The organism is Cellulomonas sp. (assembly GCF_017744555.1).
GTDB lineage: Bacteria > Actinomycetota > Actinomycetes > Actinomycetales > Cellulomonadaceae > Cellulomonas.
Genome location: NZ_JAGIBD010000016.1, coordinates 1 through 56,810, shown reverse-complemented (window position 1 = coordinate 56,810; position 56,810 = coordinate 1). Strand labels below are relative to the sequence as shown.

General features: G+C 73.5%; 55 protein-coding genes, 1 tRNA gene and 1 pseudogene (1 of these 57 running past the window's edge). 28 read left to right on the top strand and 29 right to left on the bottom strand.

The genetic code is table 11. The features are described from left to right. Positions 1–121, top strand: the 3' end of a protein-coding gene (locus tag J7523_RS12035; protein WP_291886657.1) for a CoA-binding protein. It extends 329 nt beyond the left edge of the window; the window shows 121 of its 450 coding nt (coding positions 330–450); the start codon falls outside the window, past its left edge; its stop codon occupies positions 119–121. A gap of 142 nt (positions 122–263) precedes the next feature. After that, positions 264–761 carry a hypothetical protein gene (locus J7523_RS12030; protein ID WP_291886655.1) on the top strand — a complete coding sequence of 166 codons (498 nt, stop codon included), beginning with the start codon at positions 264–266 and terminating at the stop codon, positions 759–761. A 525-nt stretch (positions 762–1,286) separates the two neighbouring features. On the opposite strand, the gene J7523_RS12025 is transcribed toward J7523_RS12030, so the two are convergent. Continuing rightward, on the bottom strand, positions 1,287–1,589 hold the full coding sequence (locus tag J7523_RS12025) for a hypothetical protein (protein WP_291886652.1): 303 nt from the start codon (positions 1,587–1,589) through the stop codon (positions 1,287–1,289). 640 nt (positions 1,590–2,229) lie between these two features. Here J7523_RS12025 and J7523_RS12020 point away from each other — a divergent pair. Continuing rightward, positions 2,230–2,607: a hypothetical protein gene (locus J7523_RS12020; protein ID WP_291886651.1), complete on the top strand. Its 378-nt coding sequence runs from the start codon at positions 2,230–2,232 to the stop codon at positions 2,605–2,607. 602 nt (positions 2,608–3,209) lie between these two features. On the opposite strand, the gene J7523_RS12015 is transcribed toward J7523_RS12020, so the two are convergent. Beyond that, a tRNA-Pro gene (locus tag J7523_RS12015) sits at positions 3,210–3,283 on the bottom strand. A 499-nt stretch (positions 3,284–3,782) separates the two neighbouring features. Between J7523_RS12015 and J7523_RS12010 the strand changes: the two genes are divergently transcribed. The 3 genes from J7523_RS12010 to J7523_RS12000 all read left to right on the top strand — a co-directional run bounded on the left by J7523_RS12010 (position 3,783) and on the right by J7523_RS12000 (position 8,716). Then, positions 3,783–7,688, top strand: a complete 3,906-nt coding sequence (locus J7523_RS12010; RefSeq protein ID WP_291886650.1) for an SGNH/GDSL hydrolase family protein — start codon at positions 3,783–3,785, stop codon at positions 7,686–7,688. Between the two features lie 7 nt (positions 7,689–7,695). Then, entirely contained in the window at positions 7,696–8,154 is a 459-nt protein-coding gene (locus J7523_RS12005) for a hypothetical protein (protein ID WP_291886648.1), read from the top strand. 85 nt (positions 8,155–8,239) lie between these two features. After that, complete coding sequence (locus J7523_RS12000) at positions 8,240–8,716, top strand: DUF2690 domain-containing protein (protein ID WP_291886647.1); 477 nt, start codon at positions 8,240–8,242, stop codon at positions 8,714–8,716. Positions 8,717–8,785: 69 nt separating this feature from the next. Here the strand turns inward: J7523_RS12000 and J7523_RS11995 are convergent, their stop codons facing one another. Together J7523_RS11995 and J7523_RS11990 are read right to left on the bottom strand one after the other, a co-directional pair. Continuing rightward, on the bottom strand, positions 8,786–9,745 hold the full coding sequence (locus tag J7523_RS11995; protein ID WP_291886646.1) for a metallophosphoesterase: 960 nt from the start codon (positions 9,743–9,745) through the stop codon (positions 8,786–8,788). Further along, a complete protein-coding gene (locus J7523_RS11990) occupies positions 9,745–12,186 on the bottom strand; it encodes a transglycosylase domain-containing protein (protein WP_291886644.1) in 2,442 nt (813 codons plus the stop codon). The genes J7523_RS11995 and J7523_RS11990 overlap by 1 nt, the downstream gene beginning before the upstream one ends. 232 nt (positions 12,187–12,418) lie before the next feature. On the opposite strand from J7523_RS11990, the gene J7523_RS11985 reads away from it, so the two are divergent. From J7523_RS11985 to J7523_RS11975, 3 genes are read left to right on the top strand one after another with little or no spacing between them, the layout of a single operon-like run. Next, a complete protein-coding gene (locus J7523_RS11985) occupies positions 12,419–12,718 on the top strand; it encodes a WhiB family transcriptional regulator (protein ID WP_291886642.1) in 300 nt (99 codons plus the stop codon). A gap of 46 nt (positions 12,719–12,764) precedes the next feature. Continuing rightward, a complete protein-coding gene (locus J7523_RS11980; RefSeq protein WP_291886640.1) occupies positions 12,765–12,923 on the top strand; it encodes a hypothetical protein in 159 nt (52 codons plus the stop codon). After that, positions 12,923–13,411: a RidA family protein gene (locus J7523_RS11975; protein ID WP_291886638.1), complete on the top strand. Its 489-nt coding sequence runs from the start codon at positions 12,923–12,925 to the stop codon at positions 13,409–13,411. Before J7523_RS11980 ends, J7523_RS11975 begins: the two co-directional genes overlap by 1 nt. Positions 13,412–13,442: 31 nt before the next feature. On the opposite strand, the gene J7523_RS11970 is transcribed toward J7523_RS11975, so the two are convergent. Next, positions 13,443–14,120, bottom strand: a complete 678-nt coding sequence (locus J7523_RS11970) for a Crp/Fnr family transcriptional regulator (RefSeq protein ID WP_291886636.1) — start codon at positions 14,118–14,120, stop codon at positions 13,443–13,445. A 139-nt stretch (positions 14,121–14,259) separates the two neighbouring features. Further along, complete coding sequence (locus J7523_RS11965) at positions 14,260–14,676, bottom strand: hypothetical protein (protein WP_291886634.1); 417 nt, start codon at positions 14,674–14,676, stop codon at positions 14,260–14,262. 159 nt (positions 14,677–14,835) lie between these two features. Here J7523_RS11965 and nth point away from each other — a divergent pair, with 159 nt between their 5' ends. After that, positions 14,836–15,537: an endonuclease III gene (gene nth / locus J7523_RS11960; RefSeq protein WP_291886632.1), complete on the top strand. Its 702-nt coding sequence runs from the start codon at positions 14,836–14,838 to the stop codon at positions 15,535–15,537. Here the strand turns inward: nth and J7523_RS11955 are convergent. Genes J7523_RS11955 through J7523_RS11945 form a run of 3 tightly spaced genes read right to left on the bottom strand, consistent with a single transcriptional unit; the run spans position 15,534 to position 18,479 of the window. Continuing rightward, entirely contained in the window at positions 15,534–16,466 is a 933-nt protein-coding gene (locus tag J7523_RS11955) for an alpha/beta hydrolase (RefSeq protein ID WP_291886631.1), read from the bottom strand. The genes nth and J7523_RS11955 overlap by 4 nt on opposite strands. A 10-nt stretch (positions 16,467–16,476) precedes the next feature. Next, entirely contained in the window at positions 16,477–17,748 is a 1,272-nt protein-coding gene (gene nhaA, locus J7523_RS11950; RefSeq protein WP_291886629.1) for a Na+/H+ antiporter NhaA, read from the bottom strand. A gap of 2 nt (positions 17,749–17,750) precedes the next feature. After that, positions 17,751–18,479, bottom strand: a complete 729-nt coding sequence (locus J7523_RS11945; protein ID WP_291886627.1) for a response regulator transcription factor — start codon at positions 18,477–18,479, stop codon at positions 17,751–17,753. 203 nt (positions 18,480–18,682) lie between these two features. Between J7523_RS11945 and J7523_RS11940 the strand changes: the two genes are divergently transcribed. The 3 genes from J7523_RS11940 to J7523_RS11930 all read left to right on the top strand — a co-directional run bounded on the left by J7523_RS11940 (position 18,683) and on the right by J7523_RS11930 (position 20,574). Further along, positions 18,683–19,417 carry a hypothetical protein gene (locus J7523_RS11940; protein ID WP_291886625.1) on the top strand — a complete coding sequence of 245 codons (735 nt, stop codon included), beginning with the start codon at positions 18,683–18,685 and terminating at the stop codon, positions 19,415–19,417. A 1-nt stretch (position 19,418) separates the two neighbouring features. Continuing rightward, positions 19,419–19,916 carry a thioredoxin family protein gene (locus J7523_RS11935; RefSeq protein WP_291886623.1) on the top strand — a complete coding sequence of 166 codons (498 nt, stop codon included), beginning with the start codon at positions 19,419–19,421 and terminating at the stop codon, positions 19,914–19,916. Positions 19,917–20,139: 223 nt separating this feature from the next. Continuing rightward, positions 20,140–20,574 carry a DUF4395 domain-containing protein gene (locus tag J7523_RS11930; protein ID WP_291886742.1) on the top strand — a complete coding sequence of 145 codons (435 nt, stop codon included), beginning with the start codon at positions 20,140–20,142 and terminating at the stop codon, positions 20,572–20,574. Positions 20,575–20,581: 7 nt separating this feature from the next. Here J7523_RS11930 and J7523_RS11925 read toward each other — a convergent pair whose 3' ends face one another. Then, positions 20,582–20,953 carry a DsrE family protein gene (locus tag J7523_RS11925; RefSeq protein ID WP_291886621.1) on the bottom strand — a complete coding sequence of 124 codons (372 nt, stop codon included), beginning with the start codon at positions 20,951–20,953 and terminating at the stop codon, positions 20,582–20,584. Between the two features lie 168 nt (positions 20,954–21,121). On the opposite strand from J7523_RS11925, the gene J7523_RS11920 reads away from it, so the two are divergent. From J7523_RS11920 to J7523_RS11875, 10 genes are all read left to right on the top strand, one after another. Next, positions 21,122–21,715: an FABP family protein gene (locus tag J7523_RS11920; RefSeq protein ID WP_291886619.1), complete on the top strand. Its 594-nt coding sequence runs from the start codon at positions 21,122–21,124 to the stop codon at positions 21,713–21,715. A gap of 7 nt (positions 21,716–21,722) precedes the next feature. Beyond that, positions 21,723–22,901 (top strand): folate-binding protein, encoded by a 1,179-nt coding sequence (locus J7523_RS11915; protein WP_291886617.1) that lies wholly within the window; start codon positions 21,723–21,725, stop codon positions 22,899–22,901. A 67-nt stretch (positions 22,902–22,968) separates the two neighbouring features. After that, positions 22,969–24,096 (top strand): FUSC family protein, encoded by a 1,128-nt coding sequence (locus J7523_RS11910; RefSeq protein WP_291886615.1) that lies wholly within the window; start codon positions 22,969–22,971, stop codon positions 24,094–24,096. A 95-nt stretch (positions 24,097–24,191) separates the two neighbouring features. Continuing rightward, the gene (locus J7523_RS11905) at positions 24,192–24,446 is read left to right on the top strand and encodes a type II toxin-antitoxin system prevent-host-death family antitoxin (RefSeq protein WP_291886613.1); all 255 of its coding nucleotides are present in this window, start codon (positions 24,192–24,194) and stop codon (positions 24,444–24,446) included. A 1-nt stretch (position 24,447) separates the two neighbouring features. Then, positions 24,448–24,867, top strand: coding sequence for a type II toxin-antitoxin system VapC family toxin (locus tag J7523_RS11900; RefSeq protein ID WP_291886611.1), 420 nt, complete (start codon positions 24,448–24,450; stop codon positions 24,865–24,867). A 39-nt stretch (positions 24,868–24,906) separates the two neighbouring features. Continuing rightward, on the top strand, positions 24,907–25,245 hold the full coding sequence (locus tag J7523_RS11895; RefSeq protein WP_291886609.1) for a DUF2516 family protein: 339 nt from the start codon (positions 24,907–24,909) through the stop codon (positions 25,243–25,245). Then, complete coding sequence (locus tag J7523_RS11890) at positions 25,242–26,216, top strand: asparaginase (protein ID WP_291886606.1); 975 nt, start codon at positions 25,242–25,244, stop codon at positions 26,214–26,216. Before J7523_RS11895 ends, J7523_RS11890 begins: the two co-directional genes overlap by 4 nt. Then, on the top strand, positions 26,213–26,650 hold the full coding sequence (dtd, locus tag J7523_RS11885; protein ID WP_291886603.1) for a D-aminoacyl-tRNA deacylase: 438 nt from the start codon (positions 26,213–26,215) through the stop codon (positions 26,648–26,650). The genes J7523_RS11890 and dtd overlap by 4 nt, the downstream gene beginning before the upstream one ends. A gap of 775 nt (positions 26,651–27,425) precedes the next feature. After that, the gene (locus J7523_RS11880; RefSeq protein WP_291886601.1) at positions 27,426–27,998 is read left to right on the top strand and encodes an O-acetyl-ADP-ribose deacetylase; all 573 of its coding nucleotides are present in this window, start codon (positions 27,426–27,428) and stop codon (positions 27,996–27,998) included. Then, complete coding sequence (locus tag J7523_RS11875) at positions 27,991–28,773, top strand: PIG-L deacetylase family protein (protein ID WP_291886599.1); 783 nt, start codon at positions 27,991–27,993, stop codon at positions 28,771–28,773. Before J7523_RS11880 ends, J7523_RS11875 begins: the two co-directional genes overlap by 8 nt. 51 nt (positions 28,774–28,824) lie before the next feature. On the opposite strand, the gene J7523_RS11870 is transcribed toward J7523_RS11875, so the two are convergent. From J7523_RS11870 to J7523_RS11830, 9 genes are all read right to left on the bottom strand, one after another. Then, positions 28,825–29,685 carry an aldo/keto reductase gene (locus J7523_RS11870; protein WP_291886597.1) on the bottom strand — a complete coding sequence of 287 codons (861 nt, stop codon included), beginning with the start codon at positions 29,683–29,685 and terminating at the stop codon, positions 28,825–28,827. Between the two features lie 76 nt (positions 29,686–29,761). After that, a complete protein-coding gene (locus tag J7523_RS11865; RefSeq protein ID WP_291886595.1) occupies positions 29,762–31,876 on the bottom strand; it encodes an MMPL family transporter in 2,115 nt (704 codons plus the stop codon). Positions 31,877–32,043: 167 nt separating this feature from the next. Then, positions 32,044–32,637, bottom strand: a complete 594-nt coding sequence (locus J7523_RS11860; protein ID WP_291886593.1) for an alpha/beta family hydrolase — start codon at positions 32,635–32,637, stop codon at positions 32,044–32,046. Further along, positions 32,634–33,725, bottom strand: coding sequence for an aminotransferase class V-fold PLP-dependent enzyme (locus J7523_RS11855; protein ID WP_291886591.1), 1,092 nt, complete (start codon positions 33,723–33,725; stop codon positions 32,634–32,636). Before J7523_RS11855 ends, J7523_RS11860 begins: the two co-directional genes overlap by 4 nt. An 83-nt stretch (positions 33,726–33,808) precedes the next feature. Then, positions 33,809–34,216, bottom strand: coding sequence for a RidA family protein (locus J7523_RS11850; protein WP_291886588.1), 408 nt, complete (start codon positions 34,214–34,216; stop codon positions 33,809–33,811). Positions 34,217–34,298: 82 nt separating this feature from the next. Further along, positions 34,299–34,982 (bottom strand): hypothetical protein, encoded by a 684-nt coding sequence (locus J7523_RS11845; RefSeq protein WP_291886587.1) that lies wholly within the window; start codon positions 34,980–34,982, stop codon positions 34,299–34,301. A gap of 109 nt (positions 34,983–35,091) precedes the next feature. Then, positions 35,092–35,934 carry an HAD family hydrolase gene (locus tag J7523_RS11840; protein WP_291886585.1) on the bottom strand — a complete coding sequence of 281 codons (843 nt, stop codon included), beginning with the start codon at positions 35,932–35,934 and terminating at the stop codon, positions 35,092–35,094. 21 nt (positions 35,935–35,955) lie between these two features. After that, positions 35,956–36,633, bottom strand: a complete 678-nt coding sequence (locus J7523_RS11835; RefSeq protein WP_291886583.1) for an ElyC/SanA/YdcF family protein — start codon at positions 36,631–36,633, stop codon at positions 35,956–35,958. A 55-nt stretch (positions 36,634–36,688) separates the two neighbouring features. Then, positions 36,689–37,345 carry a hypothetical protein gene (locus J7523_RS11830; RefSeq protein ID WP_291886582.1) on the bottom strand — a complete coding sequence of 219 codons (657 nt, stop codon included), beginning with the start codon at positions 37,343–37,345 and terminating at the stop codon, positions 36,689–36,691. Positions 37,346–37,512: 167 nt separating this feature from the next. Here J7523_RS11830 and J7523_RS11825 point away from each other — a divergent pair. After that, positions 37,513–39,938, top strand: a pseudogene (locus J7523_RS11825) (ATP-dependent Clp protease ATP-binding subunit). A 205-nt stretch (positions 39,939–40,143) separates the two neighbouring features. Then, positions 40,144–41,025 (top strand): hypothetical protein, encoded by an 882-nt coding sequence (locus J7523_RS11820; protein ID WP_291886580.1) that lies wholly within the window; start codon positions 40,144–40,146, stop codon positions 41,023–41,025. Positions 41,026–41,076: 51 nt separating this feature from the next. Here J7523_RS11820 and J7523_RS11815 read toward each other — a convergent pair whose 3' ends face one another. The 6 genes from J7523_RS11815 to J7523_RS11790 form a co-directional block, all read right to left on the bottom strand. Next, positions 41,077–42,105 (bottom strand): aldo/keto reductase, encoded by a 1,029-nt coding sequence (locus J7523_RS11815; RefSeq protein ID WP_291886578.1) that lies wholly within the window; start codon positions 42,103–42,105, stop codon positions 41,077–41,079. Next, a complete protein-coding gene (locus J7523_RS11810; protein WP_291886575.1) occupies positions 42,102–43,463 on the bottom strand; it encodes an LLM class flavin-dependent oxidoreductase in 1,362 nt (453 codons plus the stop codon). Before J7523_RS11810 ends, J7523_RS11815 begins: the two co-directional genes overlap by 4 nt. Further along, positions 43,460–44,212, bottom strand: coding sequence for an ABC transporter ATP-binding protein (locus J7523_RS11805; RefSeq protein WP_291886739.1), 753 nt, complete (start codon positions 44,210–44,212; stop codon positions 43,460–43,462). The genes J7523_RS11810 and J7523_RS11805 overlap by 4 nt, the downstream gene beginning before the upstream one ends. A gap of 50 nt (positions 44,213–44,262) precedes the next feature. Then, the gene (locus J7523_RS11800) at positions 44,263–45,114 is read right to left on the bottom strand and encodes an ABC transporter permease (protein ID WP_291886573.1); all 852 of its coding nucleotides are present in this window, start codon (positions 45,112–45,114) and stop codon (positions 44,263–44,265) included. Continuing rightward, complete coding sequence (locus J7523_RS11795) at positions 45,114–46,220, bottom strand: ABC transporter substrate-binding protein (protein ID WP_291886571.1); 1,107 nt, start codon at positions 46,218–46,220, stop codon at positions 45,114–45,116. The genes J7523_RS11800 and J7523_RS11795 overlap by 1 nt, the downstream gene beginning before the upstream one ends. 500 nt (positions 46,221–46,720) lie before the next feature. Continuing rightward, positions 46,721–47,953, bottom strand: a complete 1,233-nt coding sequence (locus J7523_RS11790; protein WP_291886569.1) for an MIR domain-containing protein — start codon at positions 47,951–47,953, stop codon at positions 46,721–46,723. 188 nt (positions 47,954–48,141) lie between these two features. On the opposite strand from J7523_RS11790, the gene J7523_RS11785 reads away from it, so the two are divergent. Next, a complete protein-coding gene (locus tag J7523_RS11785) occupies positions 48,142–49,044 on the top strand; it encodes a hypothetical protein (protein ID WP_291886567.1) in 903 nt (300 codons plus the stop codon). A 102-nt stretch (positions 49,045–49,146) separates the two neighbouring features. On the opposite strand, the gene J7523_RS11780 is transcribed toward J7523_RS11785, so the two are convergent. Both J7523_RS11780 and J7523_RS11775 read right to left on the bottom strand, forming a co-directional pair. Further along, complete coding sequence (locus J7523_RS11780; RefSeq protein ID WP_291886565.1) at positions 49,147–50,070, bottom strand: NADP-dependent oxidoreductase; 924 nt, start codon at positions 50,068–50,070, stop codon at positions 49,147–49,149. A 105-nt stretch (positions 50,071–50,175) separates the two neighbouring features. Continuing rightward, positions 50,176–51,387, bottom strand: a complete 1,212-nt coding sequence (locus J7523_RS11775; RefSeq protein ID WP_291886563.1) for an alpha-hydroxy acid oxidase — start codon at positions 51,385–51,387, stop codon at positions 50,176–50,178. Positions 51,388–51,525: 138 nt separating this feature from the next. Between J7523_RS11775 and J7523_RS11770 the strand changes: the two genes are divergently transcribed. Then, positions 51,526–52,236: a hypothetical protein gene (locus tag J7523_RS11770; RefSeq protein ID WP_291886561.1), complete on the top strand. Its 711-nt coding sequence runs from the start codon at positions 51,526–51,528 to the stop codon at positions 52,234–52,236. A 41-nt stretch (positions 52,237–52,277) separates the two neighbouring features. Here J7523_RS11770 and J7523_RS11765 read toward each other — a convergent pair whose 3' ends face one another. Continuing rightward, positions 52,278–53,963 carry a bifunctional 3'-5' exonuclease/DNA polymerase gene (locus J7523_RS11765; RefSeq protein ID WP_291886559.1) on the bottom strand — a complete coding sequence of 562 codons (1,686 nt, stop codon included), beginning with the start codon at positions 53,961–53,963 and terminating at the stop codon, positions 52,278–52,280. 94 nt (positions 53,964–54,057) lie between these two features. Next, a complete protein-coding gene (locus tag J7523_RS11760) occupies positions 54,058–54,717 on the bottom strand; it encodes a GNAT family N-acetyltransferase (RefSeq protein WP_291886557.1) in 660 nt (219 codons plus the stop codon). Between the two features lie 482 nt (positions 54,718–55,199). Between J7523_RS11760 and J7523_RS11755 the strand changes: the two genes are divergently transcribed. Next, the coding region (locus J7523_RS11755) for a S8 family serine peptidase (protein ID WP_291886555.1) at positions 55,200–56,810 on the top strand (1,611 nt) is incomplete at its 3' end.

Sequence of the window (56,810 nt, the reverse complement as noted above, 5' to 3'; positions counted from 1 at the left end):
CGGCGTCTTCCTCACGCCCAGCGAGGCAGAGCACATGGCCGCGCTCGCACACGCGGCAGGCGTCGCGTTCGTCAGCGCGCCCTACATCGTCGCCGCCGCAGCGGCCGCCCGCTCCCGCTAGAGGCGACCGACTTCCGCCGAACCCTTCGTCTCGTCGCCCAGATCTCGCACCTCGCCTGACGCGGGGCAACCCCGATCGCGGGCATCCATCGGGCCGCGGCGCAGGCGTTGGAAGCACGCAGGTCGAGCGCTACGGTCGGACGATGATGCGACCTGGCGAGGGCGCGGATCGCGACGATGACGCCGACAGGCGGGACCTCGCGGCAGGGCGGCGGGACGCCGACGCTGCGGCGCGCGACGAGTTGGCCACCCGAGGGGCGACCGACCGGGAAAGACGTGACCAGGCCATTCGTGACCGGCTGTGGGCCGAGCAGGTCCGGCGCCACTCCGCAGCCCTGCGCGATGAAGTCCACGACGCCGCGGCGGACGCCCGAGCAGCACTCGAGGACGCCATCATCGCGCGTGAGATGGCGCAGTCGGAGGCAGAGATGTCCCAGGCCGACCTCACGATGATGCTGGACGACGCGCGGGACCTCAGGCGGTCGGAAGCCGTCGACCGCCTCGCCGCGGCGAGCGACCGCAGCAAGTTCGAAGACGATCGCCGCGATTCGGCTGGTGACCGAGACAAGGCGAGCGCCGACCGCCAGCAGGCGTTGATCGACCTGGAGACGGCGCGACCGTCGACGCAGGACGAGGCCTGACCTGGACGACACACCCCCCTCCCGCGTCGCTGCGCGCTCGGGCCGGTTCGCCTTGGCGGCGTCGAGAGCCTCCTGCACGGCGTCGAACCGGCGCTCCGACTCGACGAGGTACAGGATCTGCGCGGCGAGATGTCCTCGCCCCGGTAGTAGAACGGCAGCCAGCGGCGACCGGCATGCAGCTGCGGCTGTGCGTGCGCCGCAGCCGGCCCTCGCGCCGCGAGAGCATGCGCGGGCCTCGGTGAAGCCCTCCGCGGGGGTTCCGGACCTCCCCGGGGTAAGCGAAAGGCCCCCTGGCGCGAGCGGACACTGTCGGGGTGGCGGGATTCGAACCCACGACCTCTTCGTCCCGAAGGGCTGGGGGCCGCCGAGACTGCCAAACCCATGCCGTCTCCTTGGCGCTGCTGCGTTGGTGGCTGTCGGTGGTTGTCGCCCCGTTCGGTGGTGTCGTAGTCACCCACTTAGTCACCCAGAAGGACGGGCGATACGTCACGGGGCGTCGCTGCTAGGCCGCGGGGAGCAGGCTCATCAGTCGTTGGACGCGACGCGAGCTGGACGTCGGCGCTTGGGGATCAGTTGTGAGATCAGCCAAGCGGCGATCGCGGCGATCGCGGCGATCGCGCAGATTCCTGCCATCGCCAGATCGCCGGAAGGAGCATCGTTGGCAGGCTGCAGCCCAGTGACGAGCGCAAAGACACCGACGCCGGCGAAGACGACGGCCGAGCCGATGAGGGTGTGCCTGAGCCCGCGCAGCTCGACGTCGAGCAGCAATTGGCGGAGTTCCCTTCGGCCCTCAGCGTCACGAGCGCGACGATCGTCCGTCATCCCCATCCGCCCATCTGACCTTCGACCGCGCGCGGAAGTTCGCACGTCGTGCGCAGATCGTAGGCGCCACACCGATAGCGGGGCACCAGAGGCGGGCGGAGCTCCGGGTCAGGGTGGCCAAAGGCCATCGCGCAGCGACGCCGAAGGGGCCCTTGACGCGGAGTGGAGCCGGCCGGAGGCTCGGCGGTCGGTGCGGCGTCGGGCGAGGCGAGACGGATATGAGAGCGAGCAGTTCGGCGGTTCCGGGGTGACATCGGGACCGCATTTGTTGCGTCGGGGAAGGCCGGACGGGTGGCGTGCGCGCAGCGAGCGGAGCGAGCGGAGCGCGGGGCCCCGCCCGGGAGGCCGACCCGCGCGGCGCAGCCGCGCGCTTGAGGCAGTAAGGAAAGGCTCACCGACAAAGGGGGCCCAGCCGTGTCCTCCGGTCAGGCCTTCAACGTCTCACCGACGCGACCCGGCAATCACCACGAACCGTGAAGAGCCGAAAAAAGATGCTCCACACGGCGTGTCTGCACAGGCGCGCCGTAAACGGAAGAAGCCTGGAGGATTTCGTGCCATCCACCCCTCGCACGTCTGATGGCCCTGCTAGCGTCCTCCCGTCATCTCTTGATGACTCGTCCCAAAGCGGGAAACTAGGAGGATAGGCATGAAGTCGTTCTGGGCCAAGATCGCCGTGGGTATCGGAATTCTTTCTCTGCTCGTCGTAGGTGCACCAACAGCCGCCAGTGCTACAGGAAACTACGAATGGCAGTGTGTACAGCTGAACGGCGTCCAGACTCCGATGTCTCCGGGCGAGGAACTGATCAATTGTCAAGGGTATCGGCTCAAGAAGTATCTCGATGGCAAGCTTATCGCGACATACAAGATTAATAGCGTCTACCCGGTGTCAGGAAATCCTCCTTCGGCTGGTTGCATCATTGACGCGGGTCTCGTCGTTGTCGGCATCTACACAGCTTCGGGGATTATCGTGTGGCTTGCGACAGCCGTAGCCGGCCTCCGGGCGTGGCAAACCTGTAAGGCATGACGACTGCTCCATAGTCCAAGTAGACCGCGCTCGCACCCTTCCGTCAGGTAGCGATTCAGACACAGGCCGTCCTTCCACCGGGGCGGCCTGTGTAGTCTCCGGCGGGCGCCGGAGGCGCCTCGATTTCTCCGTCGGCGCCCCTCGAGCCTGGCCCAGCCCCGCGCGGGCAGCAGCACCGCCAAGCCGCTGATCGCGGCTTGCACCAACCACCACGACACCCCGTGCGCCCTTGCCGTCTCGCGCGCGGAGCGGCCTGAGCCGATCACCGCGCCGACCAGCACCGCCTTGAGTCGCACCGTCGAACGGGCACGGGCTGCGAGGCTCGTCGGCCACTCCGGAACCGACGTCACTGAGAAGGTCTGCCGGCAGGAGCTGCGTCCCGTGATCCAGACCCGGGCTCAGGTCATGGATGCCATGTTCGCGGACGTGGGGACCGATGTGGGCTGGTCGATGGTGCCGCCGTTCTCGGTCGCCGTGGCGAGGGGAGGCAAGGGTGCGTAGTCACCCAGTTCGTCACCCAGGCGGGGTCGCGACCACGGTGCAGGCAAGCGAAAGGCCCCCTGGCGCGAGTGGACTCGCTGACCAGAGGGCCTTCCACACTGTCGGGGTGGCGGGATTCGAACCCACGACCTCTTCGTCCCGAACGAAGCGCGCTACCAAGCTGCGCCACACCCCGTGGAGCCCCGTAAGGATAGCCGACTCCTCTGCCCGGAGTGAAACCGGGGCCGCCGACGTCCGCCGGACCCGCTCGGGTGCAGTCTCTCGTCGGGGTTCCAGACGCTCGCCACGCGCATCATGACCGCCTGAATCGATTCGTGTGACCATAGTCACACTGGTTCTGACTCGCGCAGCTCCTGGTCCTTCTAGGTTGTCGCTCGGTCCACGCGTCGAGGCGTTCGTCGCGCAGTCACGACACCAGGGGGATGGCGATGCGTCGACAGCTGCGAGGAGAGGACCACCACGGTCGATCGTGGTCCGCCGACGGGCGGGCGTCCGCGCGGGTCGCCGCCTCGACGGCGCTCCTGCTCGCAGCCACACTTCTCGGGTCTGCACCCGCGACGGCCGCCGGCAAGCCGGCACCGACGCCGCCGCCGGCGCCGCCCGCCACGGTGGACGTCCCCGCCCCCGAAGGCTCGGCGGATGGCTTGACCCCGGCGGTCCCTGAGAAGGACCGCGTGGCCGCGCTCGGACCGGGATGGACCCTGTCGCAGGACCGGGCCTGGGAGCTCTCCGGCGACGCGTCCGGCCTGCACGTGCTGGTCGCCGACGCCGCCGACGGCTACGAGCTGCGCACTGTGGCGACCCTCGCGGCGGCCGGGGTCGAGACCGACCGGTGGATCGGCAACGCGTGCATGACCGCGAGCGGCACGCGCCTCGTCGTCGCGTACGCGCCGCGCGGCTACACGAACGAGGAGGACCTGTTCCTCCGCGGTGCCTTCACGGCCGTGGTCGACCTCACGTCCGGAGCCGTGACCGTGCTGCCGGTGCTGAGCAGCCTCGAGTACTTCTCGCCCTCGTGCGGGCACGGCGAGGAGGCTGTGCTGACGGTCTCGGGAGGCGAGGACGTCTACGCCACCAGGCTCGTCACGGTGGATGCGGCAGCCGGCGCGGTCGTGGCCCGTGTCGAGGCAGCCGGGCAGCTGACCTCGGCGGTGCTCACGGACCAGGGCATCGTCGCGGCCGCCTCGGACGCTGTCGTGCGGGTCGACGACGAGGGGACCGTCGAGCCGATCGCGCGCGCACAGTCCGTGCCGTACGGGCTCCGGGCCGACGCCGACGGCGGGCTCGTCTTCCTCGACCACGACGCCACGACAGCGCACGTCCGCCGGCTCACCGCCGACCGCCTGCGCACGGTCCGGCCCGACGCCTCCACGAGCGAGCTCGCGCGCGGTCCGCTCACCGCCGTCGGCGTGACGTCCACTGCCGGGGGCCGGGTGCTGCTCACGGGCTCTGCACGGGCGACCGGGACCCTTCCGGCTACCGTGCAGGTCGTCGGCGGAACCAAGGGGGACCGGTCGAGCGTCCTGGGCGAGGTCACGATCGGGCTCGACGCCCTGCTGCCGGTCGCGCCCGGGACGGACGAGACCGGCAGCACGCCCGGCGCGAGGACGCGGGCCGAGCTCCACGTCCGCAGCCTGACGACCGGGCGGACGTCTCGGCTCAGCACGGTGCTCGACGGGGCGGACGCCGTGCCGTCGGGGGAGGAGGTCGTCCACCCGTCGGCCGGGGACGGCACGCCCTCCGGCCGCGAGACCGGGCTGCGGCAGCCCACGGCAGCCTCGCGGTCCGTGCTGCGGAGCGCCCTCCATGGCACGGCAACGACGGCTGCAGCCACGGCGGCCACCGCGGCCGGCGACGCACACAACCCGCTCGAGACGGAGCGGACGTGCGCGGTGCCGCGCAACGATCCCGGCAACCAGGCGCTGCAGCCGAAACCGAGGCAGGTCGAGTGGGCGGTGGACCAGGCCGTGCAGGGTTCGCTCAACGTGTCCCGGCCGGCCAACTGGAAGAATCTCGGGATGTCGGCCTACGACGTGTCGACCATGTTCCCGGCCGTGCCGCTTGCCGGCGGCGGTCAGGTCCCCGCGCAGGTCATGCTCGGGATCCTCGCGCAGGAGTCGAACCTGTGGCAGGCGCCCGGCTACGTGGTGCCCGGCGTGACGGGGAGCCCGCTGATCGGCAACTACTACGGCGTCGCCGTCACGGCACCCGACCCGGACGACCGGTGGCGGGTCGACTGGAGCAAGTCGGACTGCGGGTACGGGGTCGCGCAGGTCACGGACGGCATGCGGCTCGCCGACACGGGCGTCCCCGGGTCGCGCACCTACGCGCAGCAGCGGGCGATCGCGCTCGACTTCGTGGCCAACGTGGCGGCCGGCCTGCAGATCCTCTCGAAGAAGTGGAACGAGACCCGCGCGGCCGGGCTGACCGTCAACGATGGCAACCCGGCCCGGATCGAGAACTGGTACTACGCGGTGTGGGCGTACAACACCGGGTTCTACCCGCAGTCCGACGCGCACAACACGGGGCGCAACGGCGAGTGGGGCGTCGGATGGCTCAACAACCCCGCGAACCCGTCGTACCCGCCCGAGCGGAGCCTGTTCAACAAGAACCCTGCCGATGCGACCCATCCTCAGGACTGGGCCTACCCCGAGAAGGTGCTCGGCTTCGCCGCCTTCCCGCCGTCCCTGCTCGAGTCGCCCAACACGTTCGTGGCCGCGTACCGCGCGGCGTGGTGGCCGGGCGACGGGTCCGCCGCGGACGCCAACCGCACCTACTCCCGCCCGCCGCTGTACCAGTTCTGCGACGAGACGAACGACTGCGTCCCGGGCACGACGAACGTGCAGGGCGGAGTCAACTGGGGCCCGTGCGCCCACCGCGCGAGCAACGGCACCTACGACGGTCACTGCTGGTACCACGGCAGCGTCGTCTGGAAGTACGACTGCCAGACCCAGTGCGGGCGGCCCTTCATCCGGTTCGTTCCCGGGTACGCCTACCAGGACGACGGCACGGCCTACCCGCCGAACTGCTCCCGCAACGGACTGCCGTCCGGCGCCCTCGTGGTCGACGACATCGCCGACACGGCACCGATCGTGCGGCCCGGCTGCGCACGCAGCGTGGGGAACCAAGGGACGTTCACCCTCGACTTCGCCGCCGACAGCACCGGCCACTACCCCTCGAAGATCGACTTCCACCAGCTGGGCGCCGGGTACAACGGGCACTTCTGGTTCGGGCACACCCGGTCGGCGGACCTGAGAGCGGGATCCATGCGGGTCACGGGGACGTGGGCGCTCGGGCGGCGGCTGGACGCGTGGACCCGGATCATGGTGCACGTCCCCGACCTGGGTGCGCACACCCAGGAGGCGACCTACCTCGTGGACCTGGGCGACGGCCGGCCGGTGAAGCGGCGCGTGATCGCGCAGCGCTGGATGGTCAACACGTGGGTCTCGCTGGGAGTGTTCGACGTGCACGGGATCCCCAAGGTCACCCTCTCGACGGAGACGACCCTCGGCGACGGAGCGGACGACCCGCGGACCGCCGACGACGAGCGGACCCTCGGTCCGAAGAACGAGGACATCGCCTTCGACGCCGTCGCCTTCGCGCCGCTCGCTGCGAAGCCGGCGAACTTCGTCGTCGCGCTGGGCGACTCGTTCTCTTCCGGCGAGGGTGGCACGACGGACCTGTTCACGTACGACGCGGAGTCGGACAACAACGGCACGAACGCGCGCCTGCAGAACGCGTGCCACCGCTCGCCCCTCACCTGGTCGCGGGTGGCCCGCCTGCCTGACTCGTCGGACCAGATCCGCTCACGGGTCATCGCGAACGACCCCGCGCTCGACTACCACCTGCTGGCCTGCTCCGGTGCCGTCACGCGGAACCTGCTGCCCACCGAGCTGACGCTCGGCTCCGGTGCCGTGCTGCCGAGGACGGCGGGCGGGGATGCCGGTGGGCCACGGTTCGGCGAGCTCTCGCAGCTCGACCAGGGGTTCCTCGACGAGAACACCACCGTCGTGACGCTGTCGATCGGCGGGAACGACGCCGGCTTCGGTGACGTCCTCGCGTCGTGCATCACGGACGACGACTGCTCCGTCCACGACGACGGGAGCGGCCCCGCGTCGGTCGTCGTGCCGCAACGGATGGCGACCACGGTGCAGCCCTCGATCACGACCGTCCTCGGGCAGATCCACCTGCTCGCACCGAACGCCCGCGTGGTGCTCATGGGCTACCCGCGGCTGATCACCCGGATGGGCTGCGGCCAGGCCGGGCTCTCCGAGCAGGAGATCGGCTGGCTCGCGTCCCTCGCCGACGTCCTCGCAGGCAGGATGGCCGCTGCGGTCGCCGACGCCAACACCGCAGCGGGTGGCACGTTCGTCACGTTCGTCGACCCGCGGGCGGCGTTCGACGGCAAGGGGGCGTGCGGGACGCCGCCGTTGATCCACTCGATCATCGTCGGGAAGACGCCGGGCGAGACGCCGGGCCTCGCCGCGAACCCGGTGTCCCAGCAGTCGTTCCACCCGAACGCCGACGGCTACCGCACGTACGGCGACCTGCTGACGGCCGCACTGGTTCCGGCACCGTGAGCGCGGCATGAGGCACGCGGGGACCCTCATCGGCCTGCTCTGCGTCGTCGCGGTGGCCGGGTGCGCCCCGGCACCGCCGACGCAGGAGGCCGCCGACTCCGCACGGAGCATGGCCAGAGCCGACGCGGAGAACCTCCGGTACTGGGTGGAGCACGACGGCAAGGGCGTCTCCGGCCAGGAGCTGCTCGACCACCTGCTCGCGGTCGTGGCCGAGCCGAACAGGGCGTTCCTGCTCGACCAGGCGTTCGGCGCCGACGGATCCGCCACCGTGACCGTGTACTACGACGCAACAGCGACCGCGGGCGGAGGCCTGTTCACGGCCGACGCTGGTGCCCGGTTGTGCGTCGACCTGACTGCCGTTCCGGGCGACCCCGGCACCGTGACCGTCGAGGACGCCCCGTGCGCCGGCGAGGCGCTGCCCCGGCTGCCCGACGGGTCGCGCGAGGTCACGCTCGACGGCGGCTGAGAACACTTCGGGCGCCGGACGGCGTGCGAGGCGACGAGGGCGGAAGGCCCTGCACTCGTCGACAGATCCTGCAGAGAGGTAGCTCATGAACCTGTCCCCCCTCGCCCGCCGGGCGGCCGCCCGCGTGCTCGTCGTGCTCACGCTGCTGGCCGGCGTCGTCGTCGGCTCGGCGGCGTCGCCCGCGGCGGCGGTCGGCTGCTACGGCGCCACCTGTACCGGCAAGGATCCTCAGGCGAACGGCTGTGCGGCCGACGCCGTCACCGTGGAGGAGTTCACCTACTACTACACGCGTGTCGAGCTCCGGAAGTCGGCCGCGTGCCACGCCGCATGGACCCGTGCGTCGAACCCCGCGGGCACGCCTCCGACGTCCTGCAACGACATGTGGGTCGCGACCCGCGGGTACGACGCCAACGACGTTCTCAAGGGGAGCCAGATCCAGCAGACCGTCTGCGGGCAGGGGTCGACCTGGACCGCGATGCGGTCGTACTTCGAGTGGGTGCGCGGCTGCGTGATCCGCGTGTGGTATGACCAGCCGCCGGTGGCCTGCACGGCGCGGCACTGACGTCGGAGCGGCCCCGTCGCCCTCCCAGCAGGTGTGACCTGCAGCAGACGGGGACGGGGCCGCGTCGACTCAGCCTGCGACGAGCGTGAGGAGCGTCGCCTCCGGCCGGCACGCGAACCGCACCGGCGCGTAGGGCGACGTGCCCAGTCCTGCCGAGACGTGCAGCCAGGTCGAGCCCGCGCCGCCGGCCCGGTCGGGGCGCGGACCGGGCCAACCGTGCAGCCCCTTGGCTCGCCGCGTGTCGATGTCGCAGTTCGTCACGAGGGCGCCCCAGCCCGGCACCGCGAGCTGTCCTCCGTGCGTGTGCCCGGCGATCGCCAGGTCGACGTCGTCGTCGTGCATGGCGTCGAGGACCCGCCGGTACGGGGCGTGCGTGACGCCGAGGTGCAGGTCGACCGGGTCGTCGCCGGTGCGGGCGTCGTCCGGACGACCAGCGGGCGGGTACCGGTCGAGGTTGAGGTGCGCGTCGTTCGTGCCGACCAGCGAGACCCGGCGGCCGTCGAGCTCGACGACGTCGCGACGGTTGTCGAGGTCGATCCAGCCGGCGTCGCGGAACCGGGCGCCGAGCTCGCGCCAGGGCAGGTGCACGGGCTCCGGGTGGTGCGGCATCCGCGCGTCGGGCAGCAGGTAGCGGGCGGGGTTCTTGAAGATCGGCGCGACGAAGTCGTTGGAACCCCACACGAACGCGCCAGGCTTCGCGAGGTGCGGCTCGAGCGCGCGGAGCAGCGCCGGCATCGCGTCGAGGTGTGCCCAGTTGTCACCCGTGTCGACGACGAGGTGAGGGTCCAGCGACGCCAGGTCACGGACCCAGTCGACCTTGCGCTGCTGACCGGGCAGCAGGTGGAGGTCGGACAGGTGCAGGACCCGCAGGGGCCTCTGCCCGGCCGGGAGCACCGGCACGGTGACCTCGCGAAGCGTGTACCAGCGGACCTCGACGAACGCGGCCCAGGCGAGCGCTGCCGCTCCGGCAAGCGCGAGGCCGCCGGCGGTGCGGCCCAGGCTGACCGCACCGCTGGAGGCGGAACCCATCAGTGGCCGCCGTTCCCGCCGCCGTTGCCTCCGCCGTTGCCTCCGCCCGGACCACCGCCGGGGCCGCCTCCCGGCTGACCGGGGAACCCGGGGAGGCCGGGTCCACCGGCCGGGGGCTGTCCGTTCGAGAGCCGCAGCGTCACGGTGCTTCCGCGCGGCGCGGTGCCGGACGGGGACTGCTCCGCGACCGAGCCTGCCGGGACCGAGGAGGCGACCTGCTCCGGCGCCACGGAGACGCCGAACCCTGCGCCCTTGAGCGTCGCGGTCGCGTCGGCGACGGACTTGCCGACCACGCTCGGCACCCGGATGCGCTCGCCGTACACGAGCTTGTCGTCCGGTGCGGCGAAGCCGGGGTTGGCGACCCCGTCGAGCGCCTGCACCGTGAACCGCTTCCAGGTCGGTGCCGCGATCGTGGAACCGAACGCGAATTGGACCCACTTGCCGGCGATGGGCATCTTCTGGACGGGCTTCCACTCCTTGGGGTAGCCCACCCAGACGGCGGTCGCGAGGAGCGGCGTGTAGCCGACGAACCAGGTCTCCTCGTTGTGGCTCGTGGTACCCGTCTTGCCCGCCGAGGGGAACGGGGGCGCCCCGACCTTCTCCGCGGTGCCCTGCCACACGTTGCTCAAGGCGAAGTTGATGGTGTTGGCGTAGCGCGCCTCGATGGCCTGGTGGCATCCCGCCTCGGGCACCGGCAGGGCCGCGCCGTTGGTGTCCGTCACGGACGTGATGGCGATCGGGGCGCAGTACACGCCGCCGGACGCGAACGTCGCGAACGCGGCGGCCATGGTCATGGGTGCCACGCTGTCCGTCCCGATGACGTTGGCCGCGTTGGTGGTCGGTGCTGCGCCCTTGCCCGTGTGCACGCCGAGGTCGGCCGCGCCCTGCATGATGTTGCACAGGTCGAGCTTCGTCGCCATGGTCAGGTACGCGAGGTTCACCGAGTTCTTCGTGGCGTCGAGCACCGTCATCGTGCCCTGGCCGCCCTCGGCGTTGCCGGCCGGCCACGGGACGTTCCTTCCCTTCGCGCCGCACGTGGTGAACATGTTCTCGTTCATCAGCCGCTCGGAGCCGTCGACGGTCTCGTACAGGCTGTGCCCCTGCTTGAGCCACTCGAGCAGGGTGAACGGCTTGAACGTGGAGCCCGGCGCAAAGCCGCCGGACGCTCCGTAGGCGAAGTCCGTGTTGAAGTTCACCGGCTCCTCCCCGGGGTTGGCCGCGACCGGGGCGTAGATCCGGTTCTGGGCCATCGTGAGGATCTTGCCGGTGCCGGGCTGCACCGTGACGATCGACGTCCCGACGCCGGACGGGTCGTCCACGGGGATGCCGTTCTTGACCTCGGTGTCCGCGAGCGTCTGGAGGCGGGGGTCGAGCGTCGTCGTGATCGTCAGGCCGCCCTTGTACAGGAGGGCCTTGCGCGCCTCGACGGTCTCGCCGAACGCGGGGTCGTTGACGATGACCTTCGTGACGTAGTCGCAGAAGTAGCCGGACCCGGGGACGACGTCGCCCGCCGTCATGCAGCCCTGCCGCAGCGGGTGCACGTTGAGCGTGGTCGGGAGCGGGGTCGTGACGCCGGTCGTGTACTCGTCGGCGGTGATGTAGTTCTGCTGCTTCATCAGGAGCAGCACGCGGTTGCGGCGGGTCTCCGACTCCTCGGGGTGCAGGACGGGGTCCCACTTGGTCGGGCTCTGCGTCACGCCCGCGATCGTGGCCGCCTCGAGGTAGTTCAGGTCCTTCGCCGGCTTGCTGAAGTAGTACTGGGCGGCCGACTCGACGCCGTACACCGACGCGCCGAACTGCGCGATGTTCAGGTACTTCTCGAGGATCTGGTCCTTGGTCATCGTCTTCTCGAGAGTGATGGCCAGCTTGGCCTCACGCAGCTTGCGCGCGTAGCCCTCGGTGCCGTCGGCCTCCTTGGCGGCCTGGACGGCGGCGAGCTGCTCGGCCTCGGTGCCCGTCGACAGGGCCTTCTCGATCAGCACGTTCTTCACGTACTGCTGCGTGAGGGTCGACGCGCCCTCCTGACCGTCCTGCCCACCGAGGTTGCGCACGAACGCCCGGGCCATGCCCTGCGGGTCGACGCCCGCATGCTCGTAGAACCGCTTGTCCTCCGTCGCGATGACCGCGTGCTGGAGCAGGGGCGAGATCTCGGCGAGTGGCACGACGACCCGGTTCTGGTCCCAGAACGTCGCCAGCACGGAGCCGTCGGCCGCGAGGATCGTCGACTTCTCGGGGAGCGTCGTCTCGCCGAGCTCGGTCGGCAGCCCGTCGAAGGCCGTCACGGAGACGTCCGTCAACCCGTTCGCGGCGGCGACCCCGGGCAGCACGAGCCCGGCGGCGAGCACGCCGCCGACACCGGCCACGAGGACGAAGGACAGCAGGAGGGCCAACGCCTGGAAGGCGTTGACCTGTCGGCCGCGCGAGCGCGCAGGGTTCGGCATGCCGACAGGGTAGTCGGGCCCCCTAGGAGGACCGCCCCGGTGTCGCCCCGAGGCGCGGACCTGCACCCAACCTGCACATGCGCCGGACCCGGTCACGGGACATGGTCAACCGTCCATCAGTCGATATGACCCGAACGGAGGCTCGCCAGATGCCCGCGGCACCCGCTAGTTTCCCCGCAGGACCCGGGAGCGTTCGCTGCGGCATGCTCCCGTCATCGCGCCAGGAGGGCGAGTGTCGACTGTCACCTACGACGCGCACTGGACGGCGGTCGCCGCGTGCGGCACGGGCAAGATCTCGCCCGACGCCCTGTTCGTCGAGGGTGCCGCCCAGCGCGAGGCCCGGACCGTGTGCATGGGCTGCCCGGTGCGCCTGGAGTGCCTCGCGGACGCGCTCGACAACCGCATGGACTTCGGGGTGTGGGGCGGCATGACGGAGCGCGAACGGCGGGCGTTGCTGCGCCGTCGGCCCGACGTGCGGTCGTGGTGGTCGGAGCTCGTCGGCGCGGAGAGCGGGTCCCTGCCGGTCCGGTGAGAGCGCTTGCACACCACGCCGTCGGCCGCGCACTAGGGTGAGGCGCATGGCCACGAAGTGGGAGTACGCGACGATTCCGCTCATCATCCACGCCACCAAGGCGATCCTCGACCAGTGGGGCGCCGACGGCTGGGAGCTCGTCCAGGTGATCCAGGGTCCTGACGCCGGTCTGGTGGCGTACCTCAAGCGGCCCGTGGAGTCCTGATGGGCGCGGCCGCCCGGCTCGCCGAGCTCGGTCTCGAGCTGCCGCAGGTCGCTCTGCCCGTCGCGGCGTACGTCCCGGCGGTGCGGACGGGTGCATACGTCCACACGTCCGGGCAGCTGCCGTTCGTCGACGGTGCCCTGGTCGCCACCGGCAAGGTCGGCGCCGAGGTCTCGCCCGACGACGCGGTCGGGTACGCCCGCACCGCGGCGCTCAACGCGCTCGCCGCGGTCGCGGCGGTGGTCGAGGCCGAGGGCGGACCGTCGGGCGCCGACGCGCTCGACCGGATCGCCCGTGTCGTCAAGGTCGTCGGCTTCGTGGCGAGCGACCCGGCGTTCACCGGGCAGCCCGCAGTGATCAACGGTGCGAGCCTGCTGCTGCGTGACGTGCTCGGCGACGCCGGCGTGCACGCACGGTCGGCGGTCGGCGTGGCGGTGCTCCCGCTGGACTCGCCCGTCGAGGTCGAGATCGTCGTCGAGCTGACGGCCTGACCGCCGGACCGACGGCCCGGCCGCCGGGCCCTCAGCGGGCCCGGCGCTCCAGCCGGTCGACGTCCAGCAGCACCACGGCACGGCCCTCGCGGCGCACCCACCCGCGTGCGGCGAAGTCGGCGAGCGCCTTGTTGACCGTCTCGCGCGACGCGCCGACGAGCTGCGCGAGCTCCTCCTGCGTGAGGTCGTGCGCGACCCGGACGCCCTCGTCGACCTGCTCGCCGAACCGCGTCGACAGGTCGAGCAGCGCCTTGGCGACACGGCCGGGCACGTCCGAGAACACCAGGTCGGCGAGGGCCTCGTTGGTGCGGCGCAGCCGGCGGGCGAGCGCCTGCAGCAGCTGCTGGGCGACGGCCGGCTTGTCGTGCAGCCAGCGGACCAGCTCCGTGTGCCCGAGCTCGAGCACGACGGCGTCGGCGACGACGGTCGCGGTCGCGGTGCGGGGGCCGGGGTCGAACAGCGACAGCTCGCCGAACATCTCGCCCGGTCCGAGCACCGCGAGCAGGTTCTCGCGCCCGTCGTTGGACCGGCGGCCCAGCTTGATCTTGCCCTCACGGACCACGTAGAGCCGGTCGCCGGGTTCGCCCTCGTGGAAGAGCGTGTCGCCACGGACCGCCTCGATCGGCTTCATGCTGTCGACGAGCGCCGACGAGGCCTCCGGGTCGAGCCCCGCGAACAACGGGGCCGTCAGCACGATGTCGTCCTCCACCGTGGCACACACCTTCCCGGCCGCTGAGCGGCCAGCCGGCCGTCGAGCCCACGACGGGCGGCGACGGCATCGAGCACGGGCGGCCGCGGAGCGACCGGAGCCCCCACAAGTCTGCCCCATGCAGGGCACGACCTGCGGCCTAGCCGCGCCCGAGGGGTCGGTTCAGCAGCTGGGAGGCGGTCGCGGGGTCGTGGGCGAGGTTCGCGATGAGCCTCTCGGTGGCGCGCTGGAGGGCCGCCTCGACGCCCGCCTGGTAGCTGGCGAGCCTGGCGTCGAGGGAGCGGAGCTCGTCGAGCTGGGCGATGTCGCCGCCCGCCTGGTCGGCCCCGAGCACGGCGGCGAGCTCCGCAGGACGCGGCACGGCGACGCCCACCTCGAGCGGGAGCTGGAAGGCGACGCCCTCGCCGAGGACGTCCGGCCCGGTGGCCCGGGCGACCGCGAGGTCGAGCCGGGCGCGCACGATGCGGCGCCACCACGCGACCCGGGCGTGCTCGACGCGCAGCGCGCGCCGGTCGAGGCGCAGGTCACGAACCCGTTGTTCGACGGGTGGCGTCATGGGGTGGGCCCTCCTCGGGAGCGTTCCTCCACGTTCTCGGTGCCCGGGAGACCCGACTTGAGCGATCCGGCCCTCACGTCCCCCGTCGGGAGCAACCGGGCACGTGTCACCGCCCTCGGCGTGAACGCGCATGTCAGCGGTCCGTCCTAGGCTCCCCGTGTGACGACGACCGCACCGCAGGAGTCCGCGCTCGCCCGGACGCGTCGGGCCAGGCGCGTCGACCGGGCCCTCGCGGTCCGCTACCCCGACGCCCACTGCGAGCTCGACTTCACGTCGCCGTTCGAGCTGCTGGTCGCGACCGTGCTCTCCGCGCAGACCACCGACGTGCGGGTCAACCTCACCACGCCGACGATGTTCGCCCGGTACCCCGACCCCCAGTCGCTCGCGGCGGCGAACCCCGACGAGCTCGAGGAGATCCTGCGGCCCACCGGGTTCTTCCGGGCGAAGGCCAAGGCGGTGACCGGGCTGTCGCAGGCGATCGTCGAGCGGTTCGGCGGCGAGGTGCCGGGCAGGCTCACGGACCTCGTCACGCTGCCGGGGGTGGGTCGGAAGACCGCGAACGTGGTGCTCGGCAACGCGTTCGGTGTCCCCGGCATCACGACGGACACGCACGTGCTGCGCCTGTCCAAGCGGCTGGGCTACACCGAGAGCGACGATCCGCTGGTGGTGGAGCGCGAGCTCGGCGAGCTGCTGCCCAAGAAGGACTGGACGATGGCCTGCCACCGGCTGATCTTCCACGGGCGGCGCACGTGCTTCGCGCGCAAGCCGGCGTGCGGCGCGTGCCCGGTCGCGTCGATGTGCCCGTCGTACGGGATCGGCGAGGTCGACCCGGTGAAGGCCGCGGCGATGGTGAAGGACTAGACGGGGACGGTGTCGCCGAGCCAGTCGAGCAGCAGGTCGGTGACGGTCTCCGGGACCTCGTCGGGCAGGTAGTGCCCGGCGGACGCGACGAGCTCGTACCGGTAGTCCTGCCCGAGGAGCGCGGCCGTGCTCGACGAGAGCGCCGCGCGCGGGGCCGGGCGCAGGCCGTCCTTCGCGCCGTGCACCTGCAGCACGGGCAACGGCCGGGTCGACTCGAGCGCCGAGCGGTACCGCCGGCCGTCGAGCCGAGGCATCGAACGGACGAGCCAGCGGAGCTGCTCCATCTGGCTGTGCGCCGCGAACGGCACCCGGATCGCGTCGCGGTACGTCCGCTCGGTCTCCGCGTCGAGCCAGCCTGGTGCCCCGCCCCACTCGGTGAGCAGCTGCACCACGAGGTCGCCCCGGATGAGCGCCCGCTCGGGGAACGACGGGAGCTGGACGAACGCGAGCCGCCGCATCGCCCCGGGCCGGAGCGCGGCCCTCGGGTGCCACTGCGTGTCGAGGGGGTGCGGTGCGCCGAGCGCGGCGACGGCCCGCGTGACCTCGGGATGCAGCGCGGCCAGCGCCCACGCCACCTCGCCGCCCGTGCCGTTGCCGACGACGACCGCCTGCGACGCGCCGAGCGAGCGCACGACGCCCGCGACGTCGGTCGCGAGCGTCGGCACGTCGTACCCCTGCGGCGGCTTGTCGGACCCGCCGGTGCCGCGCACGTCCATCGCGGCGACCCGGTAGCCGGCCTCGGCGAGCGCGGGGAGCTGGTGCCGCCACGCCCACCAGAACTGCGGGACGCCGTGCAGCAGGACGACGAGCGGGGCGTCGCGGTCGTCGGGTCCGCTCACGGCGACGTGGAAGCGTGCGCCGTTCGCGGCCACGAACCGGTGCTGCCACGGGCCGTCGATCAGGAGCGTGGCGGAGTCGACGGTCGTCATCGAGGCGAACTTACCCGACCGTTCCGGCTCCCAGCCCGACGTCGCGGGCGTGGTGCCGGTCGCGTCGCCACAGTGCCGCGCCGCCCAGGACCGCGGCGACGAGCGACGCGGCGAGGACGGCGACGACCACGTGCTCGTCGTGCGCGCTGCCCTCGCCGAACGCGAGCTCGCCGACCAGCAGCGACACCGTGAACCCGATGCCCGCGACGAGCCCGACCGCGAGCACGTCGCCCCAGCCGAGGCCCGGGGCGAGCGTGGCGCGCGTGAACCGGGCGACGAGGAAGGTGGCGGTCAGGATGCCGAGCGGCTTGCCGGCGACGAGGCCGAGCGCGACGCCCTGTGCGACGGGGTCGGCGACGGTGTCGGCGAGCACGCCCGAGTCGAACGTGACACCGGCGGCGAACACCGCGAACACCGGCACGGCGAACCCGGCGGACCAGGGCCGCCACCGGTGCTCCCACCGCTCGGCGAGCGACTCCTCGGGCGGGTCGGGCAGGCGCAGCGCCCGCTGGGTGGCCGCGGTCGTCGCGGGTGCGGTGAGGCCGAGCAGCACGCCCGCGATCGTCGCGTGCACGCCGGACGCGTGCAGCAGCGCCCAGGCGAGCAGCCCGAGGGGGAGCAGCAACCAGCCGGACGTCCAGCCACGACGCACGACGAGCGCGAACACCGCGACCGTGCCGAGCGACGCGGCGAGCGGCCCGAACGCCACGTGGTCGGTGTAGAACACGCCGATCACGACGATCGCCAGCAGGTCGTCGACCACCGCGAGCGTGAGCAGGAACGCGCGCAGCGAGTTCGGCAGGCTGCGACCGACGATCGCGAGGACGGACACGGCGAACGCGATGTCCGTCGCCGTCGGCACCGCCCAGCCGGCGAGGTCGCCGCCCGCGGCCTTCGCGTTGACCGCGACGTAGAGGGCCGCGGGGACGAGCATGCCGCCGACGGCCGCGACGATCGGCACGACGGCCCGCCGCGGGTCACGCAGCTCGCCGGTGACGATCTCGCGCTTGAGCTCGACGCCGACGACGAAGAAGAACACCGCGAGCAGGCCGTCGGTGGCCCACGAGGCGATCGAGAGGTCGAGGTGCAGCGCGGCCGGTCCGACCACCGTCGCGGAGACGGTCTCGTACGACGCCGGCCACGCGTTCGCCCAGACGAGCGCGACGACCGTGCCCACCAGGAGCAGCACGCCGCCGGTCCGCTCCTCGCGGAGCGTGTCGGCGAGGTTGCGCTCGCTCCCGGGCGTGAGCGCGCCGAACAGGCGCTGGCCGGCGCGGCGCACGGTCAGGCGTCGAGCGACTCGGCGAGACCGGAACGGTCGTCGACCGCGCCCCGGCGGTCCTTTGGCGGGTCGAACCGGTAGCCGACGTTGCGGACCGTGCCGATGAGCTGCTCGTGCTCGGGGCCGAGCTTGGCCCGCAGCCGCCGCACGTGGACGTCGACGGTCCGGGTGCCGCCGTAGTAGTCGTAACCCCACACCTCCTGCAGCAGCTGGGCGCGGGTGAACACGCGGCCCGGGTGCTGCACGAGGTACTTGAGGAGCTCGAACTCCTTGTAGGTCAGATCGAGGGGGCGCCCGCGCAGACGTGCGGTGTAGCCGCCCGCGTCGATCGTGAGCTCGCCGGACGAGATCTCCTGCGGCGAGTCGTCGAAGCTCGTGGTCGCCGCACGCTCCATGACGAGCCGGAACCGGGTCTCGACCTCGGCCGGGCCGGCGGACTCCAGGACGATGTCGTCCGCGCCCCACTCGGCGGTCACCACGGTGAGCCCGCCCTCGGTGAGGACGAGCACGAGCGGGACCGTCAGGCCCGTCGCGCGCAGCAGGCGGCAGGTGGTGCGGGCCGTCACGAGGTCGCGACGCGCGTCGAGCACGACGATGTCCGCGTCCGGGGCGTCGACCAGCGCCGAGGGTTCGACGGGAAGCACCCGGACACGGTGGGAGAGCAGTCCGAGAGCCGGGAGCACCTGGGCCGAGCCCCCGGACGCTGGAGTGAGCAGCAGCAGATCCGCCACCTGGTACCTCCCCGCGTGCGAGTGGTGGACACGGTACCGCCTGGTCTGCGCGCTCCGCGCCGACCGACCGCCGTTCGGCCGCCGACCGGCCGCCGACCGGCCGCGGTCCTGCCGCCGTTCGACCGGGGGCTGGCGGCGCGTCTGCGACAATCGTCGCCGTGCAGACCCCCTCGTCCTCGACCCGCGCGTCCCGGTAGCGGCCCGTGCAGCTCGCTACGCGTGCGGTCGTCACGGCCGCCCTCGCCGCTCTGGTCGCCGTCGCCGGGTACGTCGGGGGGATCTACGTCGCCGGCGCCGCCGGCCTCCTCGCGCTCGTCTTCGCGATCGGCTGGCCGAGCCTCGCAGGGCTGCCCTTCCGCCCCGGATCGACGGTCGTCGTCGCGCTCGGGGGCCTCGGGGCTGTCGCCGTGGTGCACTACGCGGCCGACGAGCCGTACCTGCGTGACCTGCCCGTGGTCCTCGCCGGCGCGATCGTGCTCGCGTTCATCAACGAGCTGCTGCGGCGCGACGGACGGCCGCGGCTCGTCGAGTCGGTGTCCGGGACGGTCGCCGGCACGGCCGTCGCCGTCGCCGTGACGGGATGGGTCGCGTCCGGCCGTTCGGCGGGCGGCGAGTCGCTCGTCGTGACCGGTGCGACCGCGTTGGCCGTCGGGTCCGCGGTCGTCGCGCTGACGCTCGCGCCGCTGCTCGGCGCCGTCGTGACCACGCTGGCCGCGACCGCGGCGGGTGCCCTCGCCGGAGCCCTGCTGCCCGAGATGGGTGTCGTCCCGGGCGCGGCTCTCGGGTTCTCCGTCGGCGTGCTCGTCGCCGCGCTGCACGCGCTGTTCGACCGGCTGCCCGCGCTGTCGCGCAAGACCGCCGCGCTCGCCGCCGTCACGCTCCCGGTCACGGTGACGGGCACGCTCGTGTACGTCGTCGGGCGCGTGCTCGGGAGCTGACGTGGGTCGCGTGCTGCTCGTCGTCGCCGTCCTGGTGCTGGCCACCGGGCTCGGGCTGTGGTGGCGCGCGCGCAACGGTCGGTTCACCGCCGTCGACCCCCGCGTCGTCGAGGACGCGGAGCACACGCCGACCACGGGCGACGACACCCGGCTGACGGCCGCCGAGATCGGTGCCCCGCTCGGGTCGCGCGTCACGTTCGTGCAGATGTCCAGCGCTGTGTGCACGCCGTGCCGCCGCACCCACGCCGTCCTCGCCCAGGTGGCCGCCGAGCACGAGGGCGTCTCACATGTGGAGCTGGACGTGGAGGAGCACCTCGACCTCGTGCGACGCTTCCACGTGATGCGCACGCCCACCACCCTGCTGGTCGACGCCCACGGCGTCGTCGTCGGTCGCCTCTCCGGCGCGACCGACCGCCGGCATGCGCTCGCGGCCCTCGCGTCCCGTCCGGACGGCTCCCGTCCCGACGGCTCCTGTCCCGACGGGGTCCTGCCCCGCTGACGTCGAGCGCCCGACCTCGTCCCGAGGTCGCGGCACCCGGTGCACCGCGAGCCGGTGCCCACGTCCGGCGGTCCACGACCCCGGCCCCGCCGCCGTCCTGCCGCGCCCCTTCGCTCCCAGCCCCACGGTCGCGGCGTCCCGTCACGTCCTCCTGGAGATCCCCGTGCCCGAGCCCGTCCCGTCCACCGCCACGCCGTCGACCGCCACGCCGTCCACCTCGCCGCTGACCCCCGCCGGCATCGACCCCCGCGGCCCCCGCTTCGGTGCCGCCCTCACCGCCGTCCTGCTGGTCGGCGTGCTGCTGCTCGGCACGTCCGCCGCCGCGACCGCTCTGCTCGCCGTCGTCGCCGCGAGCTTCGCGCTCGGTGTGGCCTTCGGGGTGGGTGGCACGTGGCAGGGGTGGCTGTTCCGACGGTTCGTGCGGCCGCGCCTCGCGCCGCCGACCGAGCTCGAGGACCCGCGGCCGCCCAGGTTCGCGCAGCTCGTCGGGCTCGTCGTCACGGGCGTCGGGCTGCTCCTCGGCGCGCTCGGCGTGGCCGTCGCGGTGCCGGTCGCGGCGGCGTTCGCGCTCGTCGCGGCGTTCCTCAACGCCGTGTTCGGGCTGTGCCTCGGGTGCGAGCTGTACCTGCTCGGCGTGCGGCTGCGGGCGCGCGCCTGACGGGCCGCTAGTAGACGAGCGCCTGCGCACCCTCGGCGAGGGTCTCCTCGACGAACACGGCCGCGCCGGCGATCCGCACACCCGGCAGCACGTCGTCGGGCGTGATGCCCCGGCGCGCCGCGCACTGCGTGCACACCGTGACGCTGCCGGCCTCTAGCACCACGTCGAGCAGCTCGGCGAGCGGGGTCGCGTGCTCGAGCACCAGCTCGGACGCGCGGCCCGGCAGGCCGAACCAGGCCGACTCGCCCGTGAGCCACAGGCTGACCTGCGCACCCGCGGCGACCGCGGCGGCGGCGACGGTGAGCGCCTGGTTCGCCGCCTCGGGGCGGTCCGTGCCGGACGTGGTCTTGATCACGAGGCTGCGCGTCGGGTTGCTCACCGGAACAGCGTAGGGGTGCGTGCTCGTTAGGATCGGAGCCATGACTGTCACCGAGGGCGTCTTCATCGGTCTGCTCGTGGCGGCGACCCTGACGATCGGCTGGTTCGCGGGGCTCGTCGTCTGGAAGCTCTACAAGGGCCAGCGCTGACCACCAGGAGGACCCGACCCATGCCGTTCGTGCTGCCCGACCCCGAGGGTCTGGCTCCCGAGGTGTACCCGCTGGCGTGGCTCGTCGGCCGGTGGAGCGGACCCGGCGTGGTCGGCTACCCGGGCATCGACGAGACGGCGTTCACCCAGGAGGTCGTGTTCGACCACGACGGCGGCCCGTACCTGTCGTACACGTCGACGATCCGGCTCGTGGTCGCGCCGGACGACGCGGCGAGCCTCGACGAGGGTGACGCCACGGACGACGAAGGTCCGGTGTGGGCCACCGAGTCCGGGTACTGGCGGGTGCCGCCGGAGCGGCCCGAGGGCCTCACCGAGGACCAGCACCCGGTCGAGCTGCTGCTCGCGGACCCGTCCGGACACGTCGCGGTGTACGTCGGCGCCGTCGGCAAGGGCCGCATCGACCTCGCGAGCGACCTCATCGCGCGGACGGCGAGCGGCGCGGATGTGAGTGCCGGCAAGCGGCTGTACGGCCTGGTGCAGGGCGAGCTCATGTGGGCGCACGACATCGCCGCGTTCGGGCACCCCATGCAGTCCTACGCGTCGGCCCGGCTGGCGCGCGTGGAGCCGACGACGCCCTCCGACGACGAGGACTGACGACATCATGAGCGCCGACGCGTCGACCGAGGTCGAGCAGGGCCACGGGGAGCCGCCGCGGCACGTCAGCCCGCTGCTGCACCGCCGGGGTGCGGTCGGTGGCGCGGGCCCCGACGCGGGCGTCGCGTGGCACTACGGCGACCCGACGGCCGAGCAGCGCGCCCTGACCCGCGGCGGGGCCGTGGTCGACCAGTCGCACCTCGGTGTCGTCCGCGTCGCGGGACCGGACCGGCTGAGCTGGCTGAACTCGATCACGTCGCAGGAGCTCACGAACCTCCCGCCGCGCACGTCCACCGAGCTGCTGGTGCTGAGCCCGCAGGGGCACGTCGAGCACGCGGCCGGGGTCGTGGACGACGGCGAGGCCACCTGGCTGGTCACCGAGACGCCGGTCGGCCTCGCAACCTGGCTGAACCGCATGAAGTTCATGCTGCGCGTCGAGATCGACGACGTGACCGACGAGTGGGCCGCGATCGGCGAGCCCGTCGCGGCCGAGGGCACCGCCGACGAGCCCGTCACGTGGCGCGACCCGTGGCCGACCACGGCCCCCGGCGGCACGCGCTACGGCCCACCCGACGACGAGCACCCCGGCGCCGACCGCCACTGGCGGCTCGTCCTCGTCCCGCGTGCCCGGCTCGTCGACGAGGTGCGCGCCCGCGAGGCCGCCGGCTGGCCGCTCGTCGGCACGTGGGCGTCGGAGGCCGTGCGCGTCGAGGCCTTCCGCCCGCGCGCCGCGCGCGACGTCGACCACCGGACCATCCCGCACGAGCTCGACTGGCTGCGCACCGCCGTCCACCTGCACAAGGGCTGCTACCGCGGGCAGGAGACCGTCGCGCGCGTGCACAACCTCGGCCGCCCGCCGCGGCGCCTCGTGCTGCTGCACCTCGACGGGTCCGGGCACCTGCTGCCCGAGCCGGGCGCCGACGTGCACGAGGTGACCGCCGACCACGAGCCAGGCCGGGCTGTCGGGAAGGTCACCACGGTCGCGCGGCACCACGAGCTCGGCCCGGTCGCGCTCGCGGTCGTCAAGCGGTCGACGCCCGTCGATGCCACGCTCGTCGTGGACTGCGAGGGCGGGGCCGTCGCCGCGGGCCAGGAGCAGGTCGTGCCGGGCGAGGGCGTGTCCGTGGACCGTCCCGCGCCGCGCGGACCCGTGGCCCGCGGGCTCGGGGTGCACCCGAGCCTGTGACCCCGCACGGGGCGCGCGGCCCGTCGAACGAGGCGAGGGCCGCAGCGGTCCCGGACGGGGAGGTCCCATGAGCACCGACACGCGACCCGTCCCGCTGCCCGGCCCCCGCAGGTCGGAGGCGCGGCGGCTCGTCGAGGCCCGCGTGCGACAGGGCTGGGCCCGCGTGGTCGGCGCGTGGTTCCCCATCCTCGAGGCCGCCGTCGCCGGCGGGATCGCCTTCGGCATCGCGCACTACGTCGTCGGCCACCCGTACCCGTTCTTCGCGCCGGTCAGCGCATGGGTCGCCCTCGGGTTCTCGATGGACCGGTCCGTGCGCCGCGTCGCCGAGCTGGCCGCCGGTGTGGCGCTCGGGGTCGCGCTCGGCGACCTTGTGGTGCACGTCATCGGCTCCGGGGCGTGGCAGATGGCCGTGGTGCTGTTCGTCGCGGCGCTCATCGGGCGGTTCCTCGACCGCGGGGCGATGCTCACGACGCAGGCGGGCGTCCAGGCCATCGTCATCGTCGGTCTCCCGGTGGCGAGCGGCGGGCCGTTCGGGCGGTGGGTGGACGCCGTGATCGGCGGAGCCGTGGCCCTCGCGGTCGCGCTGCTCACGCCCAGCGACCCGCGCCGGCGACCGCGGGCGCTGGGGCGGTCGGCGGTCGACGAGCTCGCCGCCGTGCTGCACACCCTCGCGCGCGGCCTGGACGCCCGGTCGCTCGACGACATCGACGACGCGCTGCTGCGCGGGCGGGCCTCCCAGCCGGTGCTCGACGACTGGACCGAGACCGCGTCGAACGCGCAGGACCTGTCCCGGGTGTCGCCCGCGAGCCGCCGCTACCACGACGAGCTCGGTGGGCTCGTGCAGGCGTCCGTGCGGGTCGACCGGGCCATGCGCAACGCGCGCGTGCTCGTGCGGCGCTCGCGGGCCGTCGTCGAGGCGGGTCAGCCGCACGCGCTCGACGACGTCGCGGCGCAGGTCGAGGCCACCGCGCGTGCGGCCGACGAGCTCGCCGCCGCGATCGGCGCGGGCCGTGACCCAGACCGGGCACGCGAGCGGCTCCTCGGGGTCGCCGCGCGGCTGGACCCCTTCGTGCTGGCCGCGGACGACTGGCAGGCGCAGAGTCTCGTGCTGCTGCACCGCTCGCTCGCCGTCGACCTGCTCGAGACGGCCGGGGTCTCGCCGCGGGACGCGCGCGAGCGGCTGCCGGAGATCTGACCGGCGGGTCCGTCCGCCGGTACGGTCCGACGGATCCGGTCGTCGGGTCGGCCAGGCGCCTGACCCGCCGACCGCGCGGCCGGTACGGTCGGCACGTGGAGGTCGCGGTCAGCGCGTTGCGCGCGGAGCTCAGGCAGTGGATCGAGGCCGCGCGCGGCGGCGAGGACGTGGTCATCACGGAGCGGGGAATCCCGGTGGCGCGGCTGTCCGGGATCGACGCCGCGGACCTGCTGACCCGCCTGGAGCGGGACGGGCTGCTGACGTCGCCCGACGTGCCGCGGCCCACCGCCCACCCGACGGCCCGGCCTGCGCAGGCCGTGTCGGGTCTCGTGCGCCGGCTGCGCCGCTGACGTGGCGGTCGTCTACCTCGACACGAGCGCGCTCGTGAAGCTGTGCGTGCGCGAGACCGGCAGCGACCTCGTCGCCGCGCTGTGGGACGGCGCCGACCTGGTCGTGACGTCGCGGCTGGCCGACGCCGAGGTGCGCGCGGCGCTCGCCGCCGGCCGCCGGTCCGGGCGCCTCGACGCCTCCGCGGCGACGCACGCCGTCGCCGAGTGGGACCGGCTGTGGCCGGGCATGCACGTGCTCGAGCTCGGCGCGCCCGTGACGACGCAGGCGGCGACGCTCGTCGGGCGGCACCCGCTGCGTGCCGCCGACGCGCTGCACCTCGCGTCCGCGCTGACCCTGCGGTCGCCGGACCTGGTCGTCGCCGCCTGGGACGAGCACCTGGTGGCCGCCGCACGGGCCGAGGGACTGCGCGTCGTCCCCTGACGCTGCCGCCCGCCCGCCTCCGTCTCGTAGGCTCGGCGCGTGTCCATCGCCGCGATCCAGCTCGTCCTGTTCACCCTCTTCTACCTCGCGATCTTCGTCCTCTGCGTGTGGTCGCTGGTCGACCTGCTGCGTCGGCCGGCGTCCGCGTTCCCCGCCGCTGGCAAGCGCACCAAGAACTTCTGGGGCCTGATCCTCGGTGTCGCGGTGGTGATCGCGTTCATCGCGCTCCCGCCGCTCGGAGCGCTGCGGTTCCTCTCGCTGCTCAGCGCCGTGGCGGCGATCGTCTATCTGGTCGACGTGAAGCCCGCCGTGACGCCGTACTCGAAGCGCCGCGGTGGCGGCTCGCGCGGACCCTGGGACAGCGGACGCGGCTGGTGAGCGCGCCCGATGTCGGGACGCACGCCGTCCCGCTCGCCCGGGTGGTGCGCGGCGACCTCGTGGAGTCGGTGCACCACGGGCACGTCGTGGTGCTCGCGCCCGACGGGTCGGTGCGGCTCACGCTCGGCGACCCGGACGTCGTCGTGTGGGCACGGTCGTCGCTCAAGCCGCTGCAGGCGGTCGGGATGCTGCGGCACGGGCTCGACGTGGACGACGAGGAGCTCGCGCTCGTCTGCGCGAGCCACAACGCGGAGCAGGGGCACCTCGACGTGGTGCGTGCGCTGCTGTCGCGCGCGGGTCTGCGCGTCGACGACCTGCGGAACACCCCCGACTGGCCGCTCGACCCTGAGGCGGCGTTCGAGTGGCGCACCACCGGGCAGGTGCGCTCGTCGCTCACCCAGAACTGCTCCGGCAAGCACGCGGGGATGCTCGCGACGTCGGTGTGGGCCGGCTGGTCCACTGAGGACTACCTGTCGCCCGGGCACCCGCTGCAGGTCGCGCTGCGCGACGCCGTCGCGTCCCTGACCGGCGTGCCCGTCACCTCGACCACGGTCGACGGGTGCGGTGCGCCGCTCTTCTCGACCACGCTCACCGGCCTCGCCCGGGCGTTCGGCCGCATCGCCGCCGCTGCCCCCGGGACCGGCGAGCAGCGGGTGGCCCGTGCGATGTCGCAGCACCCGTGGCACGTCGCCGGCACCGGGCGCGACGCGACCCGGTTCATGCAGGCCGTCCCCGGGCTGGTCGCGAAGGACGGCGCCGACGGCGTCTACGCCGCGGGGCTGCCCGACGGGGGAGCGGTCGCGGTCAAGATCGCCGACGGGTCCGCGCGGCCTCGGCCCGTGGTGCTCGCTGCGGCGCTGGCCGTCGCCGGTGTCGACCCTGCCCTGGTCCGGCCGGTCGGCGCCACGCCGGTGCTCGGCCACGGCACGCCCGTCGGGGAGGTCGTCGCGACGTTCGGGCCCGACGCGTGAGGGCCGTGGTCCAGCGGGCCACGCGCGCGTCCGTCACGGTCGACGGCATCGTGGTCGGCGCCATCGACCGGCCCGGGCTCGTCGCGCTGGTCGGCGTGACGCCCGGCGACGGACCCGCGCAGGTCGAGGTCATCGCCCGCAAGATCGCCGAGCTGCGCATCCTGCGCGACGAGCAGTCCGCCGTCGACGTCGGCGCGCCCGTGCTCGTCGTCAGCCAGTTCACGCTGTACGGCGACACCCGCAAGGGCCGGCGGCCCACCTGGAACGCCGCGGCGCCGCGACCCGTCGCCGAGCCGCTCGTGGACGCCGTCGTCGACGCGCTGCGCGCCCGGGGGCTCGAAGTCGCGACCGGGGTGTTCGGGGCGGACATGGCCGTGGAGCTCGTCAACGACGGGCCCGTGACGATCCTCCTGGAGTCGGTGCCCACGGCCTGACTCGCGATCCCGCAGGTGTCGACGTCGCCCCCGGGCCGGTGCGCGCCGGGACGTGGAAAGGGCCCCTCGGAGTAAGCGTCCGAGGGGCCCTTCCTGACCGCAGGTCGTGCGTCACCGGCTGACCGGTGACCGACGCCGCCGTTGACGGTGCGGCTCCGACCCGACACCCGGTGGATCGCCGGCTGCGCGTCCCCCCGGAGGGGGTCCCACTGCCTGCTCTCCGCCGTGGGCGGGGGGACTGCGATCGGCCTCCCGGTCCGTAGCGACCCCTGCGTCGTCATCCGCAGGTCGGTGGGTTGCCCCGCCGATGTGGTCGCCCGTTCTCCGGTCGGCCTGGCCTCGACCGCCTGTCTCCGCCGGCTTCCGGTGCCCCCGAGGGGGTGCCTTGGTCCTGCGGTTCTCGAACCGTCGAGGTCGATGTGTGATTTCTAGTCCTGCCCGCGGAGGGCCTGCAAGGGCTTCGGAGAGGAATGTTTGTCCACCGCTCTCCCCACACCTTCGTCCACAGGCTGACCTGCATGAAGACGCGGCAAGCACAGGGGTGTGGACAACATTTGTGGATGGTTGGCGCGTCGTTCACCCGGGTGGGTGCAGGCCGCCGGTACCCTTGACCTCAGACAGGCCCCTCGGAGTAAGCGTCCGAGGGGCCTTCCTCGTGCCGGGCGCCCGTGCCGGGCGCCGGTGGCGGGCGTGCCGGGCGCCCCTGGCCGGCCCGGTGCAGGCCGCGCGTCCCGCCCCGCTGTCGGCCCGCCACCCGTCCCGCCATGATGGCCAGGTGCGCATCGAAGCCGTCCAGGGCGACATCACCACGCAGGACGTCGACGTCGTCGTGAACGCCGCCAACTCGTCGCTGCTCGGTGGCGGCGGCGTCGACGGCGCGATTCACGCCGCGGCGGGCCCCGACCTCCTCGCCGCGTGCCGGGAGGTCCGTCGCACGCGGTACCCCGACGGTCTCCCGCCGGGCGACGCGGTCGCGACCGACGGCTTCCGGCTTCCCGCCCGCTGGGTCGTGCACACGGTCGGGCCGAACCTGCACGCCGGTCAGGACGACCCGACGGTGCTCGCGTCGTGCTTCGCGCGGTCGCTCGAGGTCGCCGTCGAGCTCGGTGCGCGGAGCATCGCGTTCCCCGCCGTCAGCGCGGGCGTGTACGGGTGGGACGTCGCCGAGGTCGCCCGTATCGGGGTCGGCGTGGCGCGGTTGTGGGAAGACGGCGTCGAGAACGGCGGTCGCGAGGGGCACCCCGAGCCGCACGGGATCGAGCTCGTCAGGTTCGTGCTGTTCTCGCCGGCGGCTCTCGACGCCTTCGAGCACGCGATCGCCGCCTCGGGCAGGAGCGACGATGAGTGACCTGCTGCCGGCGCTCGCCACGGACGGCATGCGGCGCGTGCTGTGCGTCGTCGCGCACCCCGACGACGTCGAGTACGGCACGTCGTCGGCCGTGGCCGCCTGGACCGCCGCCGGGATCGAGGTCTCCTACCTGCTGCTCACCCGCGGCGAGGCCGGCATGGACGCGTCACCGCCGGACCGGACCGCGCAGGTGCGCACACGTGAGCAGGTCGCGGGAGCCGCGGAGGTCGGTGTCACCGACGTCGTCTTCGCGGAGCACCCGGACGGGATGCTCGTCTACGGGCTCGACCTGCGGCGGGACATCGCACGCCGCATCCGCGAGGTGCGGCCCGACACGGTCGTCACGGGGTCGTGGGAGATCGAGGGGTTCGTCGGGCTGAACCAGGCGGACCACCGGGCCGTGGGGCTCGCCACCGTGGACGCCGTGCGGGACGCGGGCAACCGGTGGGTGTTCGGCGAGCTGCTCGACGACGGCCTGGAGCCGTGGGAGGTGACCCGCCTGCTTGTCGCGGGCGATTCGCGGCCCACGCACGGCGTCGACGTGGGCGGAGAGCCGCTGCGGCGCGGGATCGCGTCGCTCGACGCGCACGCCGAGTACCTCGCCGGGCTGCCCGGCCACCCGGCACCCGCCGACATGCTGCCGATGATCGCCGCGATGCAAGGGCGGGCCATGGGCGTCGAGCACGCCGTCCTGTTCCGCGTGCACGACCTGCAGGGCCCGCCGCCCGGGCTCAGGGACGAGCTGTCCAGGCGGGGGATGGTTCCGCCCTCCTGACGGACGAGGACGGCCGGCACCCGCGCGAGGGCGCCGGCCGTCGTGGGTCTCTCAGGCGGCGTCGAGCTCCGCGATCTCCTCCGGGCCGAGGATGAGGTCGGCGGCCTGGAGCGAGTCGCGGATCGTCTCCGGGCGGGACGCGCCGGGGATCGGGATCACGACGGGCGCCTGCGCGAGCTCCCACGCGAGCGTCACCTGCTGCGGGCTCACGTGGTGGACGGCGGCGATGCGGGCGAACGCCGAGAAGCGGTCGCCGAGCTCGCCCGCCCGGGAGATGCCGCCGAGCGGGCTCCACGGCAGGAACGCGATGCCGAGCTCGGCGCACAGGTCGAGCTCGGGCTGCGACGAGCGGAACGCGGGCGAGTACTGGTTCTGCACCGACACGAGCCAGCCGCCGAGGACCTCCTGCGCCTCGCGGATCTGGTCGGGGTTCGCGTTCGAGATGCCGGCCATGCGGATCTTGCCCGCGTCGAGCAGCTCGACGAGCACGCCGACCGACTCGGCGTAGGGGACCGTGTTGTCGGGGCGGTGGAACTGGTAGAGCCCGATGGCGTCGACGCCGAGCCGCTTGAGCGAGCCCTCGACGGCCTCCCGCAGGTGCTTCGGCGAGCCGTCGACGGTCCACGAGCCGTCGCCGGGGCGCAGGTGGCCGCCCTTCGTCGCGACGAGCACGTCGGACGAGTCGCCGCCCCACGTGCGCAGCGCCTCGGCGATGAGCTCCTCGTTGTGGCCGACCTCGCCGGCCAGCAGGTGGTAGGAGTCGGCGGTGTCGATGAGGGTGACGCCCGCGTCGAGGGCCGCGTGGATCGTCGCGATGGAGCGGGAGCGGTCCGGCCGGCCCTCGATGGACATCGGCATGCCGCCGAGCCCGATCGCGCTGACCTGGACGTCTCCGAGTGTGCGTGTCTGCATGGATCCATGAGAGCAGATGTCAGCAAGGACGGGCGCGCACCGCATGCGGTGACACGCCCGTCCTCGTGGGGGCCGGTCAGGCGTTGACGGGCTCGGGCTCCGGCTTCGGGGCCGCGGGGAGCTCCGACGGGTCCGGGCGCTTGGCCAGGTTGCTCGGCCACCACATCGTCTTGCCGATGTCGAGGTTGAGCGCCGTGACCAGCACCGACCGGACGATGATCGTGTCGAGCAGGACACCGAACGCCACGGCGAACCCGATCTCGGCGAACCCGACCAGCGGCAGCGTGCCCAGCACCGCGAACGTCCCGGCGAGCACCAGGCCCGCGGAGGTGATGACGCCACCCGTCGCCGCGAGACCGACCAGCGAGCCCCGGTGGTGGCCCACCCGGATCGCCTCCTCCCGCACCCGGGTCATGAGGAAGATGTTGTAGTCGATCCCCAGGGCGACCAGGAAGACGAACACGAACAGCGGGAACGACGTGTCGGCACCCGCGTACCCGAACACGTGCTTGAACACGAGCGCGCTCACGCCGATGGCGGCGCCGAACGACAGCACGACCGTCCCGACGAGCACGAGCGGTGCGACGACGGCCCGCAGCAGGATCATCAGGATGACGAACACCGCGATGAGGATGATCGGGATGATCACCTTGCTGTCGTACGCGGACGCCCGCTGCACGTCGAGGTTGGTGGCCGTCGCGCCGCCGACCTTCGCGTCGGCGTCCGGGACGGCGTGCAGCTCGTCGCGGGCGCGGTCGACGGTGTCGTACGCGGCCTGGCTGTCCGGCGCGGACGTCAGGGTCCCCTCGAGGTACGCGATGTCGCCCTTGACCACGGGCTCGGTCACGCTGGACGGCTCGATGCCGTCGACGCCCTTGAACGCGGTGGCCACGGCGTCCGCCTCGTCGGCGTTCGCGATGACGACGACCGGGGTCCCGGCGCCGCCGGCGAAGTGCTCCGCGAGCACCTTCTCGCCCTCGATTGACGGCTGCGTCGTGGTGAACGAGTCCTCGTTGCTGAGGCCGACGGCGTTGAGCTGCGTGATGCCGACGCAGGCGATCAGCAGGATGCCTGCGGTGACGATCCACGTGCCACGAGGGCGCTTCTCGATACGGCCGCCGACGCGGGCCCAGAAGCCGTGCTCGGTGGGCTCGCGGTCACCGACGTGCGGGGCGCGCGGCCAGAACACCCAGCGGCCGCAGGTCACGAGCAGTGCCGGGAGCAGCGTGATCATGACGAGCAGCGCGACGACGATGCCGACGGCGGCGACCGGGCCGAGGCCCGCGGTGGAGTTCATGGTGGCGAACAGCAGGCAGAGCATGCCGACGGTCACGGTCGCGCCGCTCGCGATGATCGCGGGGCTCGCGCGGTGCAGGGCGACCGCCATGGCCTCGTGCCGGTCGGAGTGGTGCCGGAGCTCCTCGCGGTATCTCGCGACGAGCAGCAGGGCGTAGTCGGTGCCGGCACCGAACACCAGGACCGTGAGGATGCCTGCGCTCTGCGCGTTGACGGTGAGGCCGTACCGGTCGGCGAGCACGTAGATGACGGCCTGCGACACGGTGAGGGCGACGCCGGCGGAGACCAGCGGCAGCAGCCACAGGATCGGGCTGCGGTACGTGAGCAGCAGGATGACGATGACGACGGCGCCCGCCGCGTAGAGCAGCGTGCTGTCGATGCCCTCGAACGCGGCCGACGAGTCGGCGGCCTGCCCGGCGGGCCCGGTGACGTAGACCTGCATGCCGCCCGCGCCGTCCTCGGCGGTGGCCCGCAGGTCGGCGACGGCGTCGGCGGCCTTCTCCCAGCCGTCCTTGCCGAGGTCGAGCGGCACGATGACCTGCGCGGCCTCGCCGTCCTGCGACGGGACCGGGCCGATCACGTCGCCGTCGAGCGTGTCGAGCGACGAGAACTCGGCGACGTCGGTCTGGATGAGGGCGAGGTCGTCTTGCGTGAGACCGCCCGGGCGGTCGTAGACGATGACCGCCGGGATCGTGTTCTCCGAGACGAACGTGCTCGCCACGTCGATGACCTCGGTGGACTCGGCGTCGCCGGGCAGCCAGGACTTGGCGTCGTTGTCCTGCGCGCTCGTGAGCTTGCCCGCGAGGGGGCCGAGCAGGGCGACGACGCCGAGCCAGAAGGCGATGACGACGAACTTGGCGTAGCGGTGCGTGATCCAGCCCGCGACCTTGGACATGACAAATCCTCTGGGGGTGTCGACGACGACGGTGGAGTTGGCCGGCGAGGGTGGGGATGCACGTCGCGCGCCGGCGAATCCTAGGTTCCTCGGGGAGGTGCATCGCGAACCATCGGGGATACCCCCGAGTTTCCCCTCAGGGTGTGACCTGGGTCACCTAGGTGTCCTCAGGGAACTCTCAGGGAGTTGACCCAGGCGACAACCTCGCTGGTCACAGAGGTGTCGTCGCGAGGTGCGTGGTCGCCCGCGACCGTCACGAGGGTGAGCGGACCGGCCACCGTGCGCAGGTGCAGGTCCAGCTCCTCGGGGGTGCCGAAGGGGTCACGCAGGCCCGAGACGGCCAGCACCGGGACTTGGATCTGCGGCAGGTGCTCGACCCGGAGGCGGTCAGGGCGACCGGGTGGGTGCAGCGGGTACGAGAGCAGCACGAGCCCCGCGACCGGGAGGCCCTGCGCGACCGCCATCGAGCACATCCGCCCGCCGAACGACCGGCCCCCGACCACCAGCCGGTCCGTGCCGACGCCGAGCTCCTCCGCGAACGCGGTCGCCTCCTCGACGACGCACGCGATCGCCGCCTCCGGCCGGTCGGGGCCGCGGCGGCCCGCCCGGCGGTTCGGGAAGTCGACGCGGCGGACCGGCAGGGGAGCCAGGTCCCGCTCGAGCGCGACGAGCGTGCGGTGGTCCCGGCCCGCACCGGCCCCGGGGGTCAGCAGGACGCCGGCGACGGTTCGGCCGGCATCGCCCGTCGGGCCGTCGCTCATCGTGCGGCGACCTGCGCGGCGTGCCCGACGACCGCCGACGCGGCCCTGTCGACGTCGTCCTCGTCGTTCCACACGTGGAACGCGAGCCGCACCCGGCCGCCCCGGCCCGCGACCCGGCAGCCGGCCGCGTCGAGCGCGCCCCGGAGCGTGCCGCGCTCGTCGTCCTCGAGCGACACGATCGCGCTGTCCGACGGACCGAGCCCCACGGCCTGCCGGAACGCGTTCGCGAGCCCGACGGCGTGCCGGTGCAGGGCGGCCGGGTCGGTTGCGGCGAACGCCTCGAGCGCGGGAGCGACGCCGAGCCAGACGAGCCAGGCGGGGGAGACGTCGAACCGGCGCGCGTCGGACGCGAGCGTCATGTCCGGGCCGTAGATCGACGACCAGATCTCCTTGCCCGCGTACCAGTTCGCGTGCAGCGGGCGGATCCGCTCGACGACGTCGGGGGCGACCGTGAGGAACGACGCGCCGCGCGGCCCGGCGAGCCACTTGTACGACGAGCCCGTCGTCACGTCGAATCGGGCCGCGTCGGTCGGCAGCCACCCGGCGGCCTGCGTGAGGTCGCAGACGGTCAGCGCCCCGACGGACCGCGCGGCGGCGAGGACCGCGTCGGCGTCGGCGACCTTCCCGTCGCGCGACTGCACGAGCGAGAACGCCACGGCGCCGGTCGACGGCTGGACCTCGTCGGCCAGCGCCTCCACCGGGACGTGCCGCACGGTGACGCCCCGGTCGGCGTGCGCGAGGAACGGGAACACCACCGACGCGAAGTCCTGGTCGACCGTGAGCACCTCGCACCCGTCGGGCAGCGCGGCCGCGGCCAGCCCGACGAGCGACGACACCTGCGCGCCGATCGCGACCGCCGACGCGTCCACCCCGACCAGCCGTGCGTAGGCGTCGCGCGACCGCGTGACGGCCTCGTCGTACCCGGCCATGTCGATCCGGCCGGCCTGCCACGCGTCGACGCCCGCGCGCATGGCGTCCGCCGTCTCGCGGGAGGGCAGGCCGCACGTCGCCGCGTCGAGGTAGCCGGGCACCCGGTCGAACCGGGCCTGCAGGTCGCTCAGCGTGCCGGTCCCGGGCGTGGTCGTCATGGCCCGATGGTCGCCCGGCAGGCGGCACGGCACAACGGCCAGCGCGACGGAAGTGGCCCTGCCCCGCAGGTCGTCGACGGGCGTCAGCGGTAGACGGCGGCGACCGCGGCGACCTCGATCAGCGCGCCCGGGAACGACAGCCCGGCGACCCGGGCACCCGTCACGAGCGCCGGGTCGCCGTCCACCTGGAGCGTCGGCGCGGCGGCCGCGAAGGCGGCGTTGAGGTCGGCGCCGTCGACGATGAGGATCGTCCACGCGACGACGTCGCGCACGGTCGCACCGACGGCGGCGAGCGCGGTCACGACGTTGGCCATGACCTGGCGGCTCTGCTCTGCGATGTCGTCCCCGCCGACCAGGGCCCCGTTCGCGTCGACGGCGTTCTGGCCGCCGACGTGGATCGTGGTGGCCCCCGGCGGGACGACGGCGACGTGGCTGAAGACCGGGCTGTGCACCAGTCCGGCAGGGCGCAGGAACGAGACGGTGGTGTCCATACGGTCACGCTAGGGCGAACCACCCACACGGCCGGTGCGCCGGCGGCCGGCCGGGTGGGCGCGGACCCCGGTCGTGCGGTCGTCAGCCCTGCGACCACCCGATCGCCGGGCGGTGCCCCGCCGCCGTCGCGCGCTCCCACCAGCCGCGGGGCAGCCAGTCGTTCGCGACGAACTGCGGGTGCTGCGGGTGCCGGTCCACGCACCACAGGCCGAACACCATCGGCGCCCACGGCGACTGCAGCCGCCACAGCACCGGGCCGGTCGTGGAGTGGCCGTACAGCTGCACGACGTCGGGCCCGACCATCTCCGCGACCTGCACGGACTCCCACGGCCACTGCCGGTGGCCCTTCGTCGACTGCAGGTAGAACCCGTGGCTGGACACGACGACGGACCCGCGGTCGACCTCGAGCCAGCGCGGCACCGCCGCCGCGGCCGCCGCCTGGCGTCGCGACGCGTTCCCGGCGGCCCGGACGCCCGCGACCACGCCGGTCACGGCCAGGCCGAGGCCGCCCGACGCGAAGAAGAACCCGCCGTCGTGCTGGTAGGTGCCGTCGCCGGGGGCGAAGAACTCCTGCAGCACGAACCAGCCCTCGCTCAGCAGCGACTCGTCGCGCGCCATCGCCGGCGGGAAGGACGCGGCCACCGTCGTGGTGATCGCGTCGGTCCGGCCGGCCTTCGTCGCGGCGACCACGTGGCACGTGTACAGGAGGGCAGCGTCGAACCAGCCCCACTCGTCGTCGGCCCCGCCCCGCACGTCACGCGCCATCCGCAGCCCCCGTCGTCTCCGGACCGCCGCCCCGCGCGACCGTCGTCGCACAGTGTCCCGGATGCAGGGCCGGCGGCAGAAGCGGTGTCCGCGCTGGTCAGGGTGGCTGTCAGATCCCCAGCACGGACCGGATGGTCCGCACCACGCCGTTGTCGTTGTTCGACGGCGCGACGAACCGGGCGGCCGCCCGCACCTCGGGGTGGGCGTTGTCCATCGCGAACGACCAGTGCGCGGCGGCGAGCATGCCGAGGTCGTTGAAGTAGTCGCCGAACGCCATGGTCTGCTCGGCGGTGATGCCGAGCGTGGCCTGGACGGCCTGCAGCGCGGTGCCCTTGTCGACCGTGCGGCTCATCACGTCGACCCAGTGCTCGCCCGACACGATCACACGGTCGTGCACGTCGAACGGCGCGAGCAGCGGACCGGCACCCTGCTCGGCGTGCCCGAAGTCGTACACCGCGACCTTGAGGACGTCGTCCTCGACCGCGGTGAGGTCGTCGACGGTCTCGAGCAGCGCGTAGTACGGGTGCACCTGCGCGAGGAACCGGTCGTCGGTCCGCTCGACGTACGCGGAGCGCTTCCCGCACAGCACGGTGCCGACGTCACCCGTCGAGGTCCGCACGGTCTCGACGAGCGCCCGGGCCGTCGCGAGGTCGAGCGGGTCCGAGCTGACCTCCTCGTCGTGCCGCACCACGTACGCGCCGTTCTCGGCGACGTAGACGAGGTCGTCGCGCGCGAACGTCCGCCGGAGCGTCGCGTACTGCCGGCCGCTCGCGGGTGCGACGACGACGCCGCGGCGGTCGAGCTCGTCGAGCAGCGGCCAGAAGCTCGGGTCGATCCGCTTGTGGTCGTCGAGCAGGGAGCCGTCCTGGTCGAGCGCGATGAGCCGGATGTCGGGGACCTCGCCGACGTCGGGCGGGTCGAGGACGGGACGGGGGCCGGGCGTGGTGGTCACCGGTCGATCCTCGCAAACGGCTCAGCGGGCGGCGGCCAGGGCGTCCGTGACCCCGGTCTCGCGCGGGCCGCCGAACCGTGGCGGGCGGTGCGTGAGCGCGTCGAACGCCGCCCGGCCCGAGGCGGGCAGCTCCCGGACGCGGTACATCAGTGCCTTGCGCGGCTCCACGCTGCGCGACGAGACGCCCACGCCGACGACGTCGATGCCTGCCTCCTGGCACGAGAACAGCGCCCGGCGCAGGTGGTAGTCCTGCGTGACGACGACCGCGCCCGCCACCCCGAACACGTCGTGCGCCCGCACGCAGGTGTCGTGCGTGTCGACACCCGCGAAGTCCGACACGATCGCCGCGTCCGGCACGCCGTGGTCCACGAGCCAGCCGCGCATCGCCGTCGGCTCGTCGTGCCACCGTGTCGTGCTGTCCCCGCTCACCAGGACCACCCGCACGGTGCCCTCGGCGTACAGCAGGGCGGCGGCGTCGAGCCGGCGGCGCAGGTAGGTGGACGGCGTGCCGTCGGGTCGCAGGCCGGCACCGAGGACGAGCGCGACGGGACGCTCGGGCACGTCGTCGGGATCCCGGACCCGGGACTGGCCCACGGCCTGCACCCACAGCACGGGCGCGGCGACCAGGACGACGACGGCTGCGGCGACCACCGTGACGAGGCGGCGACGCGACCGGCGGGGCGGCGCGGCGGTGGTCACGACGGTGAGCGTAGGGTCGTGAGCGACGTGCGCGGGCCGACTTCGGCGGGTCGTCCTACCGCGGTGCGGCCGGGGTCGCGGGCGACGGGCGTGCCCGGACCCGCGACGCCCACCAGGCGGCCCCGCCGATCGTGGCCCCGAGGCCGGCGACGGCCAGGACGCACAGCAGGGCGACGCCCGCGACGGTGCCGAGCACGCCGGACAGGAACCTCGTGGCCTCGGCGTCCTCGACCACGAGCACGCGTGCGTCGTCGACCGACGCCGCGGGGACCGCCACGGTGTACGTCCCGGCGTTGCCCGTCGTGAACGCCGCGACGGTCGAGGCCGTCATGCCGCCCCGCGACGCGTTCAGCGACACCGCCGCGGCGTCCCGCACGTCCACCGCCGACCCGTCGGGCGCCGTCACCTCGGGCCGCGAGTCCAGGCCCACGTGCGCCGCCTCGTCCGGCACCAGGAGGTACAGGGCGTACGCGGTGTCCGCGTCGAGCACCACGGTCGACGACCCCGGCGCACCGATCACGGCGAGCACCCCGGACCCCGGGTCGCCGTCTCCGTCGAGCACGTCGAGCGGCAGCAGGCCCAGGAACAGGCGGACGACGAGCACGGCCACGGCCGACGCCACGAGCAGCAGGACCACCCCGACGGCGGTCAGCGTCACCGGGGCGACGAGCGACGTGCGGCGCGGCGGTGCCCACGGGGCGGGGGTGGTCACGCCTGCGAGCCTAGGCCGCGGCGCCGCTCACGACCTGCGTCACGCCTGCGGCGAACACGGGCAGTCGCAGCACCACCCCGCCGTTAGCATCGAACAACGCCGCTCGTCGTCGCCCACAGGCCGCCGCCCCGGGTACGCGGTGAGCACGTCGCTCGTGAGGAGTGCACATGTTCGAGAGATTCACGGACCGAGCCCGCCGCGTGGTCGTCCTCGCCCAGGAAGAGGCGCGGATGCTCAACCACAACTACATCGGCACCGAGCACATCCTCCTGGGACTGATCCACGAGGGTGAGGGTGTCGCGGCCAAGGCGCTCGAGTCGCTCGGCATCTCCCTCGAGGCCGTGCGTGCCCAGGTGCAGGAGATCATCGGCGAGGGCCAGCAGGCGCCGTCGGGCCACATCCCGTTCACGCCGCGTGCCAAGAAGGTGCTGGAGCTGTCGCTGCGCGAGGCGCTGCAGCTCGGCCACAACTACATCGGCACCGAGCACATCCTGCTCGGTCTCATCCGCGAGGGTGAGGGCGTCGCCGCCCAGGTGCTGAACAAGCTCGGCGCCGACCTCAACCGCGTGCGCCAGCAGGTCATCCAGCTCGTCTCCGGCTACCAGGGCAAGGANNNNCCAAGAACAACCCGGTCCTCATCGGTGAGCCCGGCGTCGGCAAGACGGCCGTCGTCGAGGGGCTCGCGCAGGACATCGTCCGCGGGGACGTCCCCGAGACGCTCAAGGACAAGCAGCTCTACACGCTGGACCTGGGCGCCCTGGTGGCCGGTTCCCGCTACCGCGGTGACTTCGAGGAGCGCCTGAAGAAGGTCCTCAAGGAGATCCGCACGCGCGGCGACATCATCCTGTTCATCGACGAGATCCACACGCTCGTCGGTGCCGGTGCCGCCGAGGGCGCGATCGACGCCGCCAGCATCCTCAAGCCGATGCTCGCGCGCGGCGAGCTGCAGACCATCGGTGCGACCACGCTCGACGAGTACCGCAAGTACGTCGAGAAGGACCCGGCCCTGGAGCGCCGCTTCCAGCCGATCCAGGTCGCCGAGCCGAACCTGCAGCACGCGATCGAGATCCTCAAGGGTCTGCGCGACCGCTACGAGGCGCACCACCGGGTGTCCATCACGGACGCGGCCCTGGTGGCCGCCGCGACGCTGGCCGACCGGTACGTCAACGACCGGTACCTGCCGGACAAGGCGATCGACCTGGTCGACGAGGCCGGCGCCCGCCTGCGCATCCGCCGCATGACGGCTCCGCCGGAGCTGCGCGAGCTCGACGAGCAGATCGCCGAGACGCGCCGCGACAAGGAGTCGGCGATCGACGAGCAGGACTTCGAGAAGGCCGCGCGCCTGCGCGACACCGAGAAGCAGCTCGGCCTGCGCCGCCTCGAGAAGGAGAAGTCCTGGAAGAACGGCGACCTCGACGCCGTCGCGGAGGTGGACGAGGAGCTCATCGCCGAGGTGCTGGCGAACGCCACGGGCATCCCGGTGTTCAAGCTCACCGAGGAGGAGTCCAGCCGTCTGCTCCACATGGAGGAGAACCTGCACAAGCGGGTCGTCGGCCAGGACGCCGCCATCAAGGCGCTCTCGCAGGCCATCCGCCGCACGCGCGCCGGGCTCAAGGACCCGAAGCGTCCCGGTGGGTCGTTCATCTTCGCCGGCCCCACGGGCGTCGGGAAGACGGAGCTCGCCAAGGCGCTCGCGGAGTTCCTGTTCGGTGACGAGGACGCGCTGATCCAGCTCGACATGTCCGAGTTCTCGGAGAAGCACACCGTCTCGCGGCTGTTCGGCTCGCCCCCCGGCTACGTCGGGTACGACGAGGGCGGCCAGCTCACGGAGAAGGTGCGCCGCAAGCCGTTCTCGGTCGTGCTGTTCGACGAGGTCGAGAAGGCGCACGCGGACATCTTCAACTCCCTGCTGCAGATCCTCGAGGACGGTCGCCTGACCGACTCGCAGGGCCGCGTGGTCGACTTCAAGAACACCGTCATCATCATGACCACCAACCTCGGCACGCGGGACATCGCCAAGGGTCTGCAGACCGGCTTCCAGGCCGGCGGCGACCTGTCGACGTCCTACGAGCGGATGAAGGCCAAGGTCAACGACGAGCTCAAGACGCACTTCCGTCCCGAGTTCCTCAACCGCGTCGACGACGTGGTCGTGTTCCCGCAGCTGTCCCAGCCGGAGATCTTCGCGATCGTGGACCTCATGGTCGCGAAGCTCGACAAGCGGCTCAAGGACAAGGACATGGCCATCGAGATCACGCCGGCCGCCAAGAAGCTCCTCTCGGAGAAGGGCTACGACCCGGTCCTGGGTGCCCGGCCGCTGCGCCGCGCGATCCAGCGGGACATCGAGGACACCCTGTCCGAGAAGATCCTGTTCGGGGAGCTCAAGGCCGGTCAGCTCGTGATCGTGGACGCCGAGGGCGAGGGTCTGCTCGGGGAGTTCATCTTCCGCGGCGTGCCGAAGGGCGAGCGCCCGGCGGAGCCCGTCACGGTGGGTGCCTCGGTCGGGACCGCGCACTCCGGGACCGACGTGCCGGCCGCCCCGAGCGTGTCCGGTCGCGGTGACGGCGGGACGGGGACGCAGCCGATCGCCGGCTGACCTCCCGGCCCGGTTCCCCCGGTCCTCATGACGACAGCCCCGGTCCCCTCTGCGGAGGGGGCCGGGGCTTCGTCGTTCCCGCCTGCGCCGCTGGTCGTCCGACGTCATGCGGCTGGTGCCGAGCACACGGTGCGTGGCCGGCGCGGGCGTGGGACAGTGGCGACCGACGCCCACCACCGCGGCGGTCGTCCCGGAAGAGGCATGCATGGCGCCGCACCGACCGCTGCAGGCCGAGGCACCGGCCCGGCGCGTCCACGACCGCGCCGTGCAGGGGCGTGCTGCGGGTCCGGACCGCGGTGACCTCCTGCACCGGCTCCAGCGTGCCGCGGGGAACGAGGCCGTGACCCGGCTGATCGCGTCCCAGGCTCGCGGTCGACTCGTCGCCGCGCCCGGCGCGCGGCCCGGCGCGCTCGCGCTGCCGGTGCCGGTCGTCCAGCGCGCGGTCCGGCTCGCAGGGGTGCCGAGGACCTACGCCGACCTCGTCGCGCTGCCGGTGGTCACGGCGTACGTCGGCACGCTCGCCCCTGCCGATGCGACCCGGGCGCTGCTGGTCGTCTCGACGTGGAGCCAGTCGGCGACCGTGCACGACTTCGGGTCGGTCAGGCGTCTCGTCAAGGCGGTCAGGAAGGCGCTCGAGACGGCGCAGGTCGGCCCGGCACCCGGCGCGCTGCCTCCTGCCCCGTACCTCGCGGCGAACCTGATGTTCGTGACGCAGGCGGGCGGGCGGCTGCCGACGCTCTACTTCGGGGCGGGCGGGGTGACCGGGCGCCTCCGTCAGCAGCACCCGGGCGGCCCGTTGGCCCAGGTGCCGAGGGCCAACAAGGTCGACTACTTCTCCACGCGCAGGGAACGACTCCAGAGGGTCCCGGGACGCGGCGCCGCCTTCCGAGGCACGCCGAGGGAGCAGCGGCTGCGCACGGTTCCGCAGCCCGGTGACTTCCACCTCGAGCTCACGTACGACGCGGCCGGGCACATCGCCGTGCGCCACATGTCCGAAGGCACGGTGGCGCGCGTCGGGCCGGATCCTGTCGCGTACCCCCAGAACGAGGTCACCAGGATCTACAAGGCGGCGATCGGCCAGCCGTGACGCCGGAGCGGCCCCGGGAGGGAGCACCCGGGGCCGCTCCGATGGTCGGCGTCAGCGGTGGCGGCGCCGCAGGGTCGCATCCGTGAGGGCTGGTGGGGTCCACCCCGCGTCGGCCGCGTTGAGCGTCGTGCCGGGCGCGACGATCGCGTCGATCTCGTCGAGCACGTCCGCCGGGAGGCGGGTGTCGAGCGCGGCGAGGGCCGAGTCGAGGTGCTCGGCGGTGCGCGGGCCGATGATCGCGGACGTCACGGCCGGGTGCTCCAGCACGAACCCGAGGGCCAGCTGCACGAGCGTGAGCCCCGACGCGTCGGCCAGCTTGGTCAGCGCCTGCACGGCGGAGGCCTTCGCGACGTTCTCCGGGAGCGACGGGTCGTGCCGGCCGGGCTGTCGGGCGATCCGCGGCGACACGGGTGCGTCGGCCCCGACCGGCCGCCCCGACAGCCACCCGCCCGCGAGCGGGCTCCACGGCAGGACGCCGAGGCCGTGCTCCAGCGCGAGCGGCAGGATCTCGCGCTCGACGCCGCGCGCGAGGATCGAGTACGGCGGCTGCTCGGTGACCGGCCGGACCAGCCGGCGGTCGCGCGCGACCCACTGGGCCTCGACGAGCTGCGACCCGAGGAACGTCGACGTGCCGACGTACCGGACCTTGCCCTGGTGGACCAGGTCGGACAGCGCCGACAGGGTCTCCTCGATGTCTGTCCCGGGCTCGGGGCGGTGCACCTGGTAGAGGTCGATGTGGTCGGTCTGCAGGCGGGTGAGCGACGCCTCGACCTCGCGGACGATCCAGCGCCGCGAGTTCCCGGCGTGGTTGACCTCGTCGGACAGGCGGCCGTGGAACTTCGTCGCGAGGACCACGTCGTCGCGACGGCCGCGCAGCGCCTTGCCGACGATCGTCTCGGACTCGCCGCGCGAGTACACGTCCGCGGTGTCGACGATGTTGATCCCGGCGTCGAGCGCGCGGCGGATGATCGCGATGGACTCGTCGTGGTCGGTGTTCCCCCAGGCCCCGAAGTTCATCGTGCCGAGCGTGAGCGGGGTGACCTGCACGCCGGTGCGGCCGAGCGGGCGGTACGTGGTCATGCGTGGGCTCCTTCGGTGAGGGTGCGTGCGGCGGTCCAGCGGTTCTCGGGGACGGCGAGCCCGTAGTGCTCGCGCAGCGTGGTCCCGGTGTACTCGGCGCGGAACAGCCCGCGCTCGACGAGGATCGGCACGACCTGGTCGACGAAGTCGTCCAGCCCGGACGGCAGGACCGCGGGCATGATGTTGAACCCGTCCGCCGCGCCGTGGTCGTACCAGTCCTGGATCGCGTCGGCGACCTGCGACGCCGTGCCGGAGAACGTGCGGTGGCCGCGTCCGCCGCCGAGCCGGCCGATGAGCTGGCGGACCGTGAGGTGCTCGCGCCGGGCCAGGTTGACGATGAGCGTGTACCGGGACTTGGCGCCCTCGATCTCGTCCTCCGACGGCAGGTCGGCGGGCAGCTCGCGGTCGAGCGGCAGGTCGTCCGGGTCGACGCGGAGCGTCTTCGCGAGCTGCACGCGCGCGTACTCGGGCTTGATGAGCCGGTCGAGCTCGTCCTCCTTCTCGCGGGCCTCGGCCTCGGTCGCGCCGATGACCGGCACGATGCCCGGCAGCACGAGCACGGTCGCGGGGTCGCGGCCCCACTCGACGGCCCGCCGCTTGAGGTCCGCGTAGAACTCCTGCGCGTCGGCGAGCGTCTGCTGCGCGGTGAACACCGCCTCCGCGTACCGGGCGGCGAAATCCTTGCCGTCGTCGGACGACCCGGCCTGGACCAGCAGCGGACGGCCCTGCGGGGAGCGCGGCGTGGTGAGCGCGCCCGCGACCGAGAAGTGCTCGCCGACGTGCTCGATCGGGTGCACCTTCGACGCGTCGCCCCACACGCCCTCGGCCTTGTCGCCGACCTCGGCGTCCGCCTCCCAGGAGTCCCAGAGCTTGAGGGACACCTCGAGGAACTCGGCGGCCCGCTCGTAGCGCTCGCGGTGCGACGGCTGGTCCGCGAGCCCGAAGTTGCGGGCCGCGTCGCCGAACGCCGTGGTGACGATGTTCCAGCCGGCCCGGCCGCCGCTGATGTGGTCGACCGACGCGAACCGGCGGGCCAGGTTGTACGGGTCGTTGTAGGTCGTCGACGCCGTGGCGATGAGCCCGATCCTGCTGGTCACGGCCGCGATGGCCGCCAGGACGACGGTCGGTTCGAGCGTCCCGGACGGGCGTCGACCGACGTCGCGCGACTGCGCCGGGCCGTCCGCGAAGAAGATCGAGTCGAGCTTCCCGCGCTCGGCCGTCTGCGCGAGGCGCTGGAGGTACGCGATGTTCGTCGAGACGGACGACGGGTCGCTCTCCGGGAGCCGCCACGATGCCTCGTGGTGGCCGGAGCTCATGAGGAACGCGTTGAGGTGGAGCTGTCCGGGTCGGTGGGTCATGACTCGGTCCCTTCGGTGGCTGGTGGGACGCCCAAGGCGTCGAGCAGGCGGGCGCGCAGGGCGGCGAACCCGGGGTCCGTGGCGGACCGCGGCCCGACGAGGTCCACGGGCAGGTGCAGGCTGATGCGGCCGGAGTCGAGCACCACGACGCGGTCGGCGAGCGTGATCGCCTCGTCGACGTCGTGCGTCACGAGCAGCACGGCCGGGCGGTGCCGCGCGCAGAGCTCGCGCAGCAGGGTGTGCATCCGGATGCGGGTGAGGGCGTCGAGCGCCCCGAACGGCTCGTCGGCCAGCAGCAGCTGCGGCTCGCGGACCAGCGAGCGGGCCAGCGACACACGCTGCTGCTCGCCGCCCGAGAGCTCGGTCGGCCAGGCGCGCTCGCGGCCGGCGAGGCCGACCTCCGCGAGCCGCTCGCGACCGAGGTCGTCGGCGTGCCGCAGACCGAGTGTCACGTTGTCGAGCACCCGGGCCCACGGCAGCAGCCGCGAGTCCTGGAACACCACGGACACGCGCTCGGGCACGGACACGGTGCCGGAGCCCGAGACGTCGTGGTCGAGCCCGGCGAGCGCCCGCAGCAGCGTGCTCTTGCCGGAGCCGCTGCGCCCGAGGATCGCGACGAACTCGCCCTGCCGGATCGTCAGGTCGACGCCCAGCAGCACGGGCGTCTCGCCGTCCGGCTTGGTCGCGACGCCGTACGTGCGGACGAGGTCCTGGACGACGACGGCCGGGGGCGCGTCGTCGAGCGTCAGCGTGAGGTCCGTCGTGACCGTGTCGACCGCGTCGGCCACGGCCGCCGCCGTCAGTCCGCCAGTGTGCGCCGCCACGACAGGGCCCTCCTCTGCACGAGTCGGACCACCGCGTCGGAGCCGTAGCCGAGGATCCCGTACAGCACGAGGCCGACGACGATGATCTCCGTCTGCCCGTACGTGCGCGCGAGTTCCATCATGTAGCCGATCCCGGCGGTGCCGTTGATCTGCTCGACGACGACGAGCGACAGCCACGCGGCCGTCACCGCGAACCGCAGCCCCAGCAGGAACCCGGGCAGGGCCCCCGGCAGGATCACGCGGGTCACGAACCCCCACCGCGACAGCCCGACGGTCTCGGCGAGCTCGACGTACCGCGCGTCGATGGTCCGCAGCCCGTTGTGGGTGTGGATGTACACGGGCACCGCGACGCCGAGCGTGATCGTCACGACCTTCATGGGCTCACCGATGCCGAGCCACAGGATGAGCAGCGGCAGCAGCGCGAGGCTCGGGATGGCCCGCTTGACCTGCACGGGACCGTCGATGAACGCCTCGCCGATCCGGCTCAGCCCCGACACGAGCGCGAGGGCGGTCCCGACGGCGATCCCGATGGCGAGCCCGAGGAACGCGCGCTGCGCGGACACCAGCAGGTTCGTTTGCAGCCGCCCGTCGGCGATCAGGTCGGCCGCCGTGGTCACGACGGTCCACGGTGCGCTCAGCGTGCGGGTGTCGATGAAGCCGGTGAGGCTGCCGACCGACCAGACGACCAGCAGGGTGAGCAGCCCGATCGCCGCGCTGCCACGGATCGGGCGGCCCGGGCCCAGCCGGCGCGTGGTGCGGCGCCGGGCCGGTGCCGCCGCGGCGCGGGTCGGCGCGTGGTGGGCGCGAGGGAGCGTGAGCGTCGACATCAGGGGTTCGCCTTCCGGTAGGCGTCCGCGGCCTCGGCGATGACGGGTGCGAACCGCTGGTCCCAGACGTCCTGCGCGGGGAACGCCGTGTTGCCGGTGGCCTTGGCGAGCAGGTCGATCGTCTCCTGGTGCCGGGCGATGGGTTCGGTCCAGTCGGCCGGGAGGTCGGGGGTGCCGGCGTGGTCGACGAGGTACTGCGCGTCGTTCTCGGTGAGGCCCTGGTCCTTCACGTAGTACCCGTCGCGCCACTCGTCGGGGTGGTCGGCCACCCACAGCTTCGCCTGCGCCCACACCCGGACGTACTCGCGCAGCGCCGCCGCCTTCGCCGGGTCGTCGATGACGCTCGTCGGTGCGTACAGGTCGCTCGGGTCGTCGCGCAGCCCGTGCTCGACGGTGTGCGCGCCGTCCTTGCCGTACTGCTCGACGTACCGGGCGACCTGCGCCCCGCCGATGGGTGCGACGTCGACCTCCTTCGCCGCGAGCGCCGTCGGGTACACGTCGCCCGTGCTGGGCAGCTCGACGAGCGTGACGTCGTCCTCGGTGAGCCCGGCCTTCTTGAGCGCGCGCAGCACGAGGGCGCCCTGCGCCTGCCCCGGGCTGTACGCGATCTTCTTGCCACGGAAGTCGGCGAGCGTCTTCACGTCCTCCAGGCCGGGGCGGACACCGAACTGGTAGATCGGGTTCTCCTGCCAGTCCTTGCGGTAGGACGCCGCGACGATCTTCACGTCGAGCCCCGTCCACGTCGCGTGGATCGGCGGGATGTCCGCGACGGCGCCCACGTCGAGCGCGTTCGCCCGGAACGCCTCCGTGGTCGCCGGGCCGCCCGACACGTTGGCCCACTGCAGGTCGAAGTCGACGTGGCTGTCGATCTCGTCGCCCGCGAGCGCGACGGCCTTCTGGGTGGTCGGGTCGCCGACCACGAGCGTGGTGCCGTCCGGGACGGTGGTCGGCAGGGCGGTGCCGGGTGTCGCGCTGCCGGCCGGGGCGTCGTCGCCGGTCGTGGCCGCGGCACCGGCGCAACCGGTGAGCGTCGCGACCGTGAGGAGCAGCGCGGCGGCGGCCAGCGGGGTCCGGGATCGACGGCGGGTGAGCAGTGGGGTGCGCATGGAGGAGCCCTTTCGAGGGATGACGAGGGGACCGCGCGCACGACGAGGTGCGGCGGGGAGGACGGACGGGAAGGCAGGCCGACCTGGCGCGGAGGCCGGACCGGGCGGAGGTGCGGTGCTGGTCTCGGGAGTGAGGTCGCGCGGGTGGAGGTCTCGCGGGTGGAGGTCTCGCGGTGACGCGGTGGGGGACCGTGGTGCCGGACGGGCCGCCTGGGTCTCAGGCGGACGGGGTCTGGCGGCGGTGCGTCCGGAGGGTCAGGCGCAGGGCCGACACGACGGGATGGCCGCGGGGCGCCGACACGAGCGGCGCCGTCCGCACGGGTCGACGACGGGGCGCAGCCGGGCTGCGCGGTCGGTCACTCGACTCGTGGACATGGCGGTGGACCATGCCAGTGACGGGTGGGGGTGACAAGGGTCAGGACGGGACATTCCGGATCATGAGACGCCTGGCGACGGACGGTTCCGGGCGGTCGCGCCTCGCCGTGGTGGGGCGGGCGCGCTCAGCGGACCCCGAGCGTCGTCCACCAGTCGTTCTCGTCGCGCCCCTCGAACCCGGTGACCTCGTCCTGCCCGGACGTGAGCCTCGGGTCGGACCGGTGGTGCGAGTGCAGCGCCACGGACGTCGCGACGTGCACGAGCCGCACGCGCGACCCGGTCAGCCAGGGGCCGCCGCCGTCGACCTGCACGCGCCAGTCGTCGTTCGCGTCGCCGACGCCGGCGGTCCCGAACGCGGTGACCTCCTGCTGGCCGGTGAGCGGCGACGGGAAGCCCGCGTGGCTGTGCAGGTTGCGCCCCGTGGCGACGTGCCGGAGCCGGACGACGTCGCCGTCCGCGAGGGTGTGGCCGCCGTCGTTCGGTGGCGTGCCGTCGGGGCCGGCCACGATCCACCAGTCGTTGTCGTCGGACCCGCCGAACGTCGTCACCTGCTGCTGCCCGGACGTGCCGGGGTGCGTGTAGACGGCGGGGTGCGAGTGCAGCGACCGGCCCGTCCACACGTGCGACAGCGTGAGCGTGGCGCCGGTGCGCAGCCGCACGCCGACCTCGACCGCGACCGACCCGAGCGCGCGCGGACGCTTCGCCGAGTACGCCTGGACGAAGAACCCGCGCCACCGCGGACCGTTGCTCGCGGCCCACCCGGGCTGCCCCGGCTCCGATGTCAGGCGCACCTCCTGGTCGGGGCTGTTGTTGTCGTAGACGAGCACCGTGACCCGGCCCGACGTCTCCTTCTCGTACCCGTAGGCGAGCACCTGGTGGTTCTCGCCGATGTCGCCGATCGAGCGTGCGACGACGAGCCCGAGCGGCACCGGGCGACCCGCGTCGACCGCCGCGACGACCTTCGGGAGCTCGTCCTCGAGCGTCCAGCGGGTCACGCCCTTGGAGATCCAGGTCGCGTGGTCCGAGCTCTGCGACCAGGTGACGAACTTCGCCGCAGTAGCCGTGCGGAACGAGTCGAAGAGGCGGCTGCGGATGTCGTCCGCGAGCCAGTGCCCGTCGGGCGGCACCCGGCCCGGCGCCCACAGGCTCGCCGGCCAGCGCGGCACCGGGCGGCCCGCCGTCCAGTGGTCGAGCGCGAGGTAGGCCATGCCGCCGCAGCGGCCCGCGGTCGTGACCTCGAACGCGCCGACCGAGAGGAAGACGTCGACGAACCGGTTGGCGAACGCGAAGCCGTGCACCGACGGGTCGAAGCCCGGCACCCGGCCGGAGCGCGCCCTGGTCGTCTCTCCGATCGTCATCGTTCCTCCCCCGCCGGAGGGCCGGCGCGACGTCGTGCCCGTCGCGTCGACTCTGCCAGGAGGAGGCCCCGCGTGCGCGCACTGATACCCCGCGCGCCTCGGTCATGCCTGGGCCCGACGACGGCCGGCCCGAACCGATCGCACCGGTGGGGGATGACGGCCGGGGTGCGGGGCGGCAGCATCGACGCATGTCCCGTCCGGGTGCCGCGTTCGTCGTCGCGGGTGTGCTCGTGCTCGCTGCGTGCACCGCCCCCTCGTCGGGTGGCGGACCCACCGCGTCAACGACCCCGAGCGCGTCTGCCGGTCCCATCCCCGCCGAGGTCCTCGCCGGCCTCACCGTGGAGGTCCGGCAGGCGCGCAGCGACTGGGCGCTGCGGGTCGTGCAGCTCCGCGTGACGAACGCCGGCCCGGGTGACGTCACCGTCGCGCAGGCGCGGCTCGTCACGCCGGACGACGAGGGCGTCGCGACGAGCGACCGCGAGCGGCCCGTCCGCGCGGGTGTCGACCGGGACGTGTCCGTTGCGCTGGGCACGCCCGTGTGCAGCGACGCCGCCTCGGGGGCGCCGCACGCCGAGCTCGACCTCGTCGACCCCGAGGGCCGACGGTCGACGCTCGTCGTGCAGCCCGCCGACCCGCAGGGACACCTCGCCCGGATCCACGGCGAGGACTGCGCCGCAGCAGCGGTCGCGCAGGGCGCCACCCTCACGCTCGCCGACGAGCTCGGCACCCACGAGGTCGACGGGCGGTTCGTCGGGCAGGTCGACCTGCAGCTGACGCCGGTCGCGGGCGGCCCGCCCGTGGAGGTGACCGGTGTGGACGGGACCGTGCTGCTCGCACCGGCGGACGGGTCGACGGGCTGGCCCGTCGACGTCACCACGTCCGACGGCGCCCGACGGACGGTGCCGCTGCTGGTCGTCCCGACCCGGTGCGACGCCCACGCCGTGGCCGAGGACAAGCGCGGCACGTTCTTCGGCGTGCACACCCGGGTCGGCGGCGTCGACCAGCCGGTCTTCTACGTCGGCGCGGACGACACCCTGCGCGGTGCCCTGCACGACTTCGTCGGCACGGCGTGCGGGATGCCGACCGGCTGACTCCGACCTGTGCTGCGTTCCTGGTCCGGTGCGACAGGAACGCAGCACACGGACGGCCGGCGGCGGGACCCTCACTCGGGTGACCGCCGGCCGCCGTCGTCGTCAGACGCGGACGACGACCTTGCCGCGCACGTGCCCGGACGCGCTCGCCTCGTGCGCGGCGGCCGCGTCGGCCAGGTCGAAGACCTGCGCGACCTCGACGCGCACCGTCCCGGCGGCCACCAGGTCGGCGAGCGCCTCGAGGTCCGCGGTGGACGGCCGCACCCAGACGTAGTGGCCGCCGAGCTCGTCGCGGGCCTTCGCGTCGACGATGGACGCGATGGTCCCGCCCGCTGCGAGCAGCTGCGGGGCCTGCGCGACGGCGTCCGTGCCGCCGTAGTCGAGGATCACGTCGACGCCGTCCGGGGCGAGCGCGCGGACGCGGTCGACGAGCCCGTCGCCGTACGCCACCGGCTCGGCGCCGAGCTCGCGCAGGTGGTCGTGGTTGCGCTCGGACGCCGTGCCGATCACGCGTGCGCCGAGCGCCCGGGCGATCTGCACCGCGAACCCGCCGACACCGCCCGCGGCGGCGTGCACGAGCACGGTCTGGCCCGCCGAGACACCGGCCCGCTGGATCGTCTGGTACGCGGTCAGGCCGGCCAGGGGGATCGCGGCCGCCTCCTCGAACGACAGCGACGCCGGCTTGCGGGCGAGCGTGCGGACCGGGGCCGCGACGAGCTCGGCGAACGTGCCGCCCTGCACCCAGTCCTTGCGGACGTAGCCGAACACCTCGTCGCCGACCTTCAGCTCCGGGGTGTCGAGGCCGACGCGCTCGACGACGCCCGCGACGTCCCAACCCGGGACCACGGGGAACTCGACGTCCATGATCGCGTCGAGGTAGCCCTGGCGGACCTTCCAGTCGACCGGGTTGACCGACGCGGCCTTGACCCGCACGAGCACGGAGTCGGGACCGACCTTCGGGGTGGGGAGCTCGGTGAGCTCGAGGACATCGGGGCCGCCGTAGCGGGAGTAGGTGATCGCACGCATGTCCTGTCGCAGCACGACGGGGCGTCGGACTATTCCGCCGGGAGCACGTCGCACCGCCCACACGGCGTCGCCGACGTCCCCGCGCAGGCGACGGCCGGGACCCGCTCAGGGGAGCCGGACGTGCTGCGGGCCGAGCTCGTCGACGGACGACACCCCGAGCAGGGCCATCGTGCGCCGCACCTCCGTGGTGAGGATCTCCGCGGCCCGGTCGACGCCGCGCTCGCCGCCGGCCATGAGCCCGTAGAGGTAGGCGCGTCCGACCAGCGTCGCTCGCGCACCGAGGGCGACCGCCGCCACGACGTCGGCGCCGGACATGATCCCGGTGTCGACCCACACCTCCGTGCGGTCGCCGACGGCCTCCGTGACGTCGGGCAGGAGCCGCAGCGGCACGGGTGCGCGGTCGAGCTGGCGGCCGCCGTGGTTGGACAGCACGATCGCGTCGGCCCCGGCGTCGGTCACGCGCACGGCGTCGTCGACCGTCTGGATGCCCTTGATGATGAGCGGCCCGTCCCACGACGCACGCAGCCACTCGAGGTCCGCGAGCGTCATCGACGGGTCGAACAGCTGGTCGAGGAGGTCGGCGACCGTGCCGGACCACGACGACAGCGACGCGAACCGCAGCGGCTCGGTGGTCAGCAGGTTCATCCACCAGGCCGGGTGCGTCGCCGCGTCGAGGACGGTCTTCGCGGTGAGCGCCGGCGGGATCGCGAAGCCGTTGCGGGTGTCGCGCAATCGCGCGCCCGCGACGGGCACGTCGACCGTGAGCATGAGCGCCTCGTACCCGGCGGCCTTCGCGCGGGCCATGAGGTCCTCGCCCGCGGCGCGGTCCTTCCAGACGTAGAGCTGGAACCACTTGCGGGCGTCGGGCCCCGCCTCCGCGACGTCCTCGATGGAGGTCGTGCCCATCGTCGACAGCGCGTACGGGATGCCTCGACGCGCGGCGACGCGGACGACGGCGCGCTCACCCTCGTGGTGCATGAGGCGCGTGAACCCGGTGGGGGCGAACGCGAACGGCACCGACGAGCGCGTGCCGAGGTACGCGGCGGAGGTGTCCACCCGGGACACGTCGTGCAGGATCGAGGGCCGCAGCTCGAGGCCGCGGAACAGCGACCGGGCACGCCGCAGGCTGATCTCCGCCTCGGCGGCGCCGTCGGTGTAGTCGAACACCGAACGAGGGGTGCGGCGGCGGGCGACCCGGCGGAGGTCGGCGATGGTGAGCGCGTCGTCGAGGCGCCGGCGGGTGGGGTCGAGCTGGATCGGCTTGGGTCGCAGCAGCGGCCTGAGCTCGGACCACGACGGGATCTGACGTTCGGTCACCGGGGAACTCCAGGCTGTGTGGCGCATCGTCGAGCTGCACGGCGGGTGCTCGTCCCGACGCTACAGCGAGGCGCCGCACCGGGCCTCGGGGGTGAGGCGGTGGCTCGTGCCGGTCCCCGTCGTGCGACCCTGGGCCGCGTGGACGACGAGCGCGGCAGGGCCCCCGACGACGAGCGTGCCGCCGCCCCCGACACGGGGCTCACCGCCCCCGACGACGAGCGTGCCGCCACCCCCGACGACGAGCGTGCCGCCTCCCACGACGACGAGCTCCCGGCGCACGACGAGCGACCCCGGCGGGCCGGTGGGCGCGGGCTGCTCGGCGCGTCGCTCGTGGTCGGGCTGGGCGTGTCGGTCCTGAGCCTGCCGGTCGTCACCGCGCTGCCCGCGACGGCCGCCGGGGTCGCGCACCTGCGCCGGGACCTCGACGGCCGCGCGGGCACCCTCGCCGACCTGTGGGCCGAGTTCCGTGCAGCCTGCCGGGGCGTCTGGGTCGTGTCGCTCGCGTCGGTGCTGCTGCTGGCCGTGCTGCTGCTCAACCTGCGGGCCGCCCGGTCCGGCGCGCTGCCCGGCGGGACCGGCGTGCGGGTGTTCTCGGGGGTGATGGCGGTCACGCTGCTCGTGGTGCTGCTGCGGGCCGCCGCGGGGTGGACGGCCGGGGCGTCGTGGAAGGACGTGCTGCGTGACGCCGGACGACGCACCGGCGACGACCTCACCGGGTCGTTCCTGCTGGTCGTGGCGCTCGGGCTGTGCGCGGTGGTCGTGTGGGTGCTGACCCCGTTGGTCGTCCTGGTGCCGGGGCTGCTGTCACTGGCGGTGGTCGCCGTGGAACGCCGCGCAGCCGTCCGCTGACGGTCCCTGAGCGGCCGGCGACGAGCGGGCGAGCCGGGTCCTCAGTCCGCCTCGTCGTAGCTGTCGACCACGGACACGTCGAGCGCGAACTCGACGGGGAACCCGCCGAACAGCAGGGCCCCGGCCTCGGCGGCCGACTCGCGGACGGCGTCGGCGACCTCGTCGGCGACGTCGGCGGGCGTGTGCACCACGACCTCGTCGTGCAGGAAGAACACGAGGTGCGGCCGCCCCGCGGTCGCCCCGCCGACCGTGAGCAGCCGTCGTCGCAGCGCCGCCATCCAGCACAGCGCCCACTCGGCGGCCGTGCCCTGGACGACGAAGTTGCGCGTGAACCGCCCCCAGTCCCGCCCGCGGCGTCGGGCCGCCCGCACCTCCTCGGCACCGGCCCCCTCGCCCGCGGCGGCGTGCAGGGCGTCCTGCCACTCGGCGTCCGGCACGGGCGACGACCGTCCCAGCCACGTGGTGACGACCTCGCCCCGCTCACCGGCGCGCGCGGCGTCCTCGACGAGCCCGACCGCCCGCGGGTACGCGCGCGTGAGCTGCGGCATGAGCGCTGCGCTCGCGCCCGTCGTCGCGCCGTAGATCGCGCCGAGCATCGCGTACTTGGCGTCTTTGCGGCTCTGCACGATCCCCGCCTCGACCACGCCCTGGTAGAGGTCGGCGCGGCGGGCCGCCGCCGCCATCGCGAGGTCGCCGGACATCGCCGCGAGCACGCGCGGCTCGAGCTGCGCCGCGTCCGCGACGACCAGCCGCCAGCCCGGGTCCGCCCGCACCGCCGCCCGGATCGCCGCGGGCAGCTGGAGGGCGCCGCCGCCGTTCGTCGCCCACCGGCCGGACACCACGCCCGCGGGCACGTACTCGGGCCGGAACCGCCCGTCGCGCACCCACGTGTCGATCCACGCCCACCCGTTCGCGCTCAGGAGCCGGGACAGCTTCTTGTACTCGAGCAGCGGCTCGCGGACGGGGTGGTCGAGGCCCTGGATCTCCCACTTGCTGGTGGACGTCAGGTCGAACCCGGCGAGGCGCAGGCCGCGCAGCAGGTCGGGCTGCGAGTCGGGGTTGAGGGTCGGCTGGTCGAGGGCGGTGCGGATCTCTCCGGCGAGCTGCTCGAGCCGTTCGGGCCGGGCACCGGCGAGCGGACGGGGACCGAGCATCCGGGTGAGGATCTCGTCGTGCGTCCGCGCGCTCCACGGCAGGCCGTCGTGCCGCATCTCCTCGGCGATGAGCGCACCCGTGGACTCGGCGGCGAGCAGCAGGCGCAGGCGGCCGGGCTGCGTCGAGCCGGCGACGGACGCGAGCTGGCGGGTCAGCTCCGCTGCGGCGTCGAGCCCGTCGCCGGCGGGATCGGGCGTCGGGTGGTCGTCGACGTCGAACAGGCTCGCCTCGACGGGCTGCGGCGCGCCCGGCCGCGGGCCGTCCCACGCTGTGCGCGGCCCGACGGCGACGGGGGTGCCGGCGGCGTACGCGCTGTGCCGGAGGATCGCGTGGCAGAGCCGCAGATCGTGGCACCGCTCGACGCGGACCCCGGCGTCGAGCAGCGGCGGGTACCGGCGCGACGTGTCGTCCCAGACCCAGCGCGGGCGGTCACGCTCGCGCTCGGCGACCGCGGCGGCGAGCGCGTGCGCGGGCACCTCGGTGCGGGTCAGGGGCTGCCCGTCGTCCGTGTGCTCGGCCAGCACGACGACGCCGGGGCGGACCGGGTCGTCGAGCACGAGCTGAAAGGGCACGGCACATCGTCGCAGCCGCCACCGACACACCCGTCCGGGCGTCACGGGTCCCGGTCAGGCGTGGCCGAGCCGCGGACGTCCCAGCACGGCCGGGTCAGCCCGCCTTGGCGACCGGCGTCCGGACGTTGCGCTGCTCGGTGCGGCGCATGGCGAAGATCCACGGTCCGCCGTCGGCGAGCGGCAGCGGGTCCCGCACCGGGTCGTACCCGAGCGCCTGGTAGTAGTTCACGTTGTCGGGCTTCGTCGTCTCCAGGTACGACGGCGCCTCGTCCCCGTCGACCAGCCCGAACGCGGCGGCCATGAGCCGCTTGCCGCGGCCCGCGCGCTGCAGGTCCGGCCGGACGCCGAGCGCCTCGACGTACCAGGTGTCGGTCGGCACACCCGACGCGGTCACGTCGCCGAACTTGATGATGCCCAGGCTGTGCTCGCGCGTGTACATCGCGATGCGGGCGATGCGGCCCGACTGGCGCCACCAGCGGGCCGCCGTCATCGGGTACGTGCCGGGCGGGTAGATCGCGATGGCGCCGGTGACGACGCCGTGCAGCTTGGTGACGAACGCCCGGCCGTACCGCACGGAGTCCGACAGCGTCATGCGGTACATCGCACGCAGCTCGTGCTCGCGGCGACGGCGCACCGGGAACAGGTGCACGAAGCCGGGGTCCTCGGCGAGCGCCGCCGCCAGGACCGTCGCGGCCGCGCGCACGTCCTCCTGGCGCAAGGGCACGACGACGTCGGGCGGGGGCGGTGCGAGCATGTCGCGCATCCTCTCTGGGACATGCGTCCAGATGCAAGCCCGTACGGCCCGTTTTGTCCGGATCGCGAGCGCGGTCCGGCAGCCCGACGAGCATGATTCGCAGGGCAGCGCAGGCCTTGTGCAGCTCGGCCACGCGGGGTCTTCACCCGCCCCTTCGCCCACCACGGCGGCGGTCCCGGCAGTCCGTCAGGCGGTCGGGTCCGAGGCATCGACGCGAGCACGACGTCGTTCGATGCTCGTGTGCGCCCGGGGAGGGGCGTCGTGCCGTGCGCGGTGGCGGCGGCGGCCAGCACCAGCACGTCGGCCGGAAGAACAGCTGCTCGTGGATCGCCGCGGTGCCGCCGTTGTCGCCGCCGCCTCCTCTGGTCGGCGGCGAGGGAGCGCTCGACCGGTTGGCCCGTATTTTCCGTTCTCGACGCACCTCCTGATCCCCAACGGCACAGCGCGCGGCCGGGACCGCGCCGACCACAGGGGAGCGGGTCATGGAACGCGAATACTTCGTCCGCGGTGAACGGCGGACCGTCGAGCAGGTCGAGGACGTCGCCGCCGTCAAGGTCGCACCGGACGCGTCGGGCGAGCGGGCCGAGCGGGCACGTGAGGTCGAGTCGACGGACGCGGGCCGTCAGGCGGGGCTGAGCGACGACGACGTCGACGCCTTCCGTCGTGCCGGATGGGTGTTCGTCGAGCCCGTCGCCGCACCCGGAGCCGGGGCGCGCGGCCTGATGGCCCGGGAGACACCGGCCGAGGTCGAGCGGGCCGGCGAGCTGGTCCGTCGCCCGAGCGGACGGGTCGGCATCGTGACCCGCCGGCTCACGGTGCAGCTCGACCCCGCGCTGTCGTCCGACGAGGCGCGCGCCACGCTCGAGGACCTCGGCGTCACGCCGCTGCTCACGCTCGGCTGGGCGCCGAACCTGTTCGAGGTCGACACCGTCCGGCACGACGACGCGATCGAGGCCTCGGCCGCGCTCGACGACGACCCGCGCGTGGTGTTCGCGGAGCCGAGCATCGTCGAGCACGTGGAGCAGCGCCTGCACCCCACCGACCCCCGGTACGCCGAACAGTGGCAGTGGCTCAACACGGGTCAGGCGGGCGGCACGGCGGGCGCCGACGTCCACATCGAGTCGGCGTGGGACGTCACGCGCGGCGCGGGCGTGACGCTCGCCGTCATCGACAACGGCTTCGACGCGGCGCACGAGGACCTGCAGGCCGGGATCACGGCGACGTCGGGGCACTTCCAGTCCAACGGCGCCGCCCCCGCGACGTGGGTGCAGGGCACCGCCGGGATGCCCGGCAGCAACCACGGCACGTTCTGCGCCGGCATGGCGGCCGCGCGGCAGAACAACGGTCACGGCGGCTCGGGTGCGGCGCCCGAGAGCGACCTCATGCTCATCGCGGCGCTCGGCGACCAGGTGGGCACGCAGGTCACGCTCGCACGCGCCGTGAGCTACGCGGCGGACCCGTCGACCGTCGTGCCCGGCGCCGACCCGGGGTCGGGTGCGGACATCCTCGTGTCGAGCCTCGGCCCGAACGGCGCCGACTGGGACCTCACGGAGGCGCTGCGGCTCGCGCTCGTGTTCGCCGGCTCGCACGGGCGGCAGGGCAAGGGGCTCGCGATCTTCTGGGCGGCGAGCAACGGCAACAACGTCGACGTGCTCGCCGACCACGTCGTCTCGCACCCCGACGTCATCGCGGTCGTGCGGTCCGACAACCGGGACCTCGAGAACAACGCGGCCCGCGGGCCCGAGGTCGAGCTCATCGCCCCCGGGGTCAACGTCGTGAGCACGACGTCGGGCGGCGGCTACGGTCCGAGCACGGGGACGAGCTTCGCGGCGCCGTGCGCGGCGGGCGTCGCCGCCCTCGCGCTGTCGGTGAACACCTCGATGACCCGTGACCAGCTCCGTGCCGTCATGCACGACTCCGCCGACAAGATCGGGGGCGTCGTCTACGACGCGAACGGGCACAACGACGACTACGGGTTCGGGCGCGTCAACGCGACGCGGGCCGTCGAGCTCGCCGGTGACGTCGCGACCGAGGGCGGCGCCGTGAACTCGATCGCGTTGGTGCGGCAGACGCCGGGGTGGGGGTCGATCCCG

Excerpts from the sequence above, each read along its gene's own strand:
- J7523_RS12030 (WP_291886655.1), top strand. The coding sequence starts at position 264 with ATGATGCGACCTGGCGAGGGCGCGGATCGCGACGATGACGCCGACAGG.
- J7523_RS12025 (WP_291886652.1), bottom strand. The coding sequence starts at position 1,589 with ATGGGGATGACGGACGATCGTCGCGCTCGTGACGCTGAGGGCCGAAGG.
- J7523_RS12020 (WP_291886651.1), top strand. The coding sequence starts at position 2,230 with ATGAAGTCGTTCTGGGCCAAGATCGCCGTGGGTATCGGAATTCTTTCT.
- J7523_RS12005 (WP_291886648.1), top strand. The coding sequence starts at position 7,696 with ATGAGGCACGCGGGGACCCTCATCGGCCTGCTCTGCGTCGTCGCGGTG.
- J7523_RS12000 (WP_291886647.1), top strand. The coding sequence starts at position 8,240 with ATGAACCTGTCCCCCCTCGCCCGCCGGGCGGCCGCCCGCGTGCTCGTC.
- J7523_RS11995 (WP_291886646.1), bottom strand. The coding sequence starts at position 9,745 with ATGGGTTCCGCCTCCAGCGGTGCGGTCAGCCTGGGCCGCACCGCCGGC.
- J7523_RS11990 (WP_291886644.1), bottom strand. The coding sequence starts at position 12,186 with ATGCCGAACCCTGCGCGCTCGCGCGGCCGACAGGTCAACGCCTTCCAG.
- J7523_RS11980 (WP_291886640.1), top strand. The coding sequence starts at position 12,765 with ATGGCCACGAAGTGGGAGTACGCGACGATTCCGCTCATCATCCACGCC.
- J7523_RS11975 (WP_291886638.1), top strand. The coding sequence starts at position 12,923 with ATGGGCGCGGCCGCCCGGCTCGCCGAGCTCGGTCTCGAGCTGCCGCAG.
- J7523_RS11965 (WP_291886634.1), bottom strand. The coding sequence starts at position 14,676 with ATGACGCCACCCGTCGAACAACGGGTTCGTGACCTGCGCCTCGACCGG.
- J7523_RS11955 (WP_291886631.1), bottom strand. The coding sequence starts at position 16,466 with ATGACGACCGTCGACTCCGCCACGCTCCTGATCGACGGCCCGTGGCAG.
- J7523_RS11920 (WP_291886619.1), top strand. The coding sequence starts at position 21,122 with ATGCCGTTCGTGCTGCCCGACCCCGAGGGTCTGGCTCCCGAGGTGTAC.
- J7523_RS11915 (WP_291886617.1), top strand. The coding sequence starts at position 21,723 with ATGAGCGCCGACGCGTCGACCGAGGTCGAGCAGGGCCACGGGGAGCCG.
- J7523_RS11910 (WP_291886615.1), top strand. The coding sequence starts at position 22,969 with ATGAGCACCGACACGCGACCCGTCCCGCTGCCCGGCCCCCGCAGGTCG.
- J7523_RS11875 (WP_291886599.1), top strand. The coding sequence starts at position 27,991 with ATGAGTGACCTGCTGCCGGCGCTCGCCACGGACGGCATGCGGCGCGTG.
- J7523_RS11870 (WP_291886597.1), bottom strand. The coding sequence starts at position 29,685 with ATGCAGACACGCACACTCGGAGACGTCCAGGTCAGCGCGATCGGGCTC.
- J7523_RS11865 (WP_291886595.1), bottom strand. The coding sequence starts at position 31,876 with ATGTCCAAGGTCGCGGGCTGGATCACGCACCGCTACGCCAAGTTCGTC.
- J7523_RS11860 (WP_291886593.1), bottom strand. The coding sequence starts at position 32,637 with ATGAGCGACGGCCCGACGGGCGATGCCGGCCGAACCGTCGCCGGCGTC.
- J7523_RS11855 (WP_291886591.1), bottom strand. The coding sequence starts at position 33,725 with ATGACGACCACGCCCGGGACCGGCACGCTGAGCGACCTGCAGGCCCGG.
- J7523_RS11850 (WP_291886588.1), bottom strand. The coding sequence starts at position 34,216 with ATGGACACCACCGTCTCGTTCCTGCGCCCTGCCGGACTGGTGCACAGC.
- J7523_RS11845 (WP_291886587.1), bottom strand. The coding sequence starts at position 34,982 with ATGGCGCGTGACGTGCGGGGCGGGGCCGACGACGAGTGGGGCTGGTTC.
- J7523_RS11820 (WP_291886580.1), top strand. The coding sequence starts at position 40,144 with ATGGCGCCGCACCGACCGCTGCAGGCCGAGGCACCGGCCCGGCGCGTC.
- J7523_RS11815 (WP_291886578.1), bottom strand. The coding sequence starts at position 42,105 with ATGACCACGTACCGCCCGCTCGGCCGCACCGGCGTGCAGGTCACCCCG.
- J7523_RS11810 (WP_291886575.1), bottom strand. The coding sequence starts at position 43,463 with ATGACCCACCGACCCGGACAGCTCCACCTCAACGCGTTCCTCATGAGC.
- J7523_RS11800 (WP_291886573.1), bottom strand. The coding sequence starts at position 45,114 with ATGTCGACGCTCACGCTCCCTCGCGCCCACCACGCGCCGACCCGCGCC.
- J7523_RS11795 (WP_291886571.1), bottom strand. The coding sequence starts at position 46,220 with ATGCGCACCCCACTGCTCACCCGCCGTCGATCCCGGACCCCGCTGGCC.
- J7523_RS11790 (WP_291886569.1), bottom strand. The coding sequence starts at position 47,953 with ATGACGATCGGAGAGACGACCAGGGCGCGCTCCGGCCGGGTGCCGGGC.
- J7523_RS11785 (WP_291886567.1), top strand. The coding sequence starts at position 48,142 with ATGTCCCGTCCGGGTGCCGCGTTCGTCGTCGCGGGTGTGCTCGTGCTC.
- J7523_RS11780 (WP_291886565.1), bottom strand. The coding sequence starts at position 50,070 with ATGCGTGCGATCACCTACTCCCGCTACGGCGGCCCCGATGTCCTCGAG.
- J7523_RS11760 (WP_291886557.1), bottom strand. The coding sequence starts at position 54,717 with ATGCTCGCACCGCCCCCGCCCGACGTCGTCGTGCCCTTGCGCCAGGAG.